A 57,671-nucleotide genomic window follows, 5' to 3' on the forward strand; every position below is an offset into this window, starting at 1 on the left:
ATAACCAATAACCAATAACCACTAACATTAGTCAACTGTCAACTGTCAACTGTTATCAAAACTCTTGAGATTTTGCTGTTGTTTTTGCCCGATCGATCTTTAAAATCAACACCCCCAAAGGCGGCAAACACAAGTCGATCGAATAAGCACTGTTGTGGAACCACCACTCATCAGTCCACTTACCCCCCAAATTCCCCATATTGCTGCCGCCGTACTCCCGCGCGTCGCTGTTAAACAACTCCGTATAGAAACCCGGTTCCGGCACTCCTACGCGATAGTGAGAGTGCGGCTGCGGCGTAAAATTGCACACCGTCACCACAAACTCGTCGCCATCCTTCTCTCGGCGCACAAATGCCACGACGCTGTGCCGGTTGTCGCTGCAATCAATCCACTCAAACCCATCCTCAGCAAAATCTTGACTGTAAAGTGCCGTTTCGCTGCGGTACAAATTGTTCAAATCCTTAAAAAATAGCTTTAACTTTTGGTGCGGCTCGAATTGCAGCAACTGCCACTGCAAATCCCCCCAAACGTTCCACTCGTGCCACTGGCCGAACTCCATCCCCATAAAGATCGTTTTCTTTCCGGGATGAGCAAACATAAAAGTAAACAAACACCGCACGTTTGCAAACTTTTGCCATTCGTCCCCTGGCATTTTCCCGATGATGTGAGCTTTGCCGTGGACTACCTCATCGTGGGACAAAGCCAGCATGAAATTCTCGCTGTGGTTGTACCACATACTGAAAGTTATGTTGTTCTGGTGGAACTGGCGGAACCACGGGTCCATGTGGTAGTAGTCGAGCATATCGTGCATCCAACCCATGTTCCACTTCAGGTTGAAGCCCAAACCGCCTACATAGGTCGGCCAAGATACCATCGGCCAAGAGGTAGATTCTTCGGCGATCGACAGCGCCCCTGGGAAATAGCTAAAAATGACGTGATTCGCCTGCCGCAGAAAATCCGCCGCCTCGATATTTTCCCGGCCCCCGTACTGGTTGGTCAACCATTCTCCGGGTTCGCGGCAGTAATCCAAATACAGCATCGAGGCCACCGCATCTACGCGAATCCCGTCTATGTGGTACTTGTCAAACCAGAACAGAGCGTTTGATACTAGGAAATTCCGCACTTCGTTGCGGCCGTAGTTAAATACTAGGGTTCCCCACTCTTTGTGTTCGCCTTTGCGGGGGTCGGCGTGTTCGTACAAGTGAGTTCCGTCAAAGAAAGCCAAACCGTGGCCGTCTTTCGGGAAATGTCCCGGTACCCAATCGACCAATACGCCAATGCCGTTGGCGTGGCACTGGTCAACAAAATACATGAAATCTTCAGGTTTGCCGTAGCGGGAAGTTGGGGCGAAATAGCCGGTGACTTGATAGCCCCAAGAACCGTCGAAAGGATGTTCTGCCACTGGCAGTATTTCGATGTGAGTGAATCCCAAATCTTTGACGTAGGGTATCAGCCGATGGGCCAATTCCCGGTAGGTCAGAAAGCGCGCCCCGGGATTCAGTTCCGAAACCTGCACGGCGGGTTCTATTTCCCCATTTGGTAGCACGGCGGGTTCGTCAGTAGCTGCGTGCAGCCAAGAACCGATGTGGCATTCGTAAACCGAAACCGGCTGCGTCAGTTGGTCTGTATGCCGCCGCTTTTCTATCCAAGCGCTGTCGTTCCAAGTGTAGGTGCTTAAGTCGGTGACAATTGATGCTGTTTTCGGCCGCACTTCTTGCTGGAAACCGTAAGGATCGGATTTTTCGTAGGGATGTCCGTCTTGGTTTTTCACTTCGTATTTGTAGGAAGTTCCCACTTCGAGTCCCGGAATAAATATTTCCCAGATCCCGTTTTGAGATTTCCGCATTTGATGTTTGCGACCGTCCCAATAGTTGAAATCGCCTAAAACTGAAACGTTGCGGGCATTTGGAGCCCAAACGGCAAAATATACTCCTGTGATGCCGTCTACTTCGGTGAGGTGCGCCCCCAGTTTTTCGTAAATCCGGTGGTGGTTGCCTTCTGAGAATAGGTGAAGGTCAAATTCTGTGAGTTTGGGCGATCGAAAGGCGTAGGGGTCGTAGATAAAACGATCGTGTTCTCCTTCTTTGACCCGCAGTTGATAGTTTGCTAGTTCTGGGGTTTCGATCGTACATTCAAAAAAGTGAGGGTGATGCTCTGATTTCATCGGGTATTCGGCCCTCGCCTCCGGCAGAACTACCGATACCGCATCCGCATTCGGCAGATAAGCTCGGACGGCCCAGACTTTTTTGCCATTTTCTTCGATCGCGTGGGGGCCTAGCACTTCAAATGGATCGTGGTGCTGATTCCAAACAATCCGGTCAATCTGTTCAAAGGGGACGGTCGCGGGCATAAAACTACCTACCTGAATCTTTTAACTAAATGGCTTTCAAAACCTAGAGCGGCGCAGCACTTTACATTTCGATACATTTTTTATCGCTAATCGTACCACTGATTTGTATAAATTTGCCTGCCACGGGCGGCAGCGCGCCTTTTGCCACACAGCAAGCAATTTTATTGCCCGGCCGAGCTGGGGTTTTACTACTAAGGGCTAACATCTAAGTATTGAAATCTTAAAACAAATTGAAAATTTTATATTTACCCCCAAATATCCTTGACTTTTTATATACTGTGTGATATGCGATTGGTTTTCAAACTCTCAGGACAATCCGCACTCTTGACTGTCAGAAACCGGGTTTTTACACCGCTATCCCTCGCACACTTGGGTCGGATTTTCGCGAAAAAACCAGGTTTTTTCGTCCAGGATGAACTCTGATGGATTTGCCAGCGTAGGGAGGGTCAAGGAAAGTGAGTTTTGGGGAGCAGCTAATCATTAATAGCAGGAATTTTCAGGCTTTGACGATCGCCCGACGGGTGCGGTTTCAAATCCCGGAAGCAGGGTTTCCCCGCAAAGTGCGTTAATTTGGGCAATACGCCAGAACAGCCAAAGATAATCAATTCGGTATTAAGGAATTAAAGCTAAAGGACTCAGCAGCGCCGCCGCAATATCTGCCACGATCGAGGAATCGTCTACCAAACAAGCACCATCCTGCCAGCGATGGTGCAACAGGCTTGGCTGCAGCACTCAGGCGCAACGGGAGCGAGTTTTGCCGAGGCAGGGTTAATGCCGAACTGTCGGCGGGCCAATTAAATCACTAACTGGCTCAAAACAGACGGGTGGATTTGCTTGCCCGCACTGGCGCGAAACTCGCAGTCAACAAATCGAGCGGCAATGCCGATGCTTTCATCGAGCCAGTCTTCGACCGTCCAAGCCTCAGCTTGCTTTCCTCTCGTTTGCAGGCAACAGCGGCGGCGAAGGAAATCGAGACTCGATCGAGTGCAAAATTTGGGTCTAGTCAGCGATCGCCGGAGGTTGACCTTCGAGTTGAGGCAGCAACACTGGCACTGTTCTCAAACCTTCCGTCAGAGGCTTGAGTTTCAAAACTTGCAGGCCGGGAGTCAAATTTTCCAGAAACGGAATGCCCTTGTAACCCAGCGCTAAGAAGACTTGGCGACAGTAAGGAGACCTACTGAACTTTAGTAAAAGCATCAGACAGCTAACACCCAACTTGAAGCCTAGACCAATCAGATTGAAAAATGCGAGGAGCGAACCATTTTTCACCCCGGAGGCTAGGCTCGTTGGGCAAAGACTCTCGGATAGCCCTCGTTAGGGAGACTTTTTAGGAGTAGGGGAAGCAGTTCCACCAGCCCCTGGAGTAGCCCCTGGAGTAGCCTTTGGAGATTCCTTCATTGCTGGAGAAGAAGCAGGAGGAGGAGTAGTAGTGCTAGTGCCGCCCGGAGTGGGGCTGGTGGGGCTAGTGGCCTCACCTCCGCAGGCGCCGAGGGCTGCTGCCAAGCCCAGTACCAAAGTCAAACGAATTAATCCCTTGTTCATAAACACTCCTTAACATTGAAAACCCATCGCAAGGAAGGGAATAGTGTACTTGAGAAACAATGCTGGCACGAATAGCTCAACGATTCGCTCGTTGATTACAATACTGCATTTATTAATAAATTTCACATAGATTCTGGCGAACCTGCAAAGATTTCCTTTTTTTTGCCAATCCTGAAGTCAAAGAGACGAGTGGTAGGATGGGTTGGTTGGTTTGTGAGGTATCTTTGGTAAGGATAACCGATCGAACGCAGATTGCCACAACAGGCGATCGTCGAGACCAAAAATTCTTAACCTCAATCAAACTGAAGTTACCCCACTTTACGTATTGGTGAACTCTATGACCGCTGCTATCAGATCCCCGGATTCTCCCCGCTCCCGAGCGGCCCGCAAGCCCGCTGCCGGCACAGCCAACAGCAAAGTTACTTCAATTGCCCGAGCTAGGCGGGCGAAGACAGGGCCGGTATTGCCCAACTACTCGGCAGCCGACGAACAGGATCGGGCTCGGCCGTCTGCCTCGGTGCTGAAAGTCCTGCCAGCTCGCCTGCAGCAGCCAGTGTGGTTGCGATCGCTCCTGCAGGCACAGCGCCTCTCCTCAGTGGCAGCAGTTATGCTTTTGGGCGGTGCTCTGAGTCTCTACGGCTTGACTGTTTACGGCGAGCAGCGCTGGAGTCAGGAGTATCAAAAACTGGAAACTCTGCGCCTCCGCGAACAGCAGTTGAGTGCTGCTAGCGAAGTCTTGAAACACCAACTTGCTAAAGAAGCCCAAAATCCTGAAACCGGTTTGGCTTCACAGAATCCTGGGGACACGATTTTCTTGCAGCCGGCCCCTGAAACCCGATCGCCCGTTGCGGCAGCACGAAACTCAGAACCGACTCTCAAGGATCGAGCGAGTGTGGAAACGCCGCTGGGCTATTGAGGCAATGTCAGCGCCGATAGGGCCCGAGGGGAGAGTGTCCGAGGGCCGGAGTTTGAGAAACCGAGATTTTGACGGTGTAACTTCCCATTGATTTGCTAAGGCTTGCTATTTGACAAGCGAATTTCAAAGGTGGTACCCGCCACGCGATCGATCCGTGGAATCAATCGAAAGCATCTCAAATCTCAAACCCTCAAGCCCCCGAATTTATCTCGCGCAAGTCAATCCAAAATCCAAAATCTAAAATCTAAAATCTAAAATCGAATGACTTTTCTGCAAGTCCCGATCGATTTTCTTCTCTCAAGCGGAAGTTAAAAGTTAAAAATAAGTAACTTGCTGTTTAATTTTTAATTTTTAATTTTATGAGCTATGACCCCCGTTTTGACCGCTACAGATCGCCGAACTTCAAACGCCCAAAACCGTCGGGCGATTCCCTACGGGATAGCTTCGCCGCGCGTACTTTGTGGGGAAAACAAGCAAAACCCAAAGTTTCCGGCAGTTTCGGCCGATCGCCACAACAGACGGCTCCACCTTGGAGGCGGCCGGTAGAGCGTTTAAAGCGCAGCAAGTTCCGTTTGTGGGCCGTGTGGGCCGTGTTGATGCTGGGGGGGCTGGGGCTGGCTGTGAATTTGTTTTATTTGCAGGTGACGCGAGCTCCGGCGCTCCGCAAACAAGCCGAGCAGCAGCAAACTCTCAAAACGAAGCCGTTTGTGCCGAGACGCCCGATAGTTGACCGCGCGGGGAATGTTCTGGCGATCGACAGACAGGTGTACACGCTCTACGCTCACCCGAAGTTGTTTAACCACTCGAAAGCGGAAATTGCTGCTAAATTGGCTCCGATGCTGGCGATCGAACTGAGTCCGGGAACTACGTCGGAAACTGAACTGCTGCGAAGGTTTAATCTTGGTGAAAGCGGTATTACAATTGCGGACTCTCTGGCTCAAGAGGTTGCCGATCGCGTCGCTCAGATGCAAATTAAAGATAGTCCGGTGGATGGCCTGGAGTTGGTGCGGCAGCAGCAGCGTTTTTACCCGCAGCAGGAATTGGCGGCGGATATCCTCGGTTATGTGGACGGGGAACGCAAGGGACAAGCTGGGGTGGAATACAGCCAGCAGAATTTGCTGGAACGATCGATGCCGTCGATTCAATTTAGCAGGTCGAGCAATGGGAATTGGGTTCCCGATCGGCTGACGGCGGGATTTGTGCAGCTTGATGACTTGAAACTGCAACTGACGATCGACAGTCGCTTGCAGGGGGCAGCCCGAATTGCTCTCAAGGAAAACATGAAGGAACACGAAGCGAAGCGGGGTACGGTGATTGTGATGGATGCCCGTAACGGGGAATTGCTGTCAGTGGTAGCGGAACCTTCTTATGACCCGAATCAATATTTTAATTTCGATTTGTCGCGCTATAAAAATTGGGCTGTAACTGATGTTTACGAGCCTGGTTCGACTTTTAAAGCGATTAATGTGGCGATCGCTCTGGAAGCGGGCGCTGTCAAACCTAACACTGTTTTTAACGATGAAGGTCGGATTTACATGGATGTCTGGACTATCCAAAATTCCGATTACCAATCAGCAGGTGCGCGCGGCCCTTCCACTGTTACTGAGATTTTGAAACATTCTAGCAATGTGGGGATGGTGCACGTAATGAGAAGTATGAAAGCTTCTCTTTACTATCAAGCTTTAGAAAAAATCGGACTCGGACAAACTGCGGGAACAGATTTGCCTTTTGAAGTAACCAGCCAGCTTAAAAATCGAGAGCAATTTATTAACTCTCCGGTGGAAGTTGCTACTACGGCTTTCGGGCAGGGTTTTTCGATTACTCCGATGCAGTTGGTGCAGCTTAACGGAGCTTTGGCCAACGGCGGCAAGTTGGTGACTCCTCACGTTGTGCAGGGACTTTTCGATCGGGAAGGTCAAGCTTATTGGAAACTTCCGAGGGCTGTTCCGAAGCAGGTTTTTTCGCCGGAAACTACTAAGAAAGTTTTAGACATGATGGAAACTGTGGTTGATGGTGGTACGGGGAAAGCTGCACAAATTCCTGGGTATCGGATTGCTGGGAAAACGGGGACGGCTCAAAAAGCTAATGGTGGTGGCGGTTATTCTAAGAACGCGATTATTACTAGCTTTGTGGGGATAATGCCTGTGGAGGCTCCTCGGTATGTGGTTTTGGCGGTGATTGATGAACCGAAGGGCGGTACGGGGGGAAGTGTGGCGGCGCCGATTGTGGAGTCGGTGATGGAGGCGCTGATTTCTATTGAGAAGATTGCGCCGAGTAAGTAGGGAAACGGCACTGCCGTGTCCTGATTTCGGGTAACGGGTAATAATTGATTGCCCGATCGCGCGATCGGATGTTACCATCGCCCGATCCGGCGATGGAGGACACGGCAGTGCCGTTTCCATACCACAAAATGATCGATCGCCCGATCGAATTGCCCGATCGCCCGATGGGGCGATGGAGGACACGGCAGTGCCGTTTCCCTACCACAAAATGATCGATCGCCCGATCGGATGTAACCATCACCGGATTTGTAGGGACACGGCACTGCCGTCTCCTAATTTTGGGTAATGCGTAAAATCGATCGGGCGATCGCGCGATCGAATATAACCATCGCCCCATCGGGCGATGGAGGACACGGCAGTGCCGTTTCCCTACCACAAAATGATCGATCGCCCCATTTGTAGGGACACGGCACTGCCGTGTCCTGATTCCTGACTGCCGTGTCCTGATTCCTGACTGCCGTGTCCTGATTCCTGACTGCCGTGTCCTGATTCCTGACGCACCGTACATCTCAGTAACAAAATCTATTTTTATCATTGTCTGGATTGGGTTTGCTTTGTCTTTTGGAGGTGCGCTGATGTCCTAAGAGAGTGGAGATAATGACGCAGCGATCGCCATTTTTGAGATTAGGATGAGATAGTGTTAAGTTTCCTTTTGCTAGAATGCTTGTGAGGCCGCATTCGTCAGTTTTGTTATACACTGGGCAACCTCGGTAATTGAACATGGCTCGCCAGACTGTTCCATTTTCTTTTACTAGATTTGTGTTTTCATTGACCTTGCGTAATGTTGTGTCATTTGTATTTATCTGAATTTGATGTTCTAGGTTTTTCCATTGGTTGGCTGGTACTTGGCCTGGGGGAATGTCGGCTTGGTGAACTGCTATTTGTACATTTTCTCCTACTTGTTTGAAGCTGGTTTGCCATGAAGTTTTGTCGCGTTTGGCGTTGCTTTGGGCTAGTTCCATTGCCCAATAAGCTCGATCGAGCGATGCCTTTAAACGCTGGTTGTTGATGAACATCAGCCAAGAGGGGGCGACGATCGCACTAAATATTCCTACGATTAAAATAATTATCAATGTCTCAATCATTGTAAAACCTGCGGCAGATGTAGTGGCTCTGCCTTTGAGCGTTTTATTTATTGACACGTAGATGCACTCCCTGATATTTAGATGGCAAAAAAACAGCTAGGAGGAGCTATTTTTTCTTGCGTATATTTTAACTGTTGGGTTTGGTGACTGTGTAGATCGGTATTTACTGAAAATATATGGGAATTTAAAAAAGCTGCGGTTAAGGACACATCAGCGCTGTTTCCCTACAGATACGGCCTGCAATGTATATTTTGTGAGGACACGGCAGTGAGGACACGGCAGTGCCCATTAGTGTCAACTTAAGCCTGAAACCCTTGGGAAATCTCGTTTTTACGCTAAGTCTAGATCCCCCTAAATCCCCCTTAATAAGGGGGACTTTGAGAAGACTCTTGTCCCCCCCTTATTAAGGGGGGCTAGGCAGGGTGGTTTTATTGTGGGGAGAAGAAATCTGAAACGACAGAAAGCACCGCTCAAAGCTCGCGTCTGGGACGCAAGTGTTATATTAATAAAGGTACGTAGTTGGGCTTTAGCCCTCTTTATATATACGTCTAAAGAGGGCTAAAGCCCAATTACGTACCTATTTCTAGGATGACAATTAATCCACCCTGCCTAGCCCCCCTTAATAAGGGGGGAACAAGATTCTTCTTAAAGTCCCCCTTCTTAAGGGGGATTTAGGGGGATCGAAACTAAGTGTGAATAGTAGGAGCGATCGCACAAATCTGCAAGCCTACAGAAGTTTCTAAAATGATAGCTTCTACGCCAAAAGTCTTAGCTAAATTATCAGGAGTTAAAACTTGTGCGGGAGTTCCTACACAAAAAAGTTCCCCTTTATTTAACATAGCAATCCGCGAACTGTACCTAGCAGCTAAATTAATTTCATGCAGCACCGTAATTATCGTCAATTTGTGTTTTATATTTAGTTGCTTAAGCAACTCTAATAACTGCAACTGATAGGAAATGTCTAAATAAGTCGTAGGTTCATCTAACAGCAAAACTTGCGGATTTTGAGCCAAAGCTAAGGCGAGGAAAGCGCGCTGGCGTTCGCCTCCTGAGAGTTGTTCGACGGGGCGATCGCGAAATTCCTCAATCCCAGTTTGAGCGATCGCAACTTCCACCTTTTCCGCATCTTCCTTGCTCAATTCCCACTGCCACCAACCCTGGTGAGGAGAACGCCCCAAACTAACTAATTGCCTTACGGTCAAACCTTCTGGCACTGTTTGCTGCTGCGGCAAAATCGCTAATTTTTGAGCGACAACAGCAGCAGGTTGAGTATGAATTGCTTTGCCATCAAGCAACACACTTCCTTGCTGCGGAGTTAGGATGCGGCTAACTAACTTCAAAAAAGTAGACTTACCAGAACCGTTGGCACCGATGAGACTCAACCACTCACCAGGTTGCAAAGATAAAGTGATGTTGTGGGCGATCGTAACTTCGCCGTAACCACCAGTTAAATTTTGAATTTCTAAAGACATTATATTTTGTTATTGATTATTGGTTATTAGTTATTGGTTATTGGTTATTGGTTATTGGAAAATTTACTGACAACTGACAACTAACAACTGACAACTGCCAACTGACTAATGACTAATAACTAATGACTAATGACTAATGACTAATAACTAGAACGCCGATAAAGCAGCCAGACAAACAGCGGAGAACCCAACAAAGCCGTAACCGTACCCACAGGCAATTCTACCGCACCCAAACGAGCCAAAAAATCAGCAAAAGTCAACACCCAAGCACCGCCGATCGCACTCAGCGGCAACACAAACCGATAATCATTACCAACCAACAAACGCACCCCGTGAGGCACAACCAATCCCACAAAACCAATCAATCCGCCGATGCTGACAGCACTCGCAGCTAGCAAAGTAGCAACACCCCCAATCAACAAGCGCGATCGCACCAGCGAAACCCCCAAACCAACAGCTAAATCGTCGCCCAAAGCCAGCAAATTTATCGATCGCCCCAAAAAACATCCTAACAGCAAAGCAGCCACAATATAAGGTGCAGCCACCTGCAAATCCGACCAACCGCGACCGTTCAAACTGCCTATCAACCAATTCAAAGCAGCTTGCAAGCGGCTGTCTTCAGCTAACAGCAGCAGTGTAGTTTGTATTGCCCCAAACAGAGAACTCACAGCCACACCAGCTAAAACCAAACGTTCCACAGAAATCCCCGTTTTAGTTTTTCCCAAAAAGTAGACCAGCATCGAAGTTAAAATAGCACCAATCCAAGCCGCCAAAGGCACCCAAGTTTGAAATATTCCCAAAGTCAGCATGGTAATCGCAACCAACCCTGCACCCGCCGAAATTCCTAATACAAAAGGATCGGCTAAACCGTTGCGGAGCAACCCTTGCAGCAAAGCCCCCGACATTCCCAACGCCGCACCAACTGTCAGCGATGCAGCAACTCTGGGCAAACGCAATTCCCAGAAAATAGTTTGATTGACAGCATCGCCTCGGTGCAGAAATGCTTGCCACAATTGATCGGCACTCATCGGCACCGCACCAAAAGAAAGCGAAAGGGCGATCGTTAATAGCAAACCCAATCCTAAGAATATAACTGCCTGAAAAACTCGATATTTTAGCCAGATTTTTTGCAAATTCACTAGATTACACCACTTGATTTTAAAAATAAAGCGCGATATGTCCTCCGTTGAGATTTGCGGAACGATCGAACTCGTTAACTACAATAACCCATTTACCAGAAGGTGGCGACCGTGGGAACAGATGAACAGCCGACGATCGAAAAACTCTACATCGCGCTATTTGTCGGAGGGGTTGCAAATTTTCGGAAATGTGGTATTGTCAGAAGTAATCGGTTCTGGTGGAGATCACCCACTAGAGGAAACGGGGAAAGTCCGGTGCGAACCCGGCGCTGTCCCGCAACTGTGATGAAGCGTACAATCGTTTCTTAGTCAGGATGCCCGCCGATTGTATCGTTTCATTTAACCCATCTGCGAGGTACGGATGTATTCAGCATTTTGTTTTCAATTCGATTCTCTTTCAGAGACGCTGCGCGATCGGCGATTATACTCCTTAACCCGCGAGAAACCTGTGGTGGAATTGGTTTCTAGGGCGAGATAGCAAGTTTGAAAAACTAGCATGAACAGCATTATCTAGTTTCAGATGCAAGGAATCTTGCTGGGCATTTGCCTGCTGTAATTTCTAACAGCTTTTTTATAGCTTTGTTGGAAATTCAGATGGTTTTGCCTTTGATGCGCCCTGCAATCTAATGGCATTGCTGTCGAAAATTCGGCATCGGATACCTCTTGGTTTCCGACAGAGTTTCTATGGACTGATGAATCAATTGACAACCCCAACTTAGGAGCAATTATGTCAATTTTAACGGCAACTCTTGGATATCCCCGCATTGGTAAAAACCGTGAAGTTAAGAAAGCTTTGGAAGGTTTTTGGAGTGGCAAATTAGAGGCAGATACTTTACTGTCCACTGTTCAAACTGTAGAAATAGAAAATTGGAAAACACAGCTACAGACAGGCATCGATCGCATCGGTGCAGGCGATACCACACTCTACGATCGCGTGCTTGACTGGACAATTCGTTTAGGTCTAATTCCCAAACGCTTTCAGGGGTTATCAGGACTCGATCGATACTTTGCAATGGCACGGGGCAAAGCAGGAATTCCGGCCCTAGAGATGACCAAATGGTTTGATAGCAACTATCACTACCTCGTCCCAGAAATTCCGACCCAACTGCAACCAGCAGATTTCAGCGATTTTCTGGAGACGGTGCAGCGGGCAAAAGCGACGTTAGGGGAGCGGGCAGTGCCGATCGTTCTTGGCCCCTGTACCCTACTGCGGTTGAGTCGGTTAGATGGCGCAATGGACGATTCTCTAGCGCAATTGCTGCCGCGCTACATCGAACTCTTGACGCAATTAAAAGCCCTTGGCGTTGCCGAAGTGCAGATACATGAACCTGCCTTAGTTCTGGGAGATGCAAACAATTTCAAAGCACACTATCAAACTGCTTATCAAGCCTTTGCTAAATTCGATTTACCGCTGCATCTTGTCACTTACTTTGATGACTTGGGTGAAACTTATTCTTGGGTGATGGCATTGCCTGTTAGCGCGATTAGTTTAGACTTCACTCGCGGACGCAATTTAGATTTACTCAAGCAATATGGATTTCCCCCAGATAAGCATCTGGGTGTTGGCATTGTGGATGCCCGCAACATCTGGCAAATCCGTCCAGAAAAATTGCTGCCAGTGCTGCAAGACATTCAAAGAATTACGCCTAATATCGTCATTCAGCCGTCGGCATCATTGCAGTTTGTTCCCTACGATTCCAAACGGGAAACAAAGTTGCCAGAACCTCTCCGCAATGTGTTGAGTTTTGCCGAACAAAAACTGCAAGCGGTGAAGTTTTTGGCACGCTGTTTAGCAGGAGAAGAAACTGAGAGCGATCGCGCCAAGATTACCGATGCCTGGACAAAATTCGAGCAATTTAGTCCAGCCAATCCTGCCGTGCAGTCACGCATGAAAAGCATTACGACAAATGACTTTCTACGGGAATTATCCTACGGTTTGCGGCTGTCAAAACAGATTTCTCTGCCCATTTTTCCCACCACAACGATCGGCTCATTTCCTCAAACATCAGAAGTGCGACAACTGCGAGTACGGTATAAAAAGGGTGAATTGAGTCAGCCAGAGTATGAAGCAGCGATCGATACTGAGATTGCCGACAGCATTAAACTCCAAGAAGAAATTGGGCTGGATGTGCTAGTGCATGGCGAATTTGAACGCACCGATATGGTGGAATACTTTGGACAACAGTTAGATGGATTTGCCTTCACGCAAAATGGCTGGGTGCAAAGCTATGGCAGTCGGTACGTGCGTCCGCCGATTATTTACGGTGATGTCGTTCGCACTGCCCCAATGACGGTACGCGAGTTTAAAGTAGCGCAATCATTGACGCAAAAACCAGTTAAGGGAATGCTAACAGCTCCCGTAACAATTTTAAATTGGTCATATCCGCGCACCGATATTTCTCGACAGGAACAAGCGTTTCAAATTGCGCTGGCCTTGCGCGATGAAGTGGCAGACTTAGAAGCAGCAGGAGCGAGGATAATTCAAGTAGATGAACCCGCATTACGCGAAGGTTTACCTCTGAAGGTAGAACGCTGGAGTGAATACCTGTCTTGGGCAGTAGATGCGTTTCGTTTGGCAACCGCAGTCGCTCATCCCCAAACTCAAATTCACACGCATATGTGCTACTGCGAATTCGGCGACATTATCAAAGACATTGAACGGTTAGATGCCGATGTGATTTCGATTGAAAATAGTCGCAGCAACAACCAAACGCTGCATGAAATCATCGCCGCAGGCTACACCTATCAAGTGGGTAACGGCGTGTATGACATCCACAGTCCAGTCGTGCCAACAACAGAACAGATTTTGCAGCAGTTGCGAACTGGAATTGCCAATTTACTTGTGCAGCAAATTTGGGTGAATCCCGATTGCGGCCTGAAAACACGGCGTTGGGAAGAAGTAATTCCGGCACTGAAAAATATGGTGGAAGCTGCCAAAACGCTGCGGGAGGAAGTAAATGCGACCGGAAAATAGCATCTGGCAGGGAAACTTTGGCTACTGGCAACATGGCTTCATTCACACAAATCTGCTGACGATCGGTTATACAGGATGGAAGGGATTTCTGTCTTTTGGACGGGGAGTTGTGGTTTGTGATGTGGATACTCAAGTTATTCATTCTACAATTACAAATCTTGAACCAGTTCCGTTCGCAATCCAGTTTATCCCCTCGAATTTGATGGGGTTTTACTTGCGATCGCTCTCCCTTGACTCAGAGGCTATTTCATCTATTCAAGCAACAGTTGCCACCTACAATCCCGAGCAAGATATTCTGCTGGTGCTGAAAGTTAACCGTCAAATCGAGGTCAATTTATTAAGAAAAATGGCGATCGCACCTGCTGATTGTTACGAACAAGTCTGTAGACGCTGGGACGAATTCTCACCAAGCCAGAGTTCCTAAAACTTATACTAATTCTCAAAACTCATGCAACAGTATATGTAGGGTGCGTCGCCCTCAAAAATCTTAAAGAATATCCACAATCTTTGAGCGACGCACCCGGAGCTCAGGTGAGCGCAAACAAACCCACACTCATCATTGTTGCTTTCTGGAGGCGAGAATTGGTATTACCCTATTCTCCCAATGCCTAAACCAAATCTCTGTTATCAAATCCAGCTTTGGCAGTTGTTAGAAAAAGATGGACAGTGAACTGAACGGTGACGATTGGCAGCAAGACTTTATTGCTACTAATTTATTGGCGTTGGGTTACAACCAGGGTAAGCTCATCTAATTTGGTATAAATTGTACTTGACTTTAAGGGCAATATCTAAAACAGCATCCTGTCAATAGCGGTTCTTTGAACCCATTTGAGATATTTTGGCGATCGACAGACAACGGACGATCGACAGACAACGGACGATCGACAGAGAACAGGCGATCGACTCGCAGCCTCAAAGATGTCAAATGGGTTCTATAAATTTATAGTACCCTAATTCAGCAACGCCGAAAAATTTATGTCAAATGGAACAGACAAGACATCGAAGTGTAGCTAATTTTATGGTGGATTTAGTGGCAGGAATGATTGCTGATACTTATCAACCAGCAAAACCATCATTGTCTGACATTGAACAACCAGTTTATCGCTCTTGTGTCACTCTAAGCAGAAGAGCGATTAGCTCATTCTCCCGTTCTCCAACGTTTCACGGAGACAGCATCACACTCACCGCCGCAGCCAAAGAAGTACCGCACCACGGACACCCCGCACTCAAATTCGCGTAAGGCGAAATTCGGCTGCACTTCGGACACTGCAAACCATATTTTGAAGGCCCCGTCGGCCCAGAGTTACCCGGTGCGGGAGGCCCGGACAGCAAAACTGTCTGCGGCGCCGCTACCTGCATCTCCGTCACCTCCACTACCTCGATTTGCACTTGGCCTAAATGGATGCGGCTTCCGGGTCTCAATTTTGCTTCGCCTCGGGCGAGAATTTTTCCGTCTACCAGCGGCGGATTGCTTTCGCGCAAATTCCGCACTACATACTCCTGCAATTCCCGATTAAAAAATATTTCAATGTGCAGACCCGATACGCTGGGATGCGAAAATACCATATCGCACTTCGCCGGATCGCGCCCGAGCTTGACGGTTCCCGGATTTTTGCTCGGCTGTCCGTTTTGAATCGTCTGAGTTTGACGCACCCCAGCCTCTGTCCATGCTAAAGTGAGCTGGTTTGTCATGATTGTATAGTTTGCTGAAAAATATAGAAAAATATTAGCTAATTTATTTTGAGGACGGACTTCCTCACCAAAAAACTTAATTAGAATTATTGAGGCGGACTCGATCGAAGTTCTGAAAATATTATGTGCAGCTAAACAAAAAAGCCCCGAGTTCGGGGCTTTTAGCGATCGTATTCGCTTTTTTTGAGATACTGACTCGCGCTTGCCAGCTTTTCTTTCCCGCAAAATTCTTGACCACAGTGCAGCTTTGTTAAAGATTTACCGTTAAAGATTTGCCAGCGATTGCTCAAAACTAATTGCTGTCGGGTTTTCAGATTTGCGAAGCTTTGGTGCGCTAGTGGGGTTTTTTGGAGGTTGGGCGATCGAACTCCCTCGGAAAATTCGATCGCCCCACCTCCTCAAACGCTCAGTATCCTAGTGCTGTCTCTCCATTTGCAACTATGCAATCTTTATGTTGCAGGGAAAGCGTTGAGAGAGTTATTCGCTTTTACGACTTTTCCGGCCGCCTTCACGACCAATTTGAGCCATGTGTTCCCGATTTCTGCTGACAGCTTCGCCGCCTTTTTGGCCAGCTTCTCTGGCTTCTTCAGGGGTGAATTCGTGGGCAGTTCCTTTCTCGTGTGCAGCTTTTCCGCCTTTGCTAGCAATTGCGCGCTGTTTTTCTGCATCCATAGAAGCGAATCCGCGTTTGCTTTTCTCAGCCATGACTGTCTCCTTGTTTTTTTTCTGATTTTTTAGCTCGCTCGCGCCTTCGCCTCCCACTGTCGTGGGTACTCCCAGGCAGTGGTGAGATATCCGACGGTAAATCATGAAACGTCGTCAGACGAATCTAAGCTTTTGGTTTAACTCGCAGGATGACTGTTTCATAATTTACAAATGTGAACTAAAAATAGTTCACGCCCGGGTACTATAGTTAGAGCCGCCAATGTTTAAGCAGGTTACTGTCTTTCAATCATTCTAGAAACCCCCCAACTTTTATACCTCTTTCTCAGGTATAGTAATTCTTTAGTTCGCTGGAAGGATGGAACCCAAAGCTGATTGGCGATACACTCAGAGGATTTTTCGACTTAACGGCGACACCTCAAAAATTAAAACCGCAAAGACAGATGCTTTTTTTGTCTTTTTACTTTTCATTTTTTTGATGCCTTCCGGGGTTGGCACTTATCCCGATGTGAGTTTGTCTGCCGATCGAGTTGTTTCTGGTAAGCGATATCTCGGGGCGCAGCGCAGGACGTACTCGATCGCACTTACCAAGTTTACCTTATGACCGATCGAAACATAAATCGGTTTTACTCCTGTTTGCGTCCTCAGCGCTGCGCCTACGGTTAAGCCATCATGCAGCAATAGCTGCCAACTGCCCCGGTCGAGCCCGACTTCTGAATGTTCTCCAATAAATCGAGTTTTGGCAACTCCGATCGTCGCAATTCCTGTCAAAACCCCCAAATGGCAGGCAAGACCGAACCTGCGGGGATGCGCGAGTCCTTGACCGTCGCACAATATCAAGTCTGGCCTCAAACTGATATTTTCTAAAGCATCGAGAACTGCAGGCACTTCTCGAAAAGACAGGAAACCCGGAACATAAGGAAAAGTTGTAGGACTGCGGACTACAGCCTGCTGCTGCAACTGCAAGTCGGGAAAGCTCAGAACTGTTACAGCGGCAATGGATACGCTGTCTGCACTGTCGTAGCCGACATCCACGCCTGCGACGTAGCGAACTGTCTCCAGTTGATTTTCGGTAATTACCTCTGACCGGAGCTGTTCTTGAATGGCGATCGCCTCTTCAATTGTCTGCGGCCAAGGGTGTCGCTGCAACATTTCAATCTTTCTTCAACCGTTCTCATCTAAGCTTAACTTATTTTCAGGCATTTTTCAACTCGGATTTTTATCGTTTGTCGCTATAAATTCTGTTTGGCTGTTGCCGCGATCGCCTCGCTCCTTCTGTACCTAAAATTATCTCGTTTGTCCAGCATTTGAAACATTTATTAATTAATTTCAACAAAACAGAATTGCCATTTTTGAAGAGAGTTAATTTATCTAGCGAGAGTTTTTTATTTGTGACTCTAGAGGTGAGTTTATACACTCAAAAGCCTATGACTTTTATGAATCAAATCAATGAATTTATGAGTTGTTACACCCTAAATGGCAAGTTATTATCTTGGATAAGAGCGATCGATCGCCGACTAAAAATTAACCATATTATACAAGTAAAGTTTCCCATGAAAACATCTCGGTACAACCTGAGTCTCTATATCGTCGGTGGCATTGTCCTAGTCATCGCCTCCCTAATCTTAAAGCCTTTTGCGATCGTCGGTGCAGGCGAACGCGGCATCATGATGCGCTTCGGCAAGGTTCAAAACGCGATTTTAGATGAAGGCATCCATCCGATTTTACCGATCGTCACCTCTGTAAAAACTCTCAGCGTGCGGGTACAAAAAACAGATTTGAAAGCCGATGCAGCATCCAAAGATTTGCAAAAAGTGACTGCAGACTTGGCAGTCAACTGGAACGTTGACCCGGCAAAAGCTAACCAAGTTTTCCAACAAATAGGAGACGAAGAGCAAATTGTCACCAGCATTCTCATTCCGGCAATTTCCGAAGTTCTCAAAGCAGCAACTTCTAAAAAAACAGCAGAAGAAATTATTACTAAGCGCACGGAACTAAAAACAGAAATAGACAACACCCTCAAAAAACGTTTGGAACCTTACGGCGTCATTGTCCGAGATGTTTCCTTGATAAATTTTGGCTTTTCTCCAGAGTTTAGCAAAGCCATCGAAGCCAAACAGATAGCAGAACAAGAAGCCAAACAAGCAGAATTTACAGTTCAAAAAGCCACCCAAGACGCTCAAGCCCAAATTAACCGCGCTAAAGGTCAAGCAGAAGCTCAACGGTTGCAGCGGCAAACATTAACTTCTGAAATTTTGCAGCAGCAAGCGATTGAAAAATGGAACGGCCAGTTTCCGACAGTAATGGGAGGAGGCGGAACTTTGCCCTTAATTAATATTGCGCCGCCGAGCTCTCAAGCTGCAACTCCTGCTAAATAAGCTGCTGCAGATCGCGATCGCCAGGGCGCGGGGAGAAGGGGAGAGGGGGAAAGAGTCTGAGGGGGAGAGGAATAGAGAAGAGAGAGGGTTTTGACTGCAGAAGTGAATATGTGCTTTTTTAAATACCGAACAGCAAGCGTAGAAAATAAAACTAACAACTAACGTGAAATCCCGCTTACTTATGTACCAAGATACAATTTACGTGGCGCAAGTCCTGAAAAACGTTAAAGTAAGAAGCAACTCGGAAATTGTAAAGGTTTGCTTGAAAGTTCGGCTGATGGGAGATCGGGAGAACCAGTCAATTTCTAATTTAGGTGAAGTGGGGGGGGCCGACGATCGCCATACTGCGTCAGATGCACAGTGGCTGCGCGATCGAGCCTTGGCAGCTACTAGCAGCGGCATTGTGATTGCTGACGCCAATGCACCCGACTGTCCCATAATTTATTGCAATCCGGCCTTTGAACGGATGACAGGTTACTGTGCCTATGAAATCTTGGGGCGCAACTGCCGATTTTTGCAAGGCCCCGATACCGATCGCACTACCGTAGCTAACATCCGCGACGCCTTGCGCCAAGGTCGAGAACTGCAGGTGACAATCAAAAATTATCGCAAAGACGGCACTCCTTTTTGGAACAAATTGTCGCTATCTCCGGTGCGAGACGACAGGGGTAATTTGACTCACTTCGTCGGAGCTCAGTTCGACTTATCCGAACGCATAGAAGTGCAGGAAGCATTGCAGCAAGCTAACGACCAACTGCAAACGATTTTGGAAGCAGTTCCGGGCATAGTATCTTGGATTAGCTCGGATTTGCGCTATTTGGGCGTCAACCGCCACTTAGCTAAACTGCACGATTTGTCGCCGTCGGCCTTTGTCGGTCAAGATATCGGTTTTCTCGGCACTAGCTCGAATTTTCACTCTTTTGTGGTGGAGTTTTTTGCCGGCGACGCTACAGACGCGGTTAAAGAACTCAGCGCTAAGGTGAAAACGGACGGCGGACAGTCGGCGGGACACTATTTGATTGTGGCTCAAAAGTACGATCGGGGCAAAGCAGCTTGTCTGGTAGGGATTGACATTACCGAGCGCAAGCGGGCAGAAGAAGCTCTGGTGCTGACTCGCAAGGCGCTGGAAAGTTCGAGCGACGCGATCGGCATCAGCGATGCGAACGGCACTCACATCTATCAAAATCAAGCGTTTTCTCAGCTATTTGAATGGGAAACCGCACAGGAATTTAAACTCGCTGGAGGTATAGCGACAGTTTTTGCTGACTCCGCAGTCGCAAGGGAGGTACTCGACACGATCGCCCAGGGTTATTCTTGGTCGGGTGAAGTTACTAACAGCACTAAAAGCGGCAAAATTTTGCAAGTGCTGCTGCGGGCCGATGTTATTAAAGACCCCACAGGGAAAATTGTCGGTCTGATTTACATGAATACCGATATTACCGACCGCAAGCGCACGGAACAAGAGCTGCGGCAAAGCGAGAAGCGCTTTCGATCGTTGATTGAAAATGCTAGAGACATTATTGTGATTCTCGACGAGAAAGGCTTTTGCCGCTATGTTTCTCCTTCCCAAGAGCGGATTTTGGGCTACCCGACGGCGGAAGTTCTCGGCCGGTCTGTATTTGACTTGATTCACCCTGACGAATTGCCAATGGTGGATCAAGTGTTCCAAGGTGTCATCCAAATGCCGAGAGTTGGCGTGGGATTGGCGGAATACCGAGTGCAGCACAAGGACGGTTCCTGGTGCGTGTTGGAAGCGGTGGCGACGAATTTGCTCGACGAACCTTCGGTGCGGGGAATTGTGGTCAACTGTCACGATGTGACTGAGCGCAAGGTGGCTGAAGAACAATTGTTGCACGATGCTTTGCACGATGCGCTGACGGAGTTGCCGAACCGCGCTTTGTTGACTGACAGGTTGGGGCAAGCTTTTGCGCGCGTCAAACGGCATCCGAGCTATCACTTTGCGGTGCTGTTTCTGGATTTGGACAGGTTTAAGGTGATTAATGACAGTCAGGGACACCGCACGGGCGATCGGCTGTTGGTGGCTGTGGCTCGCCGTCTCTTGACTTGTTTGCGGCCTGGCGATACGGCGGCTCGTCTGGGGGGAGATGAGTTTGTGATTTTGCTGGAGGAAATTCACGGTGTTGATGAGGCGATCGCCCAAGCAAAGGAAATTCTCAAGGCGATCGAACGACCGCTTTATTTGGAAGGTAATAAAGTTTTAATTACTGCTAGCATCGGCATTGCTTTGAGTAACGACAAATATCAGTGGCCGGGAGATATTTTGCGCGATGCTGATATTGCGATGTACCGCGCCAAAGCTCTCGGTAAAGCTCGCTACGAAGTATTTACCAGTGCGATGCACACTCGGGCTGTGGCTTTGATGCACTTGGAACACGATTTGCGCGAGTCGGTTGAAGAACTGAATTTGAAATATTCGATAGTGGATTTCGGAGGTGGGGCGACGCCGGAAAACTCGCCGATGAGCGAAATAGATCGGAAGTTGGAACGTCCAAAATCGCAATTTGCTCCTTTTAAATTGGAATGTCCTTTTACTGTTTATTATCAGCCGATAGTTTGTTTGAAAAGCGGCTCAGTTATAGGATTTGAGGCGTTGGTGCGCTGGCTGCACCCGGAACGGGGTTTAGTTTCCCCGATGGAATTTATTGCGATGGCGGAGGAAACAGGGTTAATTACGCCTTTGGGTTTGTGGGTTTTGAACGAAAGCTGCCGCCAAATTATTAAGTGGCAAAATTTGAATTTACCTGCGGGAAATTCGCGGCTGACAGTCGCAGTAAATCTTTCCGGGAGGCAGTTTTCGGAACCGGAGTCGATCGAGCAAATTAAGCAAGTTTTGCTGGAAACGGGGGTTGACGCTCGCTGTTTGAAGTTGGAGATTACTGAGAGTGTGGTGATGGAAGATGGGGAAGCGGCGGCGGCGATGCTTTCGCAGTTGAGAGAGTTGGGGATTGAGCTGTGCATTGATGATTTCGGGACTGGTTATTCGTCTCTGAGTTATTTGCACAAGTTCCCAATTAATATTTTAAAGGTCGATCGCTCTTTTGTCAGCCGCATCGGAGAAACCGGCGAAAATTTGGAAATCGTGCGGGCGATCGTCATGCTGGCGCGCAGTTTGGGGATGGAGGTAGTGGCAGAAGGTGTCGAAACCGCCGTCCAATTGGCTCAAATGCGGGCGATCGGCTGCGAGTACGGTCAAGGGTATTTCTTCTCTAAACCTCTCGATAGCGAGGCAGCTACAGCCTTGTTAAGTCGATCGCCCAAATGGTGAGCTAAACCAAATATTTAATTTGTATATTAGACATCTCCCAAAAATAAATGGTTGACCGATCGCTCTTAAATTATCATGAAATTTTACCCGAAATAAACATGAGCCAGCTCCGGGAATATACAGCATATTCGGTGGTTCGTGAAGTACACTATAAAGCTATATTGTGTGGTACGTGTTATGTAGGGTGCGTCGCTGCCGAAGGTTCAATGGAACTTGCAGATTTACTCTGAAAGCGACGCACCTTACTACAACATTGTGTGTACCGCACATACATGGAATATGCTGTATATAAAAACTGCGTTGCTCAATTACAATATGAGTTCATGATGGATAAGCTGTTGCGGCATTTAAATTGCATATTCGACGCGGGCGGGACACCCCACTCATTGTTTGATTGTTTTTTGACAGACAATTTAAATGCCGCAACAGCTTAGCAGGATATTAAGGCTGCTAACTAACAGAAATCGCAATACTCATAAACCTAAATAACTTTCTATCTTTCTCCGATCTTCTCGCTTTCTCTTCTCTCTGCGTCAAGAGCATTCTAGAAGAGTTCATTCACTCTTTTAAAGCCGGTGATATTCATTCTACAGGTCGCACAATTGCGGGCTTATTGGTAGATTTTGCCTGAAAAAGTGCCTTCAGTGCCAAGTCGAGATTTTCGGCCATGACGATGCGGTTTTCATAAACAGCAATAACTCTGACTAAAGTTGGCAAACTATTGCGATCGGCTTCTAAATAAAGAGGTTCTACGTACAGCAAAGATTGTTCAATTGGAATGACTAATAAATTTCCTTGAATTGCTTTTGAACCCTGGCGATTCCAGAGAGAAATTTGTTCGGAAATAACCGGATCTTGGTTAATTAAAGCTTCTATTTGTTCCGGGCCGTAAACTAATCGCTGTTTGGGAAACAGATACAGCAGCAATTTTCCGTAATCACCACCATCCGATCGCCCTGCAATCCAAGCAATTAAATTGTTGCGACTTACTGGTGTAAATGGGAGCAGCAAAATAAATTCTTCTGCTGTTTCCGTTGGCAGTTTCGTAATCAAATAATACGGTTCTACGGGCTGCTGTTCGCTGCCATAAATTTCGTTGGGAACTCGCCACAAATCCTCCCGATTGTAAAATACTTGCGGGTCTTCCATATGATAAGTTAGCAAGCGTTCGGATTGAATGCTCAACAAATCTACTGGATACCTAATATGTTTGCGGATAGCCAGAGGCATTTTGTCAAGGGGTTTAAAGAGTCCAGGAAAGATACTAATCCAACTTTCGATCATCGGATCGGAAGGGTTAGCAACGTAGAAGTCCACAGACCCGTTGTAGGCGTCAATGACGACTTTTACTGAGTTGCGGATGTAGTTGAATTCATTTTGGCCTGGATCGGAATATGGGTAGCGATCGCTCGCTGTATAGGCATCCACGATCCAGTAAAGATAGTTGGAAGAATTATTGGTTTGTGAGGAGGAAGGCTGCTTTTTAATATCAATTGTATCCCCGTCTTTTTCTATATCATCTTTACTAAGATTGGCGTTTGCTACTACCAAATACGGGTCAGAATCGTAGCGCAAAAAAGGAGCGATCGCCCGGACTCTTTTGTTAATATTTCGGCGGTACAGCAATCTAGTTTCTGGCGTAAAATTGCGGGTAAGCGCCATTTGCCAATTTTTGAGATAATTAGCAAACAGCAAGCGCCGCCACATAGAACCGATCGCAATTCCCCCCCTACCGCTGTAAGTATTGTAAACATTGTCTTCGCCGCTGGGATAGTCGAATTCTTTGACTTTTGTCTGTGTCATCGCGTCGGTATTGGTGACTTCGCCGTAGTAAATTCGCGGATAGGCGAGCGGAATACTGACTCGAATTTGATCGCTCGTTACTTCCAAAGCAGTCTCTCCTTTCAGGGCTGCAACTCCAATATCTTTGACAAAATAATCGGGTAAACCGCCCACACCGACTGTATTTACGGGAGAAAGAGTAAAGCCGTAACCGTGAGTGTAAACTAAATGTTCGTTCACCCAAGTTTGAGCTTCGGGGGCAACTGCTGTGTAATCTAATTCCCGTGCTGCCAGAAGCACTTGTTGGCTTTCAGCATCTCTCTTTTTAGCTTTTTCGTTTTTGATTGTGTAGCGATCGATATCGGCATCAGGAAATGTATAATAGGGTCTGATTTGCTGTAACTGTCGGTTGGTTTGCAGCAGCGGTCGCTTGTCCCAGAGGCGGATGTTGCTAATAGTCAGTTGATTTTTTTCTAAGTCTTTATATGTAAGTTTTCCGGCTGGATCGAAAGTTTTGATTTCGATTTTTTTGAGGTCAAATGCTTCTTGAGTAAAGGCAATACTGCGCTGGATGTACGGCTGTTCTCGTGCTAGTTCGTTGGGTTTGACTATGAGTTGCTGCACAATTTTGGGCAGCAGTAAACTTCCCAAACAAAATAAAGCTAGCCACGCTAAAATTATTTTTTTTATGAGTTCATTTTTAATTTTGAATTGGCAAACCTGGCACAGCATCAAAAGTGCGATCGCCCCTGCCAAAATACTCAACAATCCATAGCAGGGCAGCCGCACTGTCACGTCAGCATAATTTGCCCCGTAAGTAACGTCTCCCCGGGAATACAGCAATGCGTAGCGCCGAAGCCAGTAGCTGAATGCGGTGGCTAGCATTAAAGCTGCACCCAATCCGTACAAGTGCCGCTGCTGCGATCGAGAAAACCTCAAAAATATCCCTTGATTCAGGCTATTTCCCGACAGCAAATATGTTAAAGCACAAGATACTAAACCGTACAAAAATACAACTGTCAGCCAGAAGCCTAGCAACTCTAAGATTGGCAAAATAAATACATAAAAGCTAATATTTTGATTAAAAAGAGGGTCGGTTGTGTTAAAATTAGTAGGGTGGAAATATTGCAAAACTTTTGTCCAGCGACTGACGGCAATCAGCCCGATCGCCAAACTGAGAAAAAGGGCGATCGCCCGCAGCCAAAAATCAGGCTTAATTGCTACAGCTAAGATTGTGACAAGCAGCAAGCCCAACTGCCACCAGTGAGAAAATAGCTGCACTGCTATTTGCTGGATTGACTCTATTCCCAACTGCACGGGCGGTGCAGGTAAATTGTCAGCTATACCGAAATAGGTGATGCTGCTTGCAGCTAACAGCCCGCAGTGAATTGCAGTCAAAGTTGCGATCGAACTCAATCCGAATACCGCCAACAGCAGCCAAGAAAAGGTAATTTGAGATTTAGCAACAGGTAATTCGTAATTCTTCCCCGTTTTTTTCGCCCTCAGTGAAGCGAATAGTGCCGCCGCAACCGGCGATTTGATTTCCTCGGCGGGATGTTGCAGGCGGCGGGCTAAAGCCAAATTGCCGAAGAAAAAGGCAGAAGAAACAGCAATTGCGATCGTCCCCAGCAACCCTTGAGTTTTCAGCTTTAACAGAAAAACCTGAAGATATCCAACTTCCTGAAACCAGAGAATTTCTGCCGCAATACCGGAGGCAAACTCAAAAACCAGCCACAGCCCTAGAAGCACTAAAATTAATTGATAAATTCGCCTATTAGTCATTAGTTATTAGTCATTAGTTATTAGTCATTAGTTATTGGTTGAATGATAACTGATATCAAGTCCGAGCAATTGCCCATCCCGAACGATGCTTTTACAGCAAGGGTTGGAGGCATTTTTATTCATGGTAATTGACCGGACATAATATGACTCCTGCTTCCTGCTTGGGAGCATCCCATTTTTGCTTTCAGATCGTGGACGGTTGCATCAGAATAATATATTTGGATGATATAGAGTGCGAGCGTCCATAGCGAACGACCTATGCCGTTCGCTATGGACGACGTGAGCGCTCCTAAAAAACGCTTTTTACCAAATTGGGATGCTCCCCTCCTGCTTTCCAGTCAACGGCTAACTGCTTTCCTGTCAACTGACTAATGACTAATGACTAATGACTAATGACTAATGACTAATGACTAATGACTAATGACCGATGACTAATGACAAACTAGCTGTACTGCTGATTGACATCCACATCCAAATTAAACAGCGTCTGCAAAGTTTGCATCGCTTGCCGCCGCGCCTCAATATCCTGCTGAGCGCGCAACTGTACCATCGGATCGTGCAAAATTTTATTCACAATCCCCCTTGTTAAAGATTCAATCACATCTTGATGTTTCTCCGAAAATTCAGAGCCCAGACGCGATAAAGCTTTTTCTAACTCTTGTTCCCGAATCAATTCTATCTTATCCCGCAAACAGCTAATAGTAGGAACAGTTTCCAGACTGCGCCACCAGAGATCGAAAGCCTCTACTTCCTGTTCCAGCAGGCCCTGAGCTTCCATTGCCATTTTGCGGCGGCTTTCGTGATTTTGAGCTACCACTGCTTTCAAGTCGTCCACATTAAACGACTTTACATTAGCAAGTTCCTTCGCATCAGAATCGACGTTGCGCGGCACAGAAATATCCACCAACATCAAAGGGCGGTTCGGGTCTAAAACTGCTTCCAATTTAGCTTTATTTAACAGCGGATCGGTAGCGGCCGTACTGGTAAAAACCAAGTCAGAACCTGCAATTACCTGCATCATTTCCGAGAGCGGATATAGGTGCAATTGAGCATCTTTAAAGAGGCTCGCCAATTCCTCAGCACCTCGGGTCGATCGATTTACGATCGAAATATGGCTAGCTCCTTTTGAGAGCAAATGCTGCACCAAAAGCCGCGACATTTTGCCAGCACCGATAATAGCAATCCGGCTGCTTGCTAAATGCTGACCCTTCATGTGAGCCAATTCTGCCGCCGCCGAACTGATCGAAACCGCACCGGTACCGATGCTAGTTTCCGTGCGAACTCGCTTCCCTGCTGTGAGAGCTTGCTTGAACAAGCGCTCTAAAATTCTACCGACACCTTTATACTGCTGGGCGAGTTTGTGAGTTTGTTTTACCTGAGCCAAAATTTGTCCTTCTCCGAGCACCAAACTGTCGAGGCCAGAAGCCACTCGCATCAAGTGCATCACCGCATCTTCGTGCAGCAAAATAAACAGGTGAGGGCGCAAAGACTGCAAAGGAACTTTACTGCATTCCGAAAGGAACTGGATCACCTCTCGCACACCAGGCTCCGACTCGCTGGTAACAATATAAATCTCTAAGCGGTTGCAAGTGCTGAGGATGGCAACTTCTTGAATGTGGGGGTAGCCTCGCAATTGGGCGATCGCCGCTTCAACTTTCTGTTCTGGAATGCTCAGTTTTTCGCGAACTTCAACCGGCGCTGTTTTGTGGCTGAGACCTACGACTGCAATATTCATATCTGTGATTTGTCACTATTTCTTTCTTAGTTGTTAACAGTCACCTGTTATTAGTTCTTAGTTTATCGCTAATTGCTAATCACCGGCGACTGTTAACCGTTAACTTTTAATTGTTAACATTTAACTGTTAACCGCTAACTAATCACTAATTCAATTGCAGAGATTTCGGCTGGTCAAACATATGGATTGTATCGACAAACCGAGCAGTTTTCGACTGAGAAGAAATTACCAAACTTTCAGTGCGAGCGCCGCCGCCAAAGAAGCGAACTCCATCCATCAGCGTTCCGGGAGTAATCCCGCAAGCTGCAAACAGAACTGTTTCTCCAGATGCCAGCTCTTCAGCATTGTAAATCTTGTCCGGGTCTGTGATGCCCATCTCTTTCAGGCGGGCGATATTGCTCTCTTTGCTTTCACCGATCAAACCAGTTTTGACAACAGCCGGATCGTAAATTAACTGCCCTTGGAAGTGACCGCCCAAGCAGCGCATTGCCGCTGCGGAAATCACGCCTTCGGGTGCAGCGCCAATACCCATAAGTGCGTGGATGTTGGAACCAGAAAACGCGCAAGAAATCGCTGCCGAAACGTCGCCGTCGCTGATCAGTCTAACTCTTGCACCCGCTTGCCGAATTTCATTAATTAAACCTTTGTGCCGATCGCGATCCATCACGACCACCACCAAATCTTCAATACTGCGGCCGAGGCAATCAGAGATAATATGGAGGTTTTGGGTTGGCGTTTTGCGAATATCTACATGATTCCTAGCAGCCGCAGGAGCAGCCAATTTGTTCATGTAGAAATCGGGAGCAGCAAACAAACCACCTTTTTCAGATATTGCCAAAACTGCCATCGAACCGTTTTGACCGTAAGCAACTAGGTTAGTACCTTCGCAGGGGTCAACAGCGATGTCAATTTCGATCAATTCATCTATGTTGCAGACATCTTTGGCATCCTCGCGGGTACAAATACCTACTTCTTCTCCGATGTAAAGCATGGGTGCGTCATCGCGTTCGCCTTCGCCGATCACGATGCGACCGCGCATATGAATTTTGTTCATGCGCTCCCGCATGGCTTCTACAGCCACTCTGTCGGCTTCATCTTTTTCGCCTTTGCCCATCAAGCGAGCGGAAGCGATTGCTGCCTGCTCAACTACTTCGATAATCTCTAAACCGATTACATTGTCCACGAACTATATACTCCCAACTAAGTCCTGCGTGCCTTGTGCTTTTTGCACTACCAGCCATCAAGCTTATCAGAAAATTGAGTTTAAAACCCCGTCATCAGCTTGACGGCTTTTGTAAAGTTTTGAGAACCAATCAAAAATCCTATGCTAGACAGTGTAGCATAAGACCGGAGGTAGAGTCATGCTAGTTTTTGAGTTCAAAGCCTACGGAAAACCCAGTCAATTTGTCGCAGTAAGTGAAGCGATTCGTACCGCTCAATTTGTCCGAAATAGCTGTATTCGGCTATGGATGGACAACCAAAAAGTGAATAAATACGACTTAAATAAATACTGTGCTGTGTTGGCAAAAGAATTTCCCTTTGCTTCGGAACTTAACTCAATGGCTAGACAAGCCAGCGCCGAGCGAGCATGGTCTTCTATCTCCCGATTCTATGACAACTGCAAAAAAGGTAATTTTGGAAAAAAAGGATATCCACAATTCCAGAAAGACTGCCGTTCTGTTGACTACAAAACGACTGGATGGAAACTTGGCGATCGCAGGAAAACCATAACTTTTACAGACAAAAAAGGGATAGGGAAATTAAAACTGAAAGGAACACGGGATCTACAATTCTACCAAATTAATCAAATAAAACGGGTGAGATTGGTGAAACGTGCAGATGGTGTATACGTTCAGTTTTGCATTGATGTTTACAAACAGGAAAATATAGAACCCTCTGGCAATACTATTGGGTTAGACGTTGGGGTGAGAGAATACTACACCGACTCTAATGGAATGACGGTTGAAAATCCTAAGTTCCTCCGCCAAGGTGAAAAAGTTCTTAAAAGTTGTCAACGTCGGATCTCTAGAAAAGTTAAAGGTTCAAAAAATAGAGGCAAAGCTAGACAGATTTTAGGTAAGCGCCACCTCAAAATAAGTAGGCAACGTAAAGACCATGCAGTGAAACTTGCAAGGTGCGTAGTTCGGTCAAACGACTTGATAGCTTACGAAGATTTGAGAATTAAAAATATGGTAAAAAATCATTGTCTGGCTAAGTCTATTAACGATGCTTCTTGGTATCAGTTCCGTATCTGGATTGAATACTTTGGCAAAGTATTTCAGAAGGTGACGGTGGCGGTTAATCCGCAATATACAAGCCAAGAATGCTCTAGTTGCGGTGAAATTGTGAAGAAAACGCTATCCACCCGAACACACGTTTGTGAATGTGGTTGTGTGATAGATAGAGATGAAAATGCAGCTAGAAATATCCTAAGTCGGGGATTGGGTACGGTAGGGCATACCGGAACCTTTGGTCTTGAGCCAAGGAACTCTTTAGGAGATGAGACCTCTACTTTTGTTGGAGAAATCCTGCCTGAGCAAGTCATGTCGTAGATTAAAGAATCCCCGTGCGTGAACGCTGGGGAGTGTCAACAGAGGCGGGGATCTGCGAGAGCGTTGGGAGTTGGTTAGTTTGTATTAACTTTTGCTTCTTTGAGTCGGGGACTGGAAAATTGAGTGAAAGAAGAGGGGAGTGGGAGATGGGGAGAGTCGCCATCCTTGATTTATCGTAACAGTTGTCTCAGTCCTGAAGTGTCAAGATGATAGCAAATCAAATTTCCGGGCCAAAATCCGGACGCACTAGACTTTATCAGCAGGAAGCAATAAAAAATGATGATGAAAGCCCAAGATATTATGACCACAGAAGTTGTTACCATTCGCGGTTCGGCAACTGTAGCTGAAGCAGTGGCGATGATGAACGAACTGTGTTTGCGCGCGTTAATTGTGGAACGCCGCCACGAACAAGACGCCTACGGCATTGTCACGGAAACGGATATTGTTTACAAAGTAACAGCCTACGGAGTAGACCCGCAGAAAGTCCGCGTCTTCGAGATTATGACCAAACCGTGCATCACGGTGAATCCCGACTTGGGCGTGGAATACGTGGCGAGGTTGTTCGCCAATACCCGAATCCGCCGAGCTCCGGTGATTAAAGACAAACTGCTGGGCATTATTTCAGTAACCGATATCTTGACAAAAAGCGATTTTGTCGAAAAGCCGAAAAGTATTTTATTTGAGGAAGAAATCGAACAGGCGATCGCGGATGCCAGAACTATCTGTGCCGAGAAAGGCGCTACTGCTAGAGAGTGCGCGGTAGCGTGGGATATTGTAGAGGAAATGCAGGCTGAGGCTTCTCACCAGCGATCGATCAAGCTTGAGAAAACGGCTTTTGACGAGTATTGCGAGGAAAATCCCGAGGCGGCTGAAGCGCGGATGTACGAGAGTTAATTTAGTCATTAGTCATTAGTCATTAGTCATTAGTTATTAGTCATTAGTTATTAGTTATCAACTCTTATTTAGGGATTGATAACTAATAGCTAACAATCGGAAATAGCTGGTTTTCGGCGAGCCTCACGAAAAATAAAAATCTTAAGTGTTTGGCCCAATCATACAAAACACGTTCAGCTTATTCCCCTCAAGATCCCGAAAATATCCCGCATAAAACCCCGGCAACACGCCTCTCGGCCCTGCGGCTCCTTCATCCTTAGCCCCAAGTTCGATCGCTTTGTTATAAACTAAGTTGACTTTTTCTGGACTGTCAACTTGAAGAGCTATCATTACTCCATTGCCAACAGTTGCTGTGTTACCATCAAATGGTTTTGTAATAGCAAGTGCTGGTCGATCTGGAGAAACGCTCCATGCGATAAATCCGTCAAATTCCATGAATCGTCGAGCCCCAATTTCAGCAAGCAAAGCATCATAAAACTTGGCTGCACTTTCAATATCGTTAGTACCGAGTGTAACGTATCCGATCATATTTTTTTTGCCCCTGATTTTAACATGAAGAAAAGTCTTTGAGAAAATAACAACTGAGTTAAACTGTGGCTGATAGAACCAAAGCTACAACTCAAAAATTATCTTAGATTATAACTCGCACTATCTCGGTTTTGTCACCTCCAATGATTATAGTGAAAGCAAGTTTATTTGCCTGGTTTTACAGCAGGCGGTGCTTAATTATAGGTTTATTCAATTGCTTGAATGCACTCGGGACTGTCTTTGATTGGACTGTTGACGATCGCACTTACGGCCTTTGCTTTCATGGCTTCGGAAGCATACGGCTTTAACAGCGGCAAAACTTCCTGAGCATTTTTAACAGAAGGATCTAGCCACTGTTGCCAATCGCTGTCGGAGAGAATCACCGGCATTCGATCGTGCACGGGCTGCACTGTGGAGTTAGCAGCGGTAGTAATTATACTGCAAGATACAATGTTTTCGCCTTCTGGTGATTCCCAATTTTCCCACAAACCGGCAAAAGCAAAAGGTTCGCTGTTTGCCATTTGAAAATAATAAGGCTGTTTTTTCTTGCCCTGCGGCAGCCATTCGTAGAAGCCGTCAGCGACGATCAAACACCGCCTGTGTTTGATGGCACTGCGAAAAGCTGGTTTTTCGGCTACAGTTTCCGATCGCGCGTTAATCGTGTGGCTGCCTATTTTCATGTCTTTTGCCCAACTTGGAATCAAACCCCAGCGCATAAATTGAAACTGTCGCTGCATTTTTTCTGGCTCAACTTTTACTGTGGCAACTGATTGAGTTGGGGCGATATTGTATCGCGGTTGGATGTCGGGAACTGCCGAAAGTTTGAAGAATTCGGCGATGATTTTAGCTGAAGTATTTAAAGTGTATCGTCCGCACATAATTTTATAGTTGGTATTAAGGCAGTTTTCTCGCCAGTCCGGCAGTTGGACAGTCGGGTAATCCGGCAGTCCGGCAGGGGTTTAAACCCCTGCCTCATAGCTAAAGTCGGTTAAAACCGACTGGAAATACGAGCTCTATATCTATCTATTTTAGTCCTCTTTTACGGGACTTTAGCTATGAGACAGGGGTTAAAAACCCCTGTATGATTGTCGGACTAAAGCGGGCGGGACATCCACAAGAAAATTCATTTTTTGTGGAACAGGCATCTTGCCTGTTCTTGAGATTTACCGTTAAAAACCCTCTCGGACTGTCACAATAAACCGGGCGGGCGAGACGCCCACCCCACAAGAAAATTCATTCTTTGTGGAACAGGCATCTTGCCTGTTCTTGCGATTTACCGTTGGGTGGCGGTGAATTTTCGAGATGATTGGTTTTAGGCAATTATTGTTAGTAAAACTTCCCCCTACGAGACAGTGCTAAATTGTGGAACATTCGCAGACAACCATTCGGCACGCAACTTTTCAATAGCTAATTCTTTGAATTTAGCTTCTACTTCAATCCAAGGAGCCTGATAATAGCAATTAGGCATTTCTGTAATTAAATCGCTGTGGCGCGGATCGGCAAAAAATTCTTTTCCATTCGATATGTGTACTAATTGCCATTCAGGAACAGACCAAGTTGTGCGGGCTGCTGCGAGCATTTCGGCAACGCTGGGATCGTCGTAAGTTTCTAAATGTTCGTGAATGACGTGGTGGTGGGCGTCAAAAACCATTGGTACTGCGGTATCGAGACAAACTTCTAAAATTTCCGAGGAACTGTAAGCGTATTCGTCATTTTCAAAGGTTAAGCGCGATCGAATGGATTCTGGCAAGTCGCGGATGACTGATTTGAGCTGCGAAGTGCGATCGCCCTTACCGCCGTGAATGTTCATCAGTGCCTGGGGCGATCGGGGTTGTCCCAACTTATCCATAATTAAAGCATGAGTCGCCAGAATTTTAATGCTGTTTTTAACGACATCAGGCTTGTCGGAACTGAGGACGACAAATTGATCGGGGTGGAGTACCAAACGGATGCCCAAAGAGATAGCGCGATCGCCCGTATTCCGCAATTCGTCAGTCATGGAGTGCAGCACTGCTTCCCCCAAATCTGTATCTGCAAAAGGGAATAGTGCAGAAGTCATGCGGTAGAGCTTAATCTGATTACCCGAACAGAAGTCGATCGCTTTGTCAAGCCGCTTTAAGTTGTCTGTATAAAGCTCGCGCAATACTTTTTCTTGTTCAGTTTCCGAAAGCTGTAAAAGTCGCTTCCGCGTGACTGTGCGAAAGCGAACTGCATCGGATGTTGTAATGCAGACTAATCCTAATTCTGGCAATTTTTCCTTTTCCAATACTTGGTTAATCCCGCTCATTTATCAATAATTCCTAACTTGAGTTTTAGGTTAAATAGTTTTGTCGTAAGGACTTTAGTCCTTTGTTATGAAGCTGTTATATCAATTCCGGTTGTATCGGAATGATTAAACCACAGAGGGCACAGAGGACACAGAGAAAGAGAAGAGAGAGAGGCATAATTCCGATGTCAACGGATTTGATATGAGGTACTACTGAACCAGCGCTGATAGTCCGCCAGAGATTTAACTCCTTGGCGGACTCTGGAAGTGCAAGATGTAATTAGTATCAACCTAATTTTTATCAAACCTCTAATCAACGGCGTCGCAGATAGCATATCGATGACAATTTAATCGATATAACTATTGCTGTTCTTCGCCAGATTCAGCCTCAACGCCTGGCCGCGCGGTGGCAACAGGATTTTCCATTGCTTCGTTATGGAACGGATAACCGGATGTTTCTTGATTTAGGGGGTCAGCGGGTTGGTCGTCAGGGGATGTAATTTGACCGTTAGTGTTGGTATTGGGTTTTGTGGAAGAGCCTTTATGGCTGGCGTGACCGCTACTCATCTTTTTTTCCTCAATTAGGTTTATGGAACAATTTCTAGCTTAGACTTAGCTGCGGCGGGCGATCGCCTATCTTAAGTCAGAGATCTGCTATACAAGTCTGGCGGCAGGTTTGACCAATTACCTCTAACTAATGGCCGTTCGCGACTGAACCATAGGCAGGTACAGGACAGCGATTTTGGTCAAATATCGGCTCAGCATTAACGTCAATCCAGGTATATTGTCCTCATTTTTTGAGTTTAACAGATTCTATGTTCAAACCGAGGTTGCTTATAATTTGGCGGACATCTTTCTCTGTGATTTCTTGATGCTTTCCCTGGGCTACAAAGCAAGTTTTGGGCATATCAGCGGCTTTTTGGGCTTTGGCTCCTTGCGGCATCGGAATTTTTGCGATACTTTTCCCTTTGGAAATGTTTGTAATTAGCTCTTACTTTTTTTTCGTTTTTTTTGTCTGAGTTTTGTCAATTGCTGTAGGGCGAGTCAAGATATTCTCTTAATCTGTTTCTGCGTTTGGGCTGGCGCAACTTTTGTAAAGCCTTATGCTCAATTTGCCGAATCCGCTCGCGAGTAATTTTAAATATATTGCCGATTTCCTTTAGAGTCTTCTCCCGTCCGTCATCCCAACCGTAATGCAGTCGCAGCACGTCACGTTCTCGGGGGCTGAGATCATCTAAAACGCTTTCCAAATCTTCGCGGAGCAAACTTTTCGATACTTGCTCTGCTGGTGTTTCCCCATCAAATTCAATCAACTCTCCCAATGTAGAACTTTCATCCTCACCCATTCGAGTATCTAAGGAAATGAGCGGCCGATTCGATTGAATAACCAAGCGCAATTTTGCCGTTGTCATTTCCAAACAATCGGCGATTTCTTCCATCTTGGGAATGCGACCAAATTCTTGAGAAAGCCGTTTGGTAGTTTGCTTAACCTCGTAAATTGTTGACCACAATTTATCTGGTAGCCGGATGGTGCGGGAATGGTTGTGAATTGCCCGCGTAATTTTTTGACGAATGTCCCAAGTCGCGTAGGTGGAAAGCCTGTTGCCTTTCCTGCAATCAAACTTTTCTACAGCCCTGATTAAACCCAGATTTCCCTCCTGAATCAAGTCTAATAAATCCACCCCTCGATTTTGATATTTTTCAGCGATTGAGACTACCAGCCGCAAATTAGACTCTACCATTTTATGTTTAGCTTTTCGCCCAATCAGCAGGCGCAGGTTCAATTCTGGCAAGGGGATTTTTGCAGCGTCAGCCCACTCTGCATCCTGCGGAATTCTATTTAGCTGGCGAGACAATTGCGATCGCACCTCTTCTAATTCCAACAACTCAGCAATTTTTAAAGCTAATTCAATCTCTTCGTAAGCTTTGAGCATGGGAAATCGACGGATTTCTTGCAGGTAAACGCGAAGCGAATCTGGGGGTATAGGGTCTTCTTTAAATTTGATGCTGTCAGGAATAGTTTCATGCAAAGCTTCATTAAATTCGTCAAAGTTGCTAAAACCGTGATTTTTATGCAACTGTGCCAAGAAAATCTCGAAGAGCATTTTTAAATGAGAGTTTGTCGGACGGGCGAATGGGATATCTTTAAGATGTTTGACTTTTCCTAATACATCTTTAGATTCATTGCGTTTGTGTTGGCGGCGGTTTATCATGGAGAAAGTCAGAGTTTCTCCATGCTGAAAAAGAACGATCGCCGGCATCGGGAAAATTTTATTAATCTCGCGGACAATCCCGTCAAGTTGTTCGATAGTGTACGCGCTCCTCCGCAGTGCGATCGCGAAAAACAAGTAGGAAGTAAAAAAGGCACTCTCACCACTGCTAGTATCAAATTCGACAAGCTGGTCATTATCTGCAATTTCTGTCCCGGTAAATTGGAAGAGGAAATCAACCGACAGCCATTCCTCTAAGAGAGCTTTTTGGTGAGTTAGCTTTTTATCAATATCAAATTTTGCAATAAAATTATCCGAACTATTAGGTTCGAGCGCATAAATTATATCACTGCGGTAGCCAAGAGTAAAGAACAAATTACGGGCGTTATCCGCTAGTTTTCCCTTGGCAAAACTACTTAAAGCTTCATTAATAGATGCTTTGGCTTGTTGTTCGCTGACGCTCATTTAATCACCAGCCAGGTAATCAGTTCAAAATCAGTTGTTGATTTAACCTGATGCGCTTGCTCAACCAATACTGCACGGCGGCTAGACAGCAGGTGGCCGATGCTCCGCTTCTTGTAAATACCTGCAATTGAATCAACTGCCCGCTTCAGTAAATCGTTATACAAACTCATATCAAATCCGTTATTAGTTTGTCGATCGAACAAGTTGCACAACTCTTCATAGGGAACAGTACACCCCGCACACAGCAACTGGTATATTTCAAGTATTTGTTTGGGTTGAGCAAAAGTTAATCGCACTTCCTTATTTTCGCGCACGTAAACTAAAAAGTATGGTTGCAGCGGGTTGACGGTTTTATTATCAAGACAATCGCCTTTTTGTTTGAGGCAAAAAATTACGCCGGGAGCAATTATCGGGTACTCCGAGTTAGTTGGAACTACTGCATAGAGTCCTAAAGGAGCATCTTGCAGTAGTTTGCGGTTGCTCTCAATGTATTTGGCTAGTTCCATTCGGAAATCATCGAGAGTGAATTCCGTTAGGGCTACACTCTCCGTGAAATCTTCGAGATCCAGCACCTCGTCTTTCAATCGCAGCAACTGCTTGTCGCGGTATTTCAAATCACTCTCAATCAGTTCTTGAATTTCCTTTGCCTCCAGCAGGTTATCTTCAAATGTACCAGCCATGTCCGCTAAAGCCATCCGTGCTTCTACTCGATTTTTCAGATTGATGTACTGATCCAAGTCCTCTGTCGGCCAAAAATTAATTAATTGTACGGTATGGTTGGGGCTGCCAATGCGATCGCACCTACCGAACCGCTGGATAATTCGGACTGGGTTCCAGTGTATGTCGTAGTTAATCAGATAATCACAATCTTGTAAATTTTGGCCTTCGGAAATACAATCTGTGGCAATTAATAAATCAATCTCGCCGTCTTGCTGTATAGATGGAATTTGGGCGCGTTTCTTGGCGAAAGGCGAAAAATTTGTCAGGATATGATTGAACTCGTTTTTGCCAAAGGTAGTCTTATTTGCCGCCGCTCCCCCAGTCACCAAAGCTAGGTTAATTTTCAATTCTACTGTAGCCCATTTCCGCAATCCTTCGTAGAGATAGACTGCCGTATCTGCAAAAGCAGTAAAGACTAAAACCTTGCGATTTGGTTGGCCATGCTTGTTAATTGTAGGATTCCTAACTTTCTCGGCAATCAGTTCTTTTAGCTCAGCCAGCTTGGCATCCCGTTCAACAGAAATGCTTTGGGCATAATTGTAAATTTTTTTAAGCTGTTCCTTGTCGTTTTTCAGGTCTTTTAACCAGGTTTCGACATCGAGGTGCGCCATTTGAAATATCAGCTTCTGACCTACTTGCATGGCATCTTGCAACTCTTCATCGTCCAAGTCTTCAATCATCCAATCGCTGAAAGTTACTGTCTGGTTAGCGTCGCGAGATTGCTGCAATTGCTGAAAAATTTTAATTTTTGTCTCTAGAGCTTCAGTTTTGTTAATCGTGCGCTCTATTGTCAGCGCAAACGAATGAATGGAACTTTCTAAGCGTTTAAGGAAATTGACTTTCATCATGCCGATCAAACAGCGTTCGCGTTCGCTCTGTTTGAAATTTCGCACTCCTTTATTTTCATACACCGATCGGTATGGGGACAGGACATATTTTGAAGGGTTGAATAGCGAGAGTTGATATTTAGAAATTTCGCTGTTAAGCTGTTCGTAGGACATGAACTCACCCTTTAGGTCAATCTCAGGAAATACCGAGATGGGTTTGAGCCGTTCTGGAAAGCCGCCTAATTGGGCGATCGCATCTTTATAGTATTTTTGAATGTGCTTGCGAGATCGTGCGATCGTCAATTCGTCAAGCAGTTTGAAAAAAGCAGAACTAAGTTCTTCCAGCAGTTCGCTAGTTTTGCGTTCCTTACTTTTCTTGGCCCACTTGGTAAATTTCCCCTGAGCATCAGCCAGTGTATCCCGCAGACTAGCAATTCCCAGCGATTCCCCAAACGCAGCATCGCTACCTTCTGTGATAAAATAAAGTTGATTCCGCAAATCCTTTAAATCATTGTTAACCGGAGTTGCTGATAAGAGTAACACCTGAGTTTTGACACCGCTCTTGATAATATCATCCATCAACCTTTCGTAACGGCTCTTTCTAATTAGATTGCCAGATTCGTCCCGTTTGCTCTTGATGTTGTTGCGGAAATTGTGGGATTCGTCAATAACTACCAAGTCGTAGTTTCCCCACTTAATCGTTGCTAAATCAATGTCCCCAGACCTACCGGAATCCCGGCTCAAGTCGGTGTGAGATAAGACTGTATAGTTAAAGCGGTCTTTAACCAAAGGATTGAGATCGCTATTGTTCTGTGCTAGATATACAGTCCAATTTTCGCGGAGTTTTTTGGGACAAAGAACCAAAACTTTTTGATTGCGAAGTTCAAAATATTTAATCACCGCTAGAGCTTCAAATGTTTTACCTAACCCAACGCTGTCAGCAATAATACACCCGTTATATCGTCGAATTTTATTGATGGCTGCCTTAACTCCGTCTTTTTGAAATTCAAATAGAGATTTCCAGATTTCTGTATCAAATAGGTGTAGCTGTTCGCTGAGAATATCGCTTTTTTCTAGGTCATCTAGAAAAGTCTCGAAGATATGAAACAGAGTTTTGTAGTAGATAAACTCAGGATAATTATTCTGGTAAAGTTGCTCTAGGTACAGCAGCACATCTTGTTTGACATCTTCGATGAGTTCGGCATCATTCCAGAGTTCATCAAACCAGGCTTTAAGGTCGCGGGTATCGCGTTTACTATCTACTTCTAGATTGAGTTCAATATTGTTATATTTCGTACCTAATCCCAGTCCCCGCACGGTAAAATTAGAACTGCCCATAATAGCATTTTCAGTTCCCTTATGAGCAATGTGATACATTTTGCCGTGCAGTAAATTAGATTGCTTTACCGACCGTATCTGTACTTTTTTTTCAATCCATTCTGCACATTCTTTCGCAACCCGCTTTTGCTCCAACCGATTCTGTAGCTGCAAGCCCTCATCCTCAATTTGGAACGCCTTTTTATCGGTTTTACTGGGGTCAAGGGACTTGATGAAGCGCGGTTCGCCAAACAGAAATTTCAAGCTTTTAATACTTAGAAGTTGTTCCTTCAAAGCATCAAAAGCATAAATTGTAAAGTAAGCAGAAACAATTGACAAGGTTGAGTTTTCCTCAACCTTGGCTTTCAAAAAATCGCCCACAGTGCCGCGGTTGCGGTTGTCTCTAATTGCCGACTTAGGGAGAGAAGCATCATGCTGTGACATAGCCTACCTTTATGCGGTTTTTGCACTTGGCTATATTCTACATCTTCCACAATTCTCAAGAACAGGCAAGATGCCTGTTCCACAACACATACTGATCTGGTACCATTATCCCCGCAAACGGCCCGATCGCAGAATGCTAATAATCAACCAAAAACCTAAAAAACTAGCCGCCCCAAACAAACCAGTGCTCAGAAAAGATAGCTGAGAAGTTTGTGCGTTAGAAGAAATAATTGCCGCCCCCACAATCAGCGAACCCACAACAATACTAAAAGAAAGTCGGTTCGCAGAATCCCCCAGAGTGCGGCGCAGCGGATCGAGTTCTTTTAGTGTCAAGTTCCACTTCAAAGTTTCCGAAGTAACCCGGTCTAAAAGCACTTCCACCTGTCGCGGAGATTGCAAAGATAAGCTTTTCAGATCCAGGGCAGTTCTCAGAAGAGCTTGCACCGGGTCATCTCCTAATAACTGACGCCGAAACATATCGGTCATCAGCGGTTTCACCTGCTCTACAATATTAAAGCGGGGATTAAAAGAGCGCGCCAGTCCCTCCAAATTAGCTAGAGTTTTTGCATACAAACCGAGATTGCTGGGCAGCCGAATTTTATTTTTGCGGGTGATTTCCAGCACCTCATAAAAAATTTCCGACAAGTTCATTTGCGACAAGCTCACATTGTAATACTTCCGCAGCATTCGAGCTAAATCGTTCTCTAGATTAACTAAACTTGTAGGCTGAGCAAATTCTGCCATTTCCAAAGTTAATTGAGCGCAGCGCTGAGCGTCTAAATCGACAATTGACAGCAACATTTCTGTCAAATTCTGCTGAGTGCGCGGGTCTAACCTGCCGACCATGCCGCAGTCTAGCAGGGCTATCCGGCCGTCTTTGAGATAAAATAAATTGCCGGGATGCGGGTCTGCGTGAAAGAATCCGTCGATGTACAACTGCTGGAAGAAAACGCGGCAAAGCAGCGTTGTAATTTCTTCGCGTTCGGCATTTACATCTCCTTTGTGGCGAATTCCTTGCAAATCGCCTAACAAAATCGGGACTCCGTTCAGCCACTCCATTACTAAGAGTTTTTTTGTAGTCAACTCCCAGTTGATTTGTGGCAAAACAACTTGTGTCGGGTCAAACCATTTACTTTTAGATAAATTGCGGCGCAGTTCGTCTGTGTAGCTGGCTTCTTGGATGAAGTCTAGTTCTGCACGCAGGGCGATCGCAAATTCTTCTGCTAACGCGACAATATCGTATTGTTGACCGAAGTCTGTGAGCATGACAAGTTCTGCCAAACCTCGGAGCACGGCGATGTCTTGTTCGATGACAATATCAATACCGGGGCGCTGAACTTTGAGGGCGACTTCGCGGCCGTCTTTTAAAGTAGCTTTGTGGGTTTGGGCGATCGAACCTGCGGCGACGGCTTCAGTGTTAAATTTGGCGAATGTATTTTCGAGAGATTGTGTGAGTTCCTGGCGGACGATTGCTTCTACTTCCGACCACGGTACGGGCGGTACTTCCGCTTGCAGCGTGGAGAGGGTTTCGATGTAGGTGGCGGGTAAAAGGTCGGGACGGGTGCTCAGCAATTGCCCCAATTTGACAAAAACTGGGCCTAATTCGACGAGGATGTTGCGGAGAACTGCTGGAGTTGGGAGACTGGGTGCGTCGGTTTTGCGGCCGGTCAGGAGGCTTTTCATGTAGTCCCAACCGTTGCGGAAGACGACCTCTAGAATTTCTCCTTTGCGAGAAGTGTTTTGAACTAGGCTGAACAAGGGGCCTCCGGGTCGATCGGGTTTAATGGCAATATAACTCTAGGATAGCGCTCTTAACCAAGCTGACCAGTGTCTTGAGGAATAACTTGGGGGAAAGGGTGCGATCGAATTTTGGGATGTGGGGGCGATCGGAATGAAGCTATTACTCCTGATGGTATTATGGACTCTATGGTCTAGAGTTTTATGAATGGTATGTTACCAAAAAGTATCGATCGAGGTTTCCTCACATTCACCCTTAATTAACTTACTGTGCTACAAATTAAATTTACCTATGAGTATTCAACTTGTATCAGCCAATATTAAAAACTTTAGAAGCTTAGGGGATCTGACGTTAAATTTTAAAGATTTAACGATTTTAGTGGGATGTAACTCTAGCGGAAAGTCTAACTCTCTACAGGCATTATCGATTCTTAGTCTGATACTTAAACTGGGTTCCCCCCCCCCTGCGGAGTTCATGCAAAGATTATTAAAATTTGGCAAAAATGAAGACATTACTTTTTCTATTAGTGTCAAAGAATATAAAAAAAACGCAGAATATACTGTATCAGTGGCTCTAGAAGAAGGCAAATTATACTATTCGCGCGAGCAACTTTTGATAGGTAGACATAAAGTAATAGAAGTCAAAAATGGCGCGGGAACCGTGCGAGATGAAAAAGGAAAAAATCCTCAGATATATCAATCTAAAGCTGGCAATCTAGCATTAAAATCTGCCGGTGATTTTGGAGACAGACCATTTACAGCCAAATTAGCAGAATTTATTAGAAATTGGGACTTCTACGATTTAGATCCTGAAGTGATGAGAGGCAGCCCTATGCTTGTAATTGGCGACAAGATTTTGATGGAAAAAGAAAACATTCCCAGTCTGGGCAGCAGAGGTAGGGAAATTGAAGATGTTTTGCAATACTGGGCTGAGAACGATCTACAAAAGTTTCAATTAGTTAGTCGAGAACTTGATGATTGCATGGGTATTAGCTTAAAATTAGTAGGCGAAGAAGGAGAAAAAATAATTAAAGTTTTGGAAAAAGATAGTCTAGAGATTCCTTTGTCCAATATGTCTGACGGCACTCTCAGAATTATGGCTTATTATGTGCTGCTTTATCAAGATAACCTACCTACACTAATTGGTATTGAAGAGCCTGAACGAAATCTTCATCCAGGACTTCTAAAGAATGTTGCATCTGTAGTAAAAAGACTGTCTAAAAAGACGCAAGTAATTATTACAACTCATAGTTCCCAGTTACTTGATTGTTTCAATCTGGAGGAAATAAACTTAGATGTTTCTGTACTGCTTCTAAGCAAAAGAGATGACGTTGGAACGCAAGCTTTTCCCATAGATGAGTTAGGAAAGAGTCGGGATGATTTATCTGAATGGATGAGAGACTTTGGAGTGGGCAGTGCCATTTATCACAGTCATCTATTACAAGGAATTTTAGAACAATAGTATGAATAATATTCTGATCTGGACTCCCGAGTCAGATTTTGATAGTAAAACTGTTTGCTGCATAGCTCTGAAGATTGTTAAATACTATGACTCCAATATAACTGTTGTGAACAGTTCTAAAGAAGCTTTCAATCAAGCAATCCGAAAACAAGGAGGAGATGGTTTAAAAAACGCAGTTGATATTTATCTTAAAAACAGCGAATTAGTAATATTTTTGCTTGATGCAGATGGCGTACAATCAGAAGCTAAACGATTGCAAGAACCTAACTCTCTCATTAACAGAATTAAGAAAGTTGTAGAACAATCTCAAGGTAAAGCTTTGTTAATACTCATACGTCAAGAACTTGAAGCTTGGTTGTTAGTTGACTGTCTTGGCATTTGTTGCTACTTTACAAAAAATCTCGGAACTAGAAGCGATCCAAAATGGGAAAAGTTTGCTAAAAAATATCAAAAAGGTGAAACACACTTAATAACAGAATCTGAACCGGGAGGAAAAAATGCTAAGGAGTATTTAGTCAAGTTTTCTAAAGATATTGTCAAAAAGATAAATCCTAAACTTAAAGATAGAGATTTAGAAAAGCAGCAATATTATGAGCATGACTCAGAGAAAGTTGTAGAGAAATTAGAGATTAACCATCAAACGATCGCCCGAAATAACTCATTAAGTGAATTTGCTCAGCATTTCAAGAAGAAAGTAGATTCTAGTGAATAAGCGGGCTTTTAAGTAGGCTAGTCCAGAAGTTCGTAGTAAGGACTAAAGTCCTTGCGTCCCCATTGGGTAAGAAATGACTGAAGTCCTGACTACGAAACAGTTTTTTTAGTTTTGTGTCTGCCCTTACAATAAATCCTTCAATTTCTCATCTTCTCCCAACACCTTAATCACCTGTTTAATCTCCTGCGTCCTGTCCTTTTTCACAATCAAAGTCACATTCCCATCTCTGACAACTACCACATCTTCTAAACCAATAGTAACGATGACCTCATTCTCATCCGCTGCATAAAAGATGCCGCCCTTGGTATCAATCCCGACGTGTTTTGCTAACTCCACATTCGGTTTGTCTCCTTGCAGCAAACGGGCGATCGCATTCCAATCACCCAAATCGTCCCAACTAAAGCCTACAGGCAAAACACAGGCTTTTTGCGTCTTTTCCATCAGCGCGTAATCGATGCTAATTTTGGGTAATTCCGAGTAAGCCTGCGCGCCTTTTGCTTCTAAAGCTGCCATCATTTCCGGTACATAATTTCGCAATTCTGTCAAGACAGTTCCGACTCGAAATACAAAAATTCCGCCGTTCCAACTAAACTTGCCGCTGGCTACAAATTCTTCAGCAGTTGTACGATCGGGCTTTTCCGTAAACCTAGCAACCCGATAGGCTGGAAAACCCCCAAAATTGCCGATTTCCTCGCCTTGTTCGATGTAGCCGTAACCGGTAGAAGCATAACTCGGCTTGACTCCCAAAGTGGCGATCGCACTTTCCTTTCTCGCCAACTCAGCCGCCGCCTCCAAAGTCTTGACAAACTCCTCCGGTTCCCCAATCCAGTGATCCGCCGGGAAAAACCCGACAACCGCATCTTCACCGTAACGCTTCGCAGTTTCGATCGCCGTCCAAGCCACCGCCGGCGCAGTATCCCGGCCCTCCGGTTCCGCCAGCAAATTCTCAGGAGGTAGCAGCGGTAACTGTTCGCGGACTCCCGCCGCTAACATTTCGGACGTTACCACCCACAAATCCTCCCAACCGTTACCTAATGTTAATAGTCGATCGGCTGTAGCTTGCAGCAAACTCTTGCCGCTACCGTCGAGACTCAAAAACTGTTTGGGGCGCTGCTTGCGGCTGAGAGGCCAGAAGCGTTCGCCTTTACCGCCGGCGAGAATCACGGGAATTAAGGTTTTGGTCATGGTTTGAAGTTAAACGGTTCTGATCTATTTTGCCCGACAGCTTATAATTATTCAGAGAATTGTTGCTGTCTGTGGTTGCTCGGAGCGATCGAACTACATTTTTTGCCGAGTTTCCGTGAATGGGTAGCTGTAAAAATCGGGGTATGAAATTTTTCGACTGGAACCCACGTGCAGCAAGAGTTTGAGGCTCTTCCTCTGAAAAAACGATTCACGGAAAGTCTGAAAGCTTTACAGGATAACGCTTTGGAGTGAGGATGAAAAATTGGGTATTGACAAGTCGAAGGCTGGAATGGTACTTTTGTTTTAGATTCACGGAACTGAACCTTGAAAACCAAATACAGTAAGGCTTCTGGAACGGGCGGCCGCAATTAAACTAAACCCCTATTAGGGATTGAAACTTAGACTTATCTGCCATACCAGATTTCTCTACAGCATGCCGCAATTAAACTAAACCCCTATTAGGGATTGAAACATAGCAACTGATTGCAAAGTGATAGCAAACACAGCTATAGCCGCAATTAAACTAAACCCCTATTAGGGATTGAAACGTGTTTTATTTGATGAAGCTGCTATTTTTTTGGGTGATTCTGTTCACGCCGCAATTAAACTAAACCCCTATTAGGGATTGAAACTCATCGCAACCGCCATCGCAACCTAGTTGACTTGACCGTGCCGCAATTAAACTAAACCCCTATTAGGGATTGAAACGATGCCTTCTTTAAGCAGCAAAGGCAACCGCTCCAGCGCCGCAATTAAACTAAACCCCTATTAGGGATTGAAACGGTTACTAATTTTAATCTTGACCCTCACTGTTTGGGCCGCAATTAAACTAAACCCCTATTAGGGATTGAAACGAGCAAGTCTAGAATATTGCGGCTCGTACACGGTGGCCGCAATTAAACTAAACCCCTATTAGGGATTGAAACAAAATTCAAGAGACTTTAGACGAAAATCCTGAAGAGCCGCAATTAAACTAAACCCCTATTAGGGATTGAAACTTCTGTTTCTTATCTTTTAACTCAGGTAGAAGGTAAATCAGCCGCAATTAAACTAAACCCCTATTAGGGATTGAAACAACTACGATGAGAACTCGGTGGTGCGGGTGTTGGTTAGGCCGCAATTAAACTAAACCCCTATTAGGGATTGAAACTTGGGCTGGCGTTTTTCACATTTTATTCCAGCTCCGCTCTTGCGCCGCAATTAAACTAAACCCCTATTAGGGATTGAAACATAGCAGAGTGATAGCAAAATTGATCGCAAGTGATAGCATACGCCGCAATTAAACTAAACCCCTATTAGGGATTGAAACGTAGTTTGACCCCATATCGCCGTCGTCACCTTGGCCGCAATTAAACTAAACCCCTATTAGGGATTGAAACCTTTGCCTTTCGGTGGAGAACCAAAACCTAAGCTAGCCGCAATTAAACTAAACCCCTATTAGGGATTGAAACTGATTTAAGAAAAAGGCGATAGGGTGCGATCGCCTTTTGGTGCCGCAATTAAACTAAACCCCTATTAGGGATTGAAACGTGGCATAGGTTAAACAAGTCAATTAGTGTTAAAGTCAAGCCGCAATTAAACTAAACCCCTATTAGGGATTGAAACTTACATCGAACCGCGTGACACAGGTTGTCTTACACTGTCTAGCGCCGCAATTAAACTAAACCCCTATTAGGGATTGAAACTTATACAAATCAGCATTCATATCGTCGGCATCATGCCGCAATTAAACTAAACCCCTATTAGGGATTGAAACAAAGTTAAAAATATCCAATCAAAATCTTGAATATTGCCGCAATTAAACTAAACCCCTATTAGGGATTGAAACGAATGCTCTTCTGATGAGGAGCACGTGCAGTTTGGGCCGCAATTAAACTAAACCCCTATTAGGGATTGAAACGAAAATCGGAAAAATAGCCGCAACCCGTCCGGTAGGACGCCGCAATTAAACTAAACCCCTATTAGGGATTGAAACAGAAACTTTAAAATATACTACCAAACCTGCTGATTTTGATGCCGCAATTAAACTAAACCCCTATTAGGGATTGAAACAGAGCGATCGCAGTATTTGCAGATGGATCTCGCTGGCGCCGCAATTAAACTAAACCCCTATTAGGGATTGAAACAGACATCTCAAATTCTGAAATCCCCAACGCTGTGCCGCAATTAAACTAAACCCCTATTAGGGATTGAAACAGGGAATAAAAACTGAGTTGTTGAGATATGTTGATATTTGCCGCAATTAAACTAAACCCCTATTAGGGATTGAAACTGCAGTTGCTAATAATTTAAAAAATCTTTATAAGCCGCGCCGCAATTAAACTAAACCCCTATTAGGGATTGAAACGTGAAGGGCGATCGGCTGTAGACACACAGTAGACACACAGCCGCAATTAAACTAAACCCCTATTAGGGATTGAAACGCAGTGATTTTGCGACTCAAGATGTTTGCGCTATCAGGCCGCAATTAAACTAAACCCCTATTAGGGATTGAAACTGTGAGAGCGATCACTTTTTCCAGGCCGACATAGAAAGCCGCAATTAAACTAAACCCCTATTAGGGATTGAAACTTACCTTCGAGTCCCGGGGAGAAAATCTTAACCCTGTCCCGCCGCAATTAAACTAAACCCCTATTAGGGATTGAAACTTTTAAAACTAGACACATCAGGTTTATCATCAAAATGCCGCAATTAAACTAAACCCCTATTAGGGATTGAAACGAGGAGCTTTATTACAATAGCTCATAATGCACTGTTGCGCCGCAATTAAACTAAACCCCTATTAGGGATTGAAACCAACGAGCTATTCTAGCAGCGTGTGGATGGTCAAGAGCCGCAATTAAACTAAACCCCTATTAGGGATTGAAACAACTTTGCATGATAAAGCATCGGAACTCCCCACTCATTCCGCCGCAATTAAACTAAACCCCTATTAGGGATTGAAACTTAATTCCCTGACCCAAAGTTTCAGGAGATGGCAGCCGCAATTAAACTAAACCCCTATTAGGGATTGAAACATTTTTAAAGAGCTTTACAATAGTTTTGCTCAAGCTAAAAGCCGCAATTAAACTAAACCCCTATTAGGGATTGAAACGTAAGAAGAGCGTTGCAAACTTTGGGCTTCAATGCCGCAATTAAACTAAACCCCTATTAGGGATTGAAACGTTGACGACACTATGGATACTTTGCCAGTTTTAAGCCGCAATTAAACTAAACCCCTATTAGGGATTGAAACTTGGATTCCTTCTTTTCATTTGGACTGCCTTTTTGCCGCAATTAAACTAAACCCCTATTAGGGATTGAAACTCACTGACACCCTCGTGTGCAAGAGCTAACTGAACATAAGGCCGCAATTAAACTAAACCCCTATTAGGGATTGAAACTTTTAGCCCTTTCCCTGTATACCTTTCAGCCATTTGGCCGCAATTAAACTAAACCCCTATTAGGGATTGAAACCATCAACAAGTTTTACAGAGATATATCCAACACCACCCAAAGCCGCAATTAAACTAAACCCCTATTAGGGATTGAAACTGAAATTGAATACCATCAGGAGTCATTTCAGAAGAAAAAGCCGCAATTAAACTAAACCCCTATTAGGGATTGAAACTTTGTAGATTTAGCGATCGCTAATTTGACTTCTGCCGCAATTAAACTAAACCCCTATTAGGGATTGAAACCCAAATATGATGTTTGCAAAGCATTCTTTTTAATGCCGCAATTAAACTAAACCCCTATTAGGGATTGAAACTTATAAGAACGTTTTCTAAGAAACCTTTTTAAAAATCTGGCCGCAATTAAACTAAACCCCTATTAGGGATTGAAACTTGTCTATCCAGGGGAAACCAATACGGTTTCTTACGCCGCAATTAAACTAAACCCCTATTAGGGATTGAAACAGATAAGTTATGAAAACTATCGAGATTTTATCGGCGAGGCCGCAATTAAACTAAACCCCTATTAGGGATTGAAACGCTTGAGTTGATCGAACTCCCGGAGGTGGCGGCGGCGGAAGGGGAAGCCGCAATTAAACTAAACCCCTATTAGGGATTGAAACTTCATTATTTCTTCAGTGATTGCATTATGATGATTTTTGCCGCAATTAAACTAAACCCCTATTAGGGATTGAAACAATTCACTGCTGAATCATTGGGGCTGAGAAGTGGCGCCGCAATTAAACTAAACCCCTATTAGGGATTGAAACAACAGCTAGAGCCTTGGAACCCCGTAGATTTTGGTGAAGCCGCAATTAAACTAAACCCCTATTAGGGATTGAAACATCAGTCCCTTACGCTTCAAACCTTTCTGTTGTCGGATGCCGCAATTAAACTAAACCCCTATTAGGGATTGAAACTGGTGAGTACAGCGCTGAGATTGTACTCGGAGATTCAACGCCGCAATTAAACTAAACCCCTATTAGGGATTGAAACCTCACACAAAAATTTAGGGTTAGTCATCACCGGGCAAAATGCCAAGCCGCAATTAAACTAAACCCCTATTAGGGATTGAAACTTGACCCACAGGCTGTAATTAGTGCCTTGATCGAGCCGCAATTAAACTAAACCCCTATTAGGGATTGAAACTTTTGGCAAAAAAACAGTTTGGGATGTCACCGGTGCGCCGCAATTAAACTAAACCCCTATTAGGGATTGAAACTGAAAGCGTTTATAAGATTGCGCTCAATTTCCACAAGCGCCGCAATTAAACTAAACCCCTATTAGGGATTGAAACGTCAAACAATAACCTGGGACATAGTTAGCGCCATAAAAAGCCGCAATTAAACTAAACCCCTATTAGGGATTGAAACGAAATTTAATTACTATTTCTGAAAGTGATAGTAATGCCGCAATTAAACTAAACCCCTATTAGGGATTGAAACCTTGGAATACATTCTAACAAAACTGGTAGACTCTCTAGCCGCAATTAAACTAAACCCCTATTAGGGATTGAAACAGAATGTATTCCAAGCATATTGATGGTGTTGATTTGCCGCAATTAAACTAAACCCCTATTAGGGATTGAAACTAGTCAAATCAACACCAGCAAAAGCTTTAAATAACTTGGGCCGCAATTAAACTAAACCCCTATTAGGGATTGAAACTGGCAGTTTTCGCAGCGGGTTTAGCTCCTTGGGCAGCCCGCGCCGCAATTAAACTAAACCCCTATTAGGGATTGAAACTTTATGCCTTGTGTGCTCTTCAAGCAAGTAGTTTTTGCCGCAATTAAACTAAACCCCTATTAGGGATTGAAACATTTTATTGGATGAGATGGGATTGTATGCGCCGTCTGGCCGCAATTAAACTAAACCCCTATTAGGGATTGAAACGATTTTCATGATGATGTGAAGGAACCAAAAATCGCCGCAATTAAACTAAACCCCTATTAGGGATTGAAACATGGAGGTGAAGAATTAGAAAAGCATTGCGCTCTAGTTAGCCGCAATTAAACTAAACCCCTATTAGGGATTGAAACCCCAGCAAGCGATCGGGACTTCCCCGTTTATATAAAGCCGCAATTAAACTAAACCCCTATTAGGGATTGAAACGCAGTGCTCCCACCTGGCGTATGTGGAAAGCCACGAAGAGCCGCAATTAAACTAAACCCCTATTAGGGATTGAAACAATACTTTGAAATTGCTTCCTTATATCAACCAGATGGGCCGCAATTAAACTAAACCCCTATTAGGGATTGAAACGGGCGTACTTGCATCCCGACGACGTGACGGTGACAGTGCGCCGCAATTAAACTAAACCCCTATTAGGGATTGAAACGCTTGTTGCCGCCGGGAAGAATGCCGAGGCTCTGAGCTATCTCCTGCCGCAATTAAACTAAACCCCTATTAGGGATTGAAACAAATTTAGTATTTGCGGGCGACCCGGACGCGGGCGCCGCAATTAAACTAAACCCCTATTAGGGATTGAAACGACTGGGACGTTAGTATTTGTAAAGCCACCATCTAGCCACTTGAGCCGCAATTAAACTAAACCCCTATTAGGGATTGAAACCTGCGATGAAATTTTCAGGCGCGCCGCCTTGCAGGTTGTAAGTGGGAGAAGCCGCAATTAAACTAAACCCCTATTAGGGATTGAAACATATTCGGCGGTGGGCAACAAGAATTCGAGATGAAGCCGCAATTAAACTAAACCCCTATTAGGGATTGAAACTCCGGCCCGTCATCGGCAATACCGGGATGCCGGCAAGCTGCCGCAATTAAACTAAACCCCTATTAGGGATTGAAACCAGAAATTGCACACCGCCGACTACCCAGCTCCAAAGCTTGCCGCAATTAAACTAAACCCCTATTAGGGATTGAAACGATAGCGTTAGTCACACCAGCGGCGATCGAGGCAGCGGCAGCAGGCCGCAATTAAACTAAACCCCTATTAGGGATTGAAACGATATTTATCTCTCAATGATGCCAAATATGGATCTGATTCAAGCCGCAATTAAACTAAACCCCTATTAGGGATTGAAACGTATTGAGCATTTAGTTAATCTTCTTCAGTTTCCCAGGCCGCAATTAAACTAAACCCCTATTAGGGATTGAAACTCCACAACTCGTCCTATGACCACATTTAAAATTGCTGGCGTAGAGCCGCAATTAAACTAAACCCCTATTAGGGATTGAAACATTTTGCCGACCCCACCGAAATTTAGTAGTTGGATATTCAGCCGCAATTAAACTAAACCCCTATTAGGGATTGAAACTCCGCATACCTCGAAATGCTCATCGGCGGGGGTGAACCGCCCGAGCCGCAATTAAACTAAACCCCTATTAGGGATTGAAACACAAATTAATCAGGTGTTTTTGGTCGCCAGCTACCGAGCCGCAATTAAACTAAACCCCTATTAGGGATTGAAACACATCGAAAATCTAGAACTTTTTGACGAACCTTGCCGCAATTAAACTAAACCCCTATTAGGGATTGAAACCCGGCGCATCAATACAGGCAAAGCGGATTTTGAGGATTGCCGCAATTAAACTAAACCCCTATTAGGGATTGAAACTCTAAATCGGGGGTAATTACTGAGGCCATTGGCAGGATTTTAAGCCGCAATTAAACTAAACCCCTATTAGGGATTGAAACAGTTATGCGCTCGGTTATTAGCCAGCGCGTCATCTTGCCGCAATTAAACTAAACCCCTATTAGGGATTGAAACTCCTTTGCAAAAATTCAAGAGCAATCTCAATACCGCCGCAATTAAACTAAACCCCTATTAGGGATTGAAACGAAGTTCTAAACTCCAACGAAAAAAAGCCTGCAATGAGCCGCAATTAAACTAAACCCCTATTAGGGATTGAAACGCGGCCCTCGCTTGTAGCTTCATATATCCTTTTCTTTTTACGCCGCAATTAAACTAAACCCCTATTAGGGATTGAAACGATGATGAAATAATGGTTCATCCACATTTTCATGCAATTTTAGGCCGCAATTAAACTAAACCCCTATTAGGGATTGAAACGAAGTAGTAGTCGCGGGGGTTGCTGGGTTTCTCCAGCATAAGCCGCAATTAAACTAAACCCCTATTAGGGATTGAAACAAATATCCAACTGATTGTTCATTGGGAATCTAATTTGCCGCAATTAAACTAAACCCCTATTAGGGATTGAAACTGGAAAAAGGCATTAGGTTGTGATTATGACCCAATAGCCGCAATTAAACTAAACCCCTATTAGGGATTGAAACCAATCGTGGTTTCGCCCATGCTAATAAAAGGTTCAGCCGCAATTAAACTAAACCCCTATTAGGGATTGAAACTATTCGTTTTGCTAGTGTTACTGTCTAGCGTTGTGCCGCAATTAAACTAAACCCCTATTAGGGATTGAAACTAAATGTTGCTAAACTTCATACTTTCCCGGTAATTACGCCGCAATTAAACTAAACCCCTATTAGGGATTGAAACAGCTTGCCGCCGAACATCGGAGCGCTGACGAAAGCGCCGCAATTAAACTAAACCCCTATTAGGGATTGAAACTCGGCGGCTTTACCAACCGAAGCACCAACACCAGCAGGCCGCAATTAAACTAAACCCCTATTAGGGATTGAAACATGTTTTACAAGTTTTTTGCTTTAATCAACAAAAGCCGCAATTAAACTAAACCCCTATTAGGGATTGAAACATGCGATCGGTCGCTAGTGCAGGGCTGACAGGATAGCGCCGCAATTAAACTAAACCCCTATTAGGGATTGAAACTTTTCACTTTTACCGTAAATCGATTTGAATCAATGCCGCAATTAAACTAAACCCCTATTAGGGATTGAAACTGCTACGTAATTCATAGAATGTTGAGGCGGATTATGCGAGCCGCAATTAAACTAAACCCCTATTAGGGATTGAAACTGAGTAATCAACAATCTCCCCTATACCCCCCGTAGCCGCAATTAAACTAAACCCCTATTAGGGATTGAAACCCAAGTTGATGATTTTAGTGATGGTGATACCAATAAAGCCGCAATTAAACTAAACCCCTATTAGGGATTGAAACATTTACGACACGACTATTACTTGCAATCTACCTATGGCCGCAATTAAACTAAACCCCTATTAGGGATTGAAACTCGCAAATTCCCAATTCTGCCAGCACTTCTGATTTAGTCCTGAGCCGCAATTAAACTAAACCCCTATTAGGGATTGAAACGCCGGGGAATCGCTCGGGCGATCGCTCGCCAATTTCATGCCGCAATTAAACTAAACCCCTATTAGGGATTGAAACTTTCGCAAGAATGTATACTGGGTAAAGGTTTCAGCCATTTGGCCGCAATTAAACTAAACCCCTATTAGGGATTGAAACCTGAGAAAATATTGATACCCCTATCATTCCTCGGAACGCCGCAATTAAACTAAACCCCTATTAGGGATTGAAACCTGCGAAGCATTTCTTGAGACTCAATATCCCACACAGGCCGCAATTAAACTAAACCCCTATTAGGGATTGAAACCGACCAACTGAGGCAACCTCAAACCAGCGAAAAGACAAAAAGCCGCAATTAAACTAAACCCCTATTAGGGATTGAAACTTCCGCCTTTTCTCCATCCAAAAACAAACTAGGGCCGCAATTAAACTAAACCCCTATTAGGGATTGAAACTGGCAACAGTGAGACGTTTACATTTTGTACTTTCTTGCCGCAATTAAACTAAACCCCTATTAGGGATTGAAACATGCTTATCCCGTTTACCCAACAGCAAAGTTTTAAGTTGCGCCGCAATTAAACTAAACCCCTATTAGGGATTGAAACTGAATCTTCTAATTTTTCAGCACCCTGCTTTTGCGCCGCAATTAAACTAAACCCCTATTAGGGATTGAAACGCGGCGGTAAAGCTCGCACATCACCAGGGCGTCAGCCGCAATTAAACTAAACCCCTATTAGGGATTGAAACTTCAAATTAATCTGCTGCCACCGCAAGTTCACGAGCTCCGGCCGCAATTAAACTAAACCCCTATTAGGGATTGAAACCTGGCGGAGCGGCTGATGCAGCAGCCTGGGGTTCCGGTTCTGTGCCGCAATTAAACTAAACCCCTATTAGGGATTGAAACCGCGGGAATCTTCCCCGACACCGCAGAAGCTTCAGTTACGCCGCAATTAAACTAAACCCCTATTAGGGATTGAAACTTGGAATAAACGATGCGGCCGAATTTGGACTCGATCGGGCCGCAATTAAACTAAAACCCTATTAGGGATTGAAACTCGCCGGAGACCGAAAGTTGCAAGTGCTGGAACTTTTTGCCGCAATTAAACTAAAACCCTATTAGGGATTGAAACACTCTTCAAGCTGCTTCTTATTATTTAGTTAAGGGCCGCAATTAAACTAAAACCCTATTAGGGATTGAAACGCCCGCTGGGAGCACGTTGAGCTGCCAGCCGATTTCCTGCCGCAATTAAACTAAAACCCTATTAGGGATTGAAACGCACGTCGGGAATTGCAGATTATGACCCCATTGGGGGAGTACTCGGCCGCAATTAAACTAAAACCCTATTAGGGATTGAAACTGAATCTTCTAATTTTTCAGCACCCTGCTTTTGCGCCGCAATTAAACTAAACCCCTATTAGGGATTGAAACGCGGCGGTAAAGCTCGCACATCACCAGGGCGTCAGCCGCAATTAAACTAAACCCCTATTAGGGATTGAAACTTCAAATTAATCTGCTGCCACCGCAAGTTCACGAGCTCCGGCCGCAATTAAACTAAACCCCTATTAGGGATTGAAACCTGGCGGAGCGGCTGATGCAGCAGCCTGGGGTTCCGGTTCTGTGCCGCAATTAAACTAAACCCCTATTAGGGATTGAAACCGCGGGAATCTTCCCCGACACCGCAGAAGCTTCAGTTACGCCGCAATTAAACTAAACCCCTATTAGGGATTGAAACTTGGAATAAACGATGCGGCCGAATTTGGACTCGATCGGGCCGCAATTAAACTAAAACCCTATTAGGGATTGAAACTCGCCGGAGACCGAAAGTTGCAAGTGCTGGAACTTTTTGCCGCAATTAAACTAAAACCCTATTAGGGATTGAAACACTCTTCAAGCTGCTTCTTATTATTTAGTTAAGGGCCGCAATTAAACTAAAACCCTATTAGGGATTGAAACGCCCGCTGGGAGCACGTTGAGCTGCCAGCCGATTTCCTGCCGCAATTAAACTAAAACCCTATTAGGGATTGAAACGCACGTCGGGAATTGCAGATTATGACCCCATTGGGGGAGTACTCGGCCGCAATTAAACTAAAACCCTATTAGGGATTGAAACGAAGTTTCCGAAGCACTTGCTCCCGCATAAACTGCCGCAATTAAACTAAAACCCTATTAGGGATTGAAACGAGTTCCGCATCTTTGCGATCGGCTTTAATCAATATCCGAAGCCGCAATTAAACTAAAACCCTATTAGGGATTGAAACGCAGAGCAACACGCACGGCGATACCGATTCTGACCGCAATTAAACTAAAACCCTATTAGGGATTGAAACTATTTGCATCACAAAAAACCTGATTTTAGCGACAATGCCGCAATTAACCTAAACCACTATCAGGGATTTTTTGTCACCCGATCGATCCAAGCAGTATAAAACGATACCCGCGTGTCGCCGGAAATTTCCCCAAAACTGCCGTTATCATCCACATTATCAACATCGGCGATGTTTGTTTTGAAAAATCCCCGATCGCTATAACCCCAAGAACTAATCCCCGCAATCTTCCCGTCAACAAACGAAGGCCCGCCCGAATCTCCGCTAGCCGTAGCTATCTCATTTTTCCCCAAACCCCGATCGGCAAACCTCGAAAAATGCCTCCCAAAAGTATCGTGTTCCGCAGTACCATCATCAAAATCAAAGATTAATTGACTTCCGAAAACCAATTCTGACATATCTGATTCTGTAGCATTTTTCAAAACATCAATTAACGCATCGTAGCGGTTCTGACCGCTATATCTTTTCGCTTCAGAATTAGAATTTTCATCCTGTCCCTCCGCACCTACACCGATATATCCGTATCCCACCTTTGTAAATACTTTACCGATTTCATTTTTATTTCTATTTATCTCGTACTGTTCGATACTTCGCGGCGCCGCTTTTTTCAGCTTCAAAATAGCAATATCGTTGCCAACTTCCGATTCGTAACCAGTCCAACCAGGATGGATGTAATACTTGCTAACGGGGATGCTGACTTCACCCCTGGGCCATGTAAAAGTTGCTTTGACTGCCGTTTCTGGAGGAACCTTGACTCCCCCTTCATTCAGACAGTGGGCCGCCGTGAGAATGTACAATCCTCCTGTTAGCAGGGAACCAGTACACTGAACTGGTTCGAGATAAGCGACACCTGTATATTGATTTAAAGCTAAAGGCCTGTGGGAACTGCTGTCACCAAAAGCGCTAATTATCGATCGTCCGATTTCTGCTGTTTCTAAAACTAAAAATACAGTCAAAACTAGCATTAATAAGATTTTGATTCCTGACTTCATTGTTATCGTATCCGATCGATTAGTGTGGGAGGGCGGGTTTATGAATTTGTTGGCTTGGAGAGCGAGAATACTGGCGAGCCCGCCCCTACAAGACCTTGCATTAGATCGTAACAGATCCGTCGAACTCGATCTCATTGGTAATTAGTTGTTATTGTTAACAACAACTAACAACCAATAACTAACCAATTACTATTGACTATTGACTACTGACTACCGACTACTGACTACTTCGACAATTCGATATTAAGTTCGTTCACGACGCGGCGTTTCAGCGGGATGGATTTTTCTCTAGGTAGCAAGTCAAATACTTTCCGAAAAACATCATCTACCTTTTCAAATGCCACTTGTCCTTTAGCATTAAAAACTACTTTTCCAGATTGGTCTAGAAGTACGGTTTGAGGTACAAAACCTTCGTAATAATGACCCGGATTGGTGAGTTCCGGTGAGGGTTGGGGAGGCAGGGAATCGATGGATACAGGTATAAAATCGGCTTCGCGGCCGTAAAATTCCTGAAGTTGAGAAACAACGATCGCGAATTGCTTGCAGTCGCTGCTATCATCTGTATAAAACACCAGCAAAGCCGGTTTCTTGCGTTGAAAAGAATCTGTGAGTTTGACTTTAGGAGGAACTAGGGAACCGTTGCCGGCGTAGAGGGCAAAGATTGTACCGTCGAAGCGATCGTCCGTGAGAGTTGCGAATGCGGGGGCTGTGCCGGTCAGCAGTATGAAGCTAAGTGCGATCGTCACAGTTAAAAGACTAGCAGACAAGATTCGCCGCAGCCAGCGTTTGCCAGAAGCAGCCATAAAAATTAAATTTTGGTAATCGGAAAATATCATAGGTTGTTGGCAGTTGCTGTAAAGTGGCGAAAAAGCGTGCAAAACATTATTAAGCTTATCAGCAAATGCCAGCATTTGCTGGTGAGTAGGTTAAATTGGTTTTTGGCCAACTATTTTAATTTGTTTTTAGTTGCGATCGGCAGTAGGATTCAGAGCGAATCTGGTTAAATGAATGGACTATGGGTAGGGACACGACGCCGTGTCCATTGGTGACAACAACTTAACGTCAAACGTAGTACCGATCTGCTGTCTGACGATTAGGCTCTCGATCCCCCCTAGCCCCCCTTAATAAGGGGGGGGACAAGAGTCTGCTCAAAGTCCCCCTTAATAAGGGGGATTTAGGGGGATCTAGACTCAGGTAAAAACGATATTTATCAGGGGTTTCAGGCTGAAGTTGACACGCCTTGGACACAGCGCCGTGTCCCTACAAATATCCCGTACTATCCACCGGATTTGAGATTAACTGATAACTGTTGAGTGACAGCT

General features: G+C 45.1%; 36 protein-coding genes, 1 pseudogene, 1 CRISPR repeat array and 1 riboswitch. Of the genes and pseudogenes, 12 read left to right on the top strand and 25 right to left on the bottom strand.

What is annotated here, in order from left to right; all coding sequences use genetic code 11:
* Nucleotides 1-55 precede the first annotated feature (55 nt).
* Nucleotides 56-2,350 carry a 1,4-alpha-glucan branching enzyme gene (gene glgB, locus QUA56_RS07630; protein WP_333355330.1) on the bottom strand — a complete coding sequence of 765 codons (2,295 nt, stop codon included), beginning with the start codon at nt 2,348-2,350 and terminating at the stop codon, nt 56-58.
* Nucleotides 2,351-3,174: 824 nt separating this feature from the next.
* Between glgB and QUA56_RS07635 the strand changes: the two genes are divergently transcribed.
* Nucleotides 3,175-3,432, top strand: a complete 258-nt coding sequence (locus QUA56_RS07635) for a hypothetical protein (RefSeq protein ID WP_333355606.1) — start codon at nt 3,175-3,177, stop codon at nt 3,430-3,432.
* On the opposite strand, the gene QUA56_RS07640 is transcribed toward QUA56_RS07635, so the two are convergent.
* Together QUA56_RS07640 and QUA56_RS07645 are read right to left on the bottom strand one after the other, a co-directional pair.
* Nucleotides 3,350-3,547, bottom strand: a complete 198-nt coding sequence (locus tag QUA56_RS07640) for a glutathione S-transferase N-terminal domain-containing protein (protein ID WP_333355333.1) — start codon at nt 3,545-3,547, stop codon at nt 3,350-3,352. The two genes, QUA56_RS07635 and QUA56_RS07640, sit on opposite strands and share 83 nt — an antisense overlap.
* 117 nt (nt 3,548-3,664) lie before the next feature.
* The gene (locus QUA56_RS07645) at nt 3,665-3,892 is read right to left on the bottom strand and encodes a serine protease (RefSeq protein WP_333355335.1); all 228 of its coding nucleotides are present in this window, start codon (nt 3,890-3,892) and stop codon (nt 3,665-3,667) included.
* A gap of 337 nt (nt 3,893-4,229) precedes the next feature.
* Between QUA56_RS07645 and QUA56_RS07650 the strand changes: the two genes are divergently transcribed.
* Together QUA56_RS07650 and QUA56_RS07655 are read left to right on the top strand one after the other, a co-directional pair.
* Entirely contained in the window at nt 4,230-4,808 is a 579-nt protein-coding gene (locus QUA56_RS07650; RefSeq protein WP_333355338.1) for a hypothetical protein, read from the top strand.
* 359 nt (nt 4,809-5,167) lie between these two features.
* A complete protein-coding gene (locus tag QUA56_RS07655; protein WP_333355340.1) occupies nt 5,168-7,090 on the top strand; it encodes a penicillin-binding protein 2 in 1,923 nt (640 codons plus the stop codon).
* On the opposite strand, the gene QUA56_RS07660 is transcribed toward QUA56_RS07655, so the two are convergent.
* From QUA56_RS07660 to QUA56_RS07680, 5 genes are all read right to left on the bottom strand, one after another.
* Nucleotides 7,062-7,427, bottom strand: coding sequence for a hypothetical protein (locus QUA56_RS07660; RefSeq protein WP_333355342.1), 366 nt, complete (start codon nt 7,425-7,427; stop codon nt 7,062-7,064). The genes QUA56_RS07655 and QUA56_RS07660 overlap by 29 nt on opposite strands.
* 32 nt (nt 7,428-7,459) lie before the next feature.
* On the bottom strand, nt 7,460-7,591 hold the full coding sequence (locus tag QUA56_RS07665; protein WP_333355344.1) for a hypothetical protein: 132 nt from the start codon (nt 7,589-7,591) through the stop codon (nt 7,460-7,462).
* Between the two features lie 8 nt (nt 7,592-7,599).
* Nucleotides 7,600-8,175, bottom strand: coding sequence for a type II secretion system protein (locus tag QUA56_RS07670; protein ID WP_333355347.1), 576 nt, complete (start codon nt 8,173-8,175; stop codon nt 7,600-7,602).
* Nucleotides 8,176-8,861: 686 nt separating this feature from the next.
* Nucleotides 8,862-9,647, bottom strand: a complete 786-nt coding sequence (locus QUA56_RS07675; protein WP_333355350.1) for an ABC transporter ATP-binding protein — start codon at nt 9,645-9,647, stop codon at nt 8,862-8,864.
* A gap of 140 nt (nt 9,648-9,787) precedes the next feature.
* The gene (locus tag QUA56_RS07680; RefSeq protein WP_333355353.1) at nt 9,788-10,786 is read right to left on the bottom strand and encodes an iron ABC transporter permease; all 999 of its coding nucleotides are present in this window, start codon (nt 10,784-10,786) and stop codon (nt 9,788-9,790) included.
* A gap of 193 nt (nt 10,787-10,979) precedes the next feature.
* Nucleotides 10,980-11,126, top strand: a riboswitch (cobalamin riboswitch).
* 387 nt (nt 11,127-11,513) lie between these two features.
* On the opposite strand from QUA56_RS07680, the gene metE reads away from it, so the two are divergent.
* The 3 genes and pseudogenes from metE to QUA56_RS36765 form a co-directional block, all read left to right on the top strand.
* Nucleotides 11,514-13,760, top strand: a complete 2,247-nt coding sequence (gene metE, locus QUA56_RS07685; protein WP_333355356.1) for a 5-methyltetrahydropteroyltriglutamate--homocysteine S-methyltransferase — start codon at nt 11,514-11,516, stop codon at nt 13,758-13,760.
* Nucleotides 13,744-14,184, top strand: a complete 441-nt coding sequence (locus tag QUA56_RS07690; protein ID WP_333355359.1) for a hypothetical protein — start codon at nt 13,744-13,746, stop codon at nt 14,182-14,184. The genes metE and QUA56_RS07690 overlap by 17 nt, the downstream gene beginning before the upstream one ends.
* 543 nt (nt 14,185-14,727) lie before the next feature.
* A pseudogene (locus tag QUA56_RS36765) lies at nt 14,728-14,862 on the top strand (IS982 family transposase); the annotation flags it as partial.
* Nucleotides 14,863-14,921: 59 nt separating this feature from the next.
* Here QUA56_RS36765 and QUA56_RS07695 read toward each other — a convergent pair.
* The 3 genes from QUA56_RS07695 to nfi form a co-directional block, all read right to left on the bottom strand.
* Nucleotides 14,922-15,452, bottom strand: a complete 531-nt coding sequence (locus QUA56_RS07695; protein WP_333355361.1) for an FHA domain-containing protein — start codon at nt 15,450-15,452, stop codon at nt 14,922-14,924.
* A gap of 477 nt (nt 15,453-15,929) precedes the next feature.
* A complete protein-coding gene (locus tag QUA56_RS07700) occupies nt 15,930-16,157 on the bottom strand; it encodes a KGG domain-containing protein (protein ID WP_015175252.1) in 228 nt (75 codons plus the stop codon).
* Nucleotides 16,158-16,613: 456 nt separating this feature from the next.
* Complete coding sequence (nfi, locus tag QUA56_RS07705) at nt 16,614-17,267, bottom strand: deoxyribonuclease V (protein WP_333355364.1); 654 nt, start codon at nt 17,265-17,267, stop codon at nt 16,614-16,616.
* 284 nt (nt 17,268-17,551) lie between these two features.
* On the opposite strand from nfi, the gene QUA56_RS07710 reads away from it, so the two are divergent.
* Nucleotides 17,552-18,493, top strand: coding sequence for a prohibitin family protein (locus QUA56_RS07710; RefSeq protein ID WP_333355367.1), 942 nt, complete (start codon nt 17,552-17,554; stop codon nt 18,491-18,493).
* A 181-nt stretch (nt 18,494-18,674) separates the two neighbouring features.
* A complete protein-coding gene (locus tag QUA56_RS07715; RefSeq protein ID WP_333355370.1) occupies nt 18,675-21,779 on the top strand; it encodes an EAL domain-containing protein in 3,105 nt (1,034 codons plus the stop codon).
* A 582-nt stretch (nt 21,780-22,361) separates the two neighbouring features.
* Here QUA56_RS07715 and QUA56_RS07720 read toward each other — a convergent pair.
* The 3 genes from QUA56_RS07720 to glpX form a co-directional block, all read right to left on the bottom strand.
* Nucleotides 22,362-25,343, bottom strand: coding sequence for a UPF0182 family protein (locus QUA56_RS07720; RefSeq protein WP_333355373.1), 2,982 nt, complete (start codon nt 25,341-25,343; stop codon nt 22,362-22,364).
* Nucleotides 25,344-25,785: 442 nt separating this feature from the next.
* Nucleotides 25,786-27,078, bottom strand: a complete 1,293-nt coding sequence (locus tag QUA56_RS07725) for a glutamyl-tRNA reductase (RefSeq protein ID WP_333355376.1) — start codon at nt 27,076-27,078, stop codon at nt 25,786-25,788.
* Nucleotides 27,079-27,223: 145 nt separating this feature from the next.
* Nucleotides 27,224-28,261 (bottom strand): class II fructose-bisphosphatase, encoded by a 1,038-nt coding sequence (gene glpX / locus QUA56_RS07730; RefSeq protein ID WP_333355379.1) that lies wholly within the window; start codon nt 28,259-28,261, stop codon nt 27,224-27,226.
* Between the two features lie 178 nt (nt 28,262-28,439).
* On the opposite strand from glpX, the gene QUA56_RS07735 reads away from it, so the two are divergent.
* Nucleotides 28,440-29,630, top strand: a complete 1,191-nt coding sequence (locus tag QUA56_RS07735) for a transposase (protein WP_333355383.1) — start codon at nt 28,440-28,442, stop codon at nt 29,628-29,630.
* 276 nt (nt 29,631-29,906) lie between these two features.
* Nucleotides 29,907-30,524: a CP12 domain-containing protein gene (locus QUA56_RS07740; RefSeq protein WP_333355386.1), complete on the top strand. Its 618-nt coding sequence runs from the start codon at nt 29,907-29,909 to the stop codon at nt 30,522-30,524.
* A gap of 141 nt (nt 30,525-30,665) precedes the next feature.
* On the opposite strand, the gene QUA56_RS07745 is transcribed toward QUA56_RS07740, so the two are convergent.
* From QUA56_RS07745 to QUA56_RS07780, 8 genes are all read right to left on the bottom strand, one after another.
* Complete coding sequence (locus QUA56_RS07745) at nt 30,666-31,052, bottom strand: VOC family protein (protein ID WP_333355388.1); 387 nt, start codon at nt 31,050-31,052, stop codon at nt 30,666-30,668.
* Nucleotides 31,053-31,258: 206 nt separating this feature from the next.
* Nucleotides 31,259-31,930 carry an SOS response-associated peptidase gene (locus QUA56_RS07750; protein ID WP_333355390.1) on the bottom strand — a complete coding sequence of 224 codons (672 nt, stop codon included), beginning with the start codon at nt 31,928-31,930 and terminating at the stop codon, nt 31,259-31,261.
* 464 nt (nt 31,931-32,394) lie between these two features.
* The gene (gene uvsE / locus QUA56_RS07755) at nt 32,395-33,339 is read right to left on the bottom strand and encodes a UV DNA damage repair endonuclease UvsE (protein ID WP_333355394.1); all 945 of its coding nucleotides are present in this window, start codon (nt 33,337-33,339) and stop codon (nt 32,395-32,397) included.
* Nucleotides 33,340-33,678: 339 nt separating this feature from the next.
* Nucleotides 33,679-33,885 (bottom strand): hypothetical protein, encoded by a 207-nt coding sequence (locus QUA56_RS07760; protein WP_333355397.1) that lies wholly within the window; start codon nt 33,883-33,885, stop codon nt 33,679-33,681.
* 223 nt (nt 33,886-34,108) lie between these two features.
* Complete coding sequence (locus QUA56_RS07765; RefSeq protein WP_333355399.1) at nt 34,109-34,261, bottom strand: hypothetical protein; 153 nt, start codon at nt 34,259-34,261, stop codon at nt 34,109-34,111.
* 82 nt (nt 34,262-34,343) lie between these two features.
* Nucleotides 34,344-35,423 (bottom strand): sigma-70 family RNA polymerase sigma factor, encoded by a 1,080-nt coding sequence (locus tag QUA56_RS07770; protein ID WP_333355592.1) that lies wholly within the window; start codon nt 35,421-35,423, stop codon nt 34,344-34,346.
* A gap of 566 nt (nt 35,424-35,989) precedes the next feature.
* Entirely contained in the window at nt 35,990-39,301 is a 3,312-nt protein-coding gene (locus QUA56_RS07775) for a helicase-related protein (RefSeq protein WP_333355402.1), read from the bottom strand.
* 105 nt (nt 39,302-39,406) lie between these two features.
* Entirely contained in the window at nt 39,407-41,059 is a 1,653-nt protein-coding gene (locus QUA56_RS07780; protein WP_333355405.1) for an AarF/ABC1/UbiB kinase family protein, read from the bottom strand.
* Between the two features lie 271 nt (nt 41,060-41,330).
* On the opposite strand from QUA56_RS07780, the gene QUA56_RS07785 reads away from it, so the two are divergent.
* Both QUA56_RS07785 and QUA56_RS07790 read left to right on the top strand, forming a co-directional pair.
* Nucleotides 41,331-42,500, top strand: a complete 1,170-nt coding sequence (locus tag QUA56_RS07785) for an AAA family ATPase (RefSeq protein ID WP_333355408.1) — start codon at nt 41,331-41,333, stop codon at nt 42,498-42,500.
* 106 nt (nt 42,501-42,606) lie between these two features.
* On the top strand, nt 42,607-43,212 hold the full coding sequence (locus QUA56_RS07790; RefSeq protein WP_333355411.1) for a hypothetical protein: 606 nt from the start codon (nt 42,607-42,609) through the stop codon (nt 43,210-43,212).
* 123 nt (nt 43,213-43,335) lie between these two features.
* On the opposite strand, the gene QUA56_RS07795 is transcribed toward QUA56_RS07790, so the two are convergent.
* The 3 genes from QUA56_RS07795 to QUA56_RS07800 all read right to left on the bottom strand — a co-directional run bounded on the left by QUA56_RS07795 (nt 43,336) and on the right by QUA56_RS07800 (nt 57,152).
* Nucleotides 43,336-44,397 carry a mannose-1-phosphate guanylyltransferase gene (locus QUA56_RS07795; protein WP_333355414.1) on the bottom strand — a complete coding sequence of 354 codons (1,062 nt, stop codon included), beginning with the start codon at nt 44,395-44,397 and terminating at the stop codon, nt 43,336-43,338.
* 361 nt (nt 44,398-44,758) lie between these two features.
* Nucleotides 44,759-55,360: a CRISPR direct-repeat array (repeat unit 37 nt; unit sequence GCCGCAATTAAACTAAACCCCTATTAGGGATTGAAAC).
* A 59-nt stretch (nt 55,361-55,419) separates the two neighbouring features.
* Nucleotides 55,420-56,349, bottom strand: a complete 930-nt coding sequence (locus QUA56_RS36770) for a trypsin-like serine protease (protein ID WP_445242882.1) — start codon at nt 56,347-56,349, stop codon at nt 55,420-55,422.
* Nucleotides 56,350-56,573: 224 nt separating this feature from the next.
* Nucleotides 56,574-57,152, bottom strand: a complete 579-nt coding sequence (locus tag QUA56_RS07800) for a thylakoid membrane photosystem I accumulation factor (protein WP_333355594.1) — start codon at nt 57,150-57,152, stop codon at nt 56,574-56,576.
* Between the last annotated feature and the right edge of the window lie 519 nt (nt 57,153-57,671).

It is taken from the genome of Microcoleus sp. N3A4 (assembly GCF_036701805.1).
In the GTDB taxonomy this organism is placed as follows: Bacteria; Cyanobacteriota; Cyanobacteriia; order Cyanobacteriales; family Microcoleaceae; genus Microcoleus.

Excerpts from the sequence above, each read along its gene's own strand:
- QUA56_RS07720 (WP_333355373.1), bottom strand. The coding sequence starts at position 25,343 with ATGACTAATAGGCGAATTTATCAATTAATTTTAGTGCTTCTAGGGCTG.
- metE (WP_333355356.1), top strand. The coding sequence starts at position 11,514 with ATGTCAATTTTAACGGCAACTCTTGGATATCCCCGCATTGGTAAAAAC.
- QUA56_RS07640 (WP_333355333.1), bottom strand. The coding sequence starts at position 3,547 with ATGCTTTTACTAAAGTTCAGTAGGTCTCCTTACTGTCGCCAAGTCTTC.
- nfi (WP_333355364.1), bottom strand. The coding sequence starts at position 17,267 with ATGTTGCAGCGACACCCTTGGCCGCAGACAATTGAAGAGGCGATCGCC.
- QUA56_RS07725 (WP_333355376.1), bottom strand. The coding sequence starts at position 27,078 with ATGAATATTGCAGTCGTAGGTCTCAGCCACAAAACAGCGCCGGTTGAA.
- QUA56_RS07795 (WP_333355414.1), bottom strand. The coding sequence starts at position 44,397 with ATGACCAAAACCTTAATTCCCGTGATTCTCGCCGGCGGTAAAGGCGAA.
- QUA56_RS07670 (WP_333355347.1), bottom strand. The coding sequence starts at position 8,175 with ATGATTGAGACATTGATAATTATTTTAATCGTAGGAATATTTAGTGCG.
- QUA56_RS07655 (WP_333355340.1), top strand. The coding sequence starts at position 5,168 with ATGAGCTATGACCCCCGTTTTGACCGCTACAGATCGCCGAACTTCAAA.
- QUA56_RS07760 (WP_333355397.1), bottom strand. The coding sequence starts at position 33,885 with ATGAGTAGCGGTCACGCCAGCCATAAAGGCTCTTCCACAAAACCCAAT.
- QUA56_RS07715 (WP_333355370.1), top strand. The coding sequence starts at position 18,675 with ATGTACCAAGATACAATTTACGTGGCGCAAGTCCTGAAAAACGTTAAA.
- uvsE (WP_333355394.1), bottom strand. The coding sequence starts at position 33,339 with ATGAGCGGGATTAACCAAGTATTGGAAAAGGAAAAATTGCCAGAATTA.
- QUA56_RS07660 (WP_333355342.1), bottom strand. The coding sequence starts at position 7,427 with ATGGGGCGATGGTTATATTCGATCGCGCGATCGCCCGATCGATTTTAC.
- QUA56_RS07735 (WP_333355383.1), top strand. The coding sequence starts at position 28,440 with ATGCTAGTTTTTGAGTTCAAAGCCTACGGAAAACCCAGTCAATTTGTC.
- QUA56_RS07700 (WP_015175252.1), bottom strand. The coding sequence starts at position 16,157 with ATGGCTGAGAAAAGCAAACGCGGATTCGCTTCTATGGATGCAGAAAAA.
- QUA56_RS07775 (WP_333355402.1), bottom strand. The coding sequence starts at position 39,301 with ATGTCACAGCATGATGCTTCTCTCCCTAAGTCGGCAATTAGAGACAAC.
- QUA56_RS07785 (WP_333355408.1), top strand. The coding sequence starts at position 41,331 with ATGAGTATTCAACTTGTATCAGCCAATATTAAAAACTTTAGAAGCTTA.
- QUA56_RS07740 (WP_333355386.1), top strand. The coding sequence starts at position 29,907 with ATGATGATGAAAGCCCAAGATATTATGACCACAGAAGTTGTTACCATT.
- QUA56_RS07645 (WP_333355335.1), bottom strand. The coding sequence starts at position 3,892 with ATGAACAAGGGATTAATTCGTTTGACTTTGGTACTGGGCTTGGCAGCA.
- QUA56_RS07675 (WP_333355350.1), bottom strand. The coding sequence starts at position 9,647 with ATGTCTTTAGAAATTCAAAATTTAACTGGTGGTTACGGCGAAGTTACG.
- glgB (WP_333355330.1), bottom strand. The coding sequence starts at position 2,350 with ATGCCCGCGACCGTCCCCTTTGAACAGATTGACCGGATTGTTTGGAAT.
- QUA56_RS36770 (WP_445242882.1), bottom strand. The coding sequence starts at position 56,349 with ATGAAGTCAGGAATCAAAATCTTATTAATGCTAGTTTTGACTGTATTT.
- QUA56_RS07710 (WP_333355367.1), top strand. The coding sequence starts at position 17,552 with ATGAATCAAATCAATGAATTTATGAGTTGTTACACCCTAAATGGCAAG.
- QUA56_RS07800 (WP_333355594.1), bottom strand. The coding sequence starts at position 57,152 with ATGGCTGCTTCTGGCAAACGCTGGCTGCGGCGAATCTTGTCTGCTAGT.
- QUA56_RS07695 (WP_333355361.1), bottom strand. The coding sequence starts at position 15,452 with ATGACAAACCAGCTCACTTTAGCATGGACAGAGGCTGGGGTGCGTCAA.
- QUA56_RS07745 (WP_333355388.1), bottom strand. The coding sequence starts at position 31,052 with ATGATCGGATACGTTACACTCGGTACTAACGATATTGAAAGTGCAGCC.
- QUA56_RS07750 (WP_333355390.1), bottom strand. The coding sequence starts at position 31,930 with ATGTGCGGACGATACACTTTAAATACTTCAGCTAAAATCATCGCCGAA.
- QUA56_RS07765 (WP_333355399.1), bottom strand. The coding sequence starts at position 34,261 with ATGCCGCAAGGAGCCAAAGCCCAAAAAGCCGCTGATATGCCCAAAACT.
- QUA56_RS07690 (WP_333355359.1), top strand. The coding sequence starts at position 13,744 with ATGCGACCGGAAAATAGCATCTGGCAGGGAAACTTTGGCTACTGGCAA.
- QUA56_RS07650 (WP_333355338.1), top strand. The coding sequence starts at position 4,230 with ATGACCGCTGCTATCAGATCCCCGGATTCTCCCCGCTCCCGAGCGGCC.
- QUA56_RS07770 (WP_333355592.1), bottom strand. The coding sequence starts at position 35,423 with ATGCTCTTCGAGATTTTCTTGGCACAGTTGCATAAAAATCACGGTTTT.